Here is a 57,671-nt window from a genome sequence, read left to right on the forward strand (position 1 = left end):
TCAACTGCTTGTAATTTATCTTCTACAGTATATTTAGCCATAGAAAAACTGCACCTCCAATTGTTAGATGTGTCTAACAATTGGGGTGCAGTTCAGTTGAGGGGGTTTAGCATTTTATCCTGTATGAACTGCATCAATGAGGGATGAAAAACCTCCTCTATTTTAGAGCATCTTGTTCATTACGTCGTACTTTACCTCGTCTTATAATAGCAACTACAAATCCTATGAATATTACCCATACTAATCCTAGTGCTACCATATAAGATACATTTAAACCTTCATCATTTCTAACTTGATAAATCTCTACCATTTCACGATCTAAAATAACCGGATAAACGTCTTTTTCATTAATACGAACTTTTTCTTCATGTAAAATACCATTTAGCATTTTGCCTTCACCTAGCTGAGTAGGTGTTAAATCAACGCGTTGCGTTTTACTAGTATTGTTAACCATGATGACCCATTTCTCTTTATCGGATGTACGTGTAAATACAAGTAGGCCATTTTCATTTGTAATAACTTCAAAATCACCGTTGCGTAATGTCTCAGATTTATTACGTAACGATTGAACATTTTTAATATATTCGATTAATTCATCATCTGTTTTAAAGTTAAAAATTTGGTGCGTATCTGGCTTTATTTCCCCGTTCATCGCAATTTCAGTACCATATTGCACAACTGGAATTCCCGGCATCATAAATAAAGCACCCATCGCCATTTTCAAACGCGTAGGTGGGAACATATTTTCTGCTGCAGAATCAAATGTAAAACGACGCGTTTCTAGTGAATCAACCATAGTCTGAGTTGGTTTCTCACCTGTAAAAGGTTCCATCAATTTAGAAGAATCCATATCAACGTTTTTAAATATATTACGGTAAATATCAGCTGTCGCCGGTGAAATGCTTGCATCAAAGTTTGCATCACTTTCTTCATTAGAAATCACATAGAGCGATTTTTTCGAATCTTTTAATGCCTTAATTATTTCATTAATAAATCCTGTATCGACACCAGCAATATTTGTTAAACGCACCCCACCAACATCATATGTAGAAACAAAATCTGTTGCTGATTTAATAAGTGCTTCTTGTACATCTTTGTTTGTTAAGTCCCACTGTACTTGTCCATTATTTGTTGAGGCAATCCAATCCTTTTTCGCTGGATCTTTTGCCCACTCATGATTCGGACTTACGTTGTTTAGTGGGAAATCAACCATGATCGATACATTTTTAGCTTTATAGTCCTCAATGACACTTTGAAACTCCTCAGATGTCCCAAAATGACGCTCAATTGTAGAGTAGCTCGTCGGCATCGATCCATCATATTTTTCAGTGGCAAAAATCGGACCAATAGAAACGATTGTAAAGCCCATCTCTCCGATAAATTTTAGTTTATCCTGTAAACCTACAAAATCGCCTCCTGCAAACTTAGTAGGGTCTTGCGTATTTGTATCAAAATCGTTAGTGCCCGAACCATTAAAGAAACGGTCAACGAGTAAATCATAAATGCTTTCTTCTGCAATCGTTCTTGTCGACGCTTCATCAGCATGTGCAACTGGTGTAGCACTCACTAATGAAGTTGCTAGTAAGAGCGATGCAGCTGTCGCACTCATCCACTTCTTAAATTTCACTTTTATTCCCTCTCTTTCAAACCAATCCATCGTCATTTTACCAAATAAAATAGTCACGTCGCTATCATTTCAAAATATTTTCCGAAAATGCAAAATTAATTACGGCAAAAAGGTGTCAACTTCTCCTTTAAATTCATTCAACTGCTTGATCAGGGGAGCCGATCAGTTTTTTTGGGGACCTGAGCACTTCTTCGGCTTACCTGATCAGTTTTCTGGGATACCTGATCGCTTCTTCGGTATACCCGATCAGTTTTCTGACATACCCGCGCACTTCTCCAGCGTACCCGAGCTGTTCTTCCATCTACCCGATCAGTTTTTCAAGCTACCTAAGCGATTGCATCTTCCCCCAAATAAAAAGCCGTGAAGCGAAAACTTCACGACCTTTCCAAATAATTATGCTAAGAAATCTTGCCCCATTGGTAATTTGAAGCCTAGGAACAATGTAATCAATAAGAATACTGCAAATAAAATCCAAAACATGCCAGTTGGTTTATTTTTCTTTTTACGGACTAATACCATTTCCATCATGCCAATGACTAAAATACCGCCTAAGAATTTAAAGCCGTAGAGCATACCCATATTATAATCCATGCCTTTAATGAATAGTGCCCCACCAGTAATAATAATTAAAATGTAGAATAAACGTAATGTCATATGTAAGCCTTTTGACTGCTTGCCCATTAATGCCGCAATTAAAAAGATTACGATTGCAACTACCCAAGTAGTAACATGCAAATCCGTTCGGCTAGTTAAGAAATCCATTATTGTCCCACCTCATATTCTTTTTTCTATCAAACTCTATCCTACCATGTGATGGAAAGGGTTTCAAACATTACAATAGTGTTCATATAATATACATCAATTACGCCACAGTATAATTGCCGCTGACGTGCAGATAAATAATGCGTCCGGAATCGGCTTTGTGCTTAGACCTGCATGAGGGCCGACATGATGGGGTCATTTCGGTAATGCCACAGGACGTGGCGTTCTTAGACTTTGGACACCCGCTGAAAGAAGTTAAAAATCCGCGGAGATAAACTCCCGCGGATTTGAAAAAATTATTCGAAATGATTCACTAAAGTACCGATGCCTTGGATAGATACTTTCACCGTATCACCAGCTTTTAAGAATTGTGGCGGATTCAAGCCTTTGCCAACACCCGCTGGAGTACCCGTTAAAATAACATCACCTGGCTCTAATGTTACATGCTGAGATAAAATCGATACTAATGATTCTACAGTGAACATCATATCTTTTGTTGAGCCGTTTTGACGTACTTCATCATTCACTTTTGTTACCACTGTTAAATCTTGTGGATTCGGAATTTCATCTTTTGTTACAAGGTAAGGTCCAAGTGGACAAGTTCCTTCCAAGCTTTTTCCTAAGAAGAATTGCTTATGTTTTTCTTGTAAATCACGAGCTGTTAGATCATTGGCAATCGTGTAGCCAAATACATAATCGTATGCTAAGTTTTTCGGAATATTTTTACCGCGTTTACCAATGACAACAGCTAATTCGCCTTCATAATCCATTTTAGATGAAAGATCGGCATGGATAGATATTGTTTGGCCATCAGCAGCAATAGCAGTCGGAGATTTTGTAAATACCATTAAATCTGTTGGAGCTGCCTCTGCACCCATTTCTTTAGCATGTTCATCATAGTTTTTCCCAATACACATAATGTTTTTTGGTGTACGTGGAATCGGTGATAACCACTCGATCGCTGTAAATTCACGTTTGAAGCTATTAGCGCGATCTGATTTTTCAGCGGCTTCTACTAATTTACGAATCTGTTCAACAAAATCAAAGCCTAGAGCAATGCCATCTACAATTGAACTTGAAAAAGAAGGGAGAACTTGAAGTTCATTTTGAATAGCGAGTACATCCCATACCGCTTCTTCTTTTTTTACTTTTGGTCCAAAGCTTACATGTCCACCTAATTTAAACGATAAAATTTTCATGATTTTCAGAGCTCCTTCTTTTTTCTACATGATACAACAATATTATAGGAATTGCCTTACTTTTGCGACAACTATTTTTAAATCGCGGGCTCTTCACCAAAACGTGTGGTTGATTTCCGTTCCGACTAGGCGCTTTCCTGGAGTCACCCAGTCTCCACTACATAACATACGTTTTAACAAATGCTATTCCAAACTTTTGTTAATGAGCCAAATCGTAAATAAATTATTCTTATTATACAAGACGCATTCATTCACTTTATGTTGCCATCACATTAAAAATGAAGGCTGATTTCCATCGTAGATTGCTCGCTTTTTGCAAGAGAGTCAAGCACCTCCACACAATTAGCCTGCTTTTGTTTTCGCCTTATAAGTTAATTTGCGCCATAAAGCCTCTAACGGACCTTGTTGCCATTTTGCTAGCCAAATTTCTGCCACAATCATTTGTACGATAATAATACTGACTGCAATTAACACGCCCGTTGCGACGCTCACTTTTCCATACCAGCCAAATCCAAATTGATAAAATAAACATGTTCCAATAATCGATTGAAGTATGTACATCGTTAACGACATACGCCCTATTTTTGCAAAAGGACTAAGTAGCTTTGAGACAACTGGAAGTAAACAAAGTAATACGATGAGCCCAATGTAGCCTACTGCCAAAATTGGACCACCTATGTAACCTTTCAAGTAGTCTAATAAATACGTACGTGTAAACATGATCGGTAAACTCTTGATAAAAATACCAATTGCCAACCCGGCTATTGTTAATGCCAGCCAAAGCCATTTTAGCTCCTTCGCTCGTTCCACTAAACGCCATTTAGATGCCGCAGCACCAATTAACATGAATGGTAAAATTGTAAATAATGCCACAAACCACATATGGATCCCAGCCTGCTCAGATAAATCGGTTAAGCGTTGCATAAATGCATCCATCCAACTCCCTGTTCCGTAAGCAATGATCGCTTGCTCTACCGACGTTATGTCTAAATACTCATCAATCTTCATATTAAAATTAATATATCCTACAACAAATAACATAAAAGCTTGCAAAACACCGTTAATCATAATACCGATTGACAATAACCAAATAGGATGAAGACGTAGTAAAAGCAATAAAAATACGCCGCAAAATGCATACATCATCAAAATGTCGCCCCACCAAATGAGCACAGCATGTAGCAAACCAAATACAAATAATACAGAAAGTCTTCGCAGTCCTATCGCATAAAAATTTTGTTCACGACTTTGTGCTTTCTGCCATTGCATAGCGAGTCCATAGCCAAATAACATGGCAAACAGTGGATAAAAGCTACTTTGTACATAAATATCTAAATTTTGATGCCACACCATATCTGACGGTGTTGTAAACCATGATGCCAAATCAATATATGGCATTGGCAAATAAAAGGCAAACATATTAACGAGTAAAATGCCTAGTAAGCTAATACCACGTAAAATATCTAATGTTGCGATGCGTTCCTGCAACATTGTCGGTTTTAACTCCACAAAATAGCCTCCTCTATGTATATGGGAAAACAGGACTCTCTAACATTCATTCCCTTATCTGAAACTATATCAGATAGCCCTGTTTTCACCGCGTTCACTTATGCTTGTAAAACCCGTTCAATATCAAATAAATATAGAACCTTATCACTCACTTTAATTTGAAGGATAGATTCAATCGCCTCACTATAAACGCTAAGCTGGACACCATATCGATTTAAGAGTTCCTTCGTTAGCGCTGGCTCCTCAGCAAAATGTGATTGGATACGGTCTGTCTTATAGTCGAGCAAGACCCATTCACCATTTTCATCCTCAAATAAGCAATCAATTATACCTTGAATAATTTGAGCGTCACCATCTTCATCTACTCTACTAATCGTAAATGGCAGCTCTCTCCGAATTGTTTTTGCATTTTTAAAGCGTTGTCCAATGTCTGTCGTAAAGAAGTTATATATTTTATTCCATGGAACAACCTTGCCCTCAGACTCGGTCAGAAGCTGCCTTGCCACTAAATTAGCGACAAACTCCTTAACCTCCTGTACATTCGTAAAGCCGTTTTGAGGTACATGCTGCATAACTGTGTGGACAGCTGTTCCTATTTCTGCACCTGTCAGCTGTTTGTCCTGTAAAAAGGTTGGACGGGGCGCAATGGTTGTCGTTTTTTGCTTTGAAGGTACTGAAAAGTAATATTCAGGCTCCTCCTGCCGCTGTAGATTTTCTAAACGCTTAATTTCACTAACAGATGTTTTGGAGCGTTTTTGTGTTGATTTTTGAAATGCATACTGTGCTTGAAAGCGCATCGTAATTTCCGACAGTAAAGACTCATCCTCTGGCGTTTCTAGCAATTGCTGTACCTCATCCTCTAACGCCTGTATATCATACGCATAATGACTTGTTTCAATTGCACGTACCCACCAATGCGATACATCTTCAGGTGCCTTATAGGAGGAGTTAGCAATTAAAGCAAAATCTGCATGTCTAGCAACTGCAGGTCCAAGCCAATCAAAGTAGCTATTAGCTCTCGCTCGTAAATACTCCTGTAGTGGGGCATCCACCGGTAAACTTTGAGCATCCTGCCAGTTATCGAGCGTTTTACTCCAATTTTTCACGGAGCCTACTAAAATAAGTCGCTCCTTCGCACGTGTCATTGCTACGTATAATACACGCATTTCCTCAGCACGCATTTCAAGCTCCTTTTTCTCCTTTAGCGCTAAAAATGGTAGGGATGTATACGTAATACGGTTTTCTGGATCAATTGCCTTCACTGCAAGGCCAAAATCTTGATCGAATAAATACGGATTGTGAAAATCCATTTTATTAAACGGTCTCCCCATCCCTGCAGCAAAGACAACAGGGTACTCTAATCCTTTTGAAGAGTGAATGGTCACAAGACGGACGACGTCATCCTTTTCTCCAATCGATTTCGCTGTTCCTAAATCATCTCCACGCGTACGCATGCGATCAATAAAACGTAAAAAACGAAATAGTCCTCGAAAGGCTGTTTTCTCATATATTAAAGCACGGTCATGTAAAATACGTAAGTTGGCCTGACGCTGCTTACCATTTGGCATCGCCCCAACCATCTCATAATAATGCGTGTCTAAATAAATTTTCCAAATTAAATCTGACAGTGAACCACGTCGTGCTAAATCTCGCCAGTTTTCAAATGCTAGCATAAATCGTTGAAGCTTCACAAAAGTGTCAGATTGCACACCATGTCCATCACTTCGAATAAATTGCCTTAATGCATCATAGAATGGCGCTTTTGTATCTGCTAGCCGTATTTGTGCTAGCTCATTTTCTGTTAAGCCAACAAATGGAGCGCGTAACACCGAGGCTAAAGGAATATCCTGATATGGATTGTCGACAATTTTTAGTACATTCAGCATAATCATGACTTCAAGCGCATCAAAATACCCTTTGGAGGACTCCGCATAGAGAGGGATTCCCGCAAGCTTAAATTCCTCTACTAAATCTGTTGACCATGTCATTGAACGCATTAAAATTACAATATCACTATATTTTAATGGACGTTCTTTCTTCGTCTTTGTATCGAATACAGTTGTCCCATCCTCCATCATCTGCCGAATACGCTCAATGATAAAACGTGCCTCATACTGTGATTTTTTTAATTCCTCTAGTTCCGAGGCGTCGCTTGCACTATCTTCTGTCTCTTCATCCAGCGCCTCTTCTTGAGGAGGATGCATGATGACTAGCTCTACCGGAACTTCTTTGTCATCATATGGTGCTGCTGGCTTTAGTGAAGCATTTTCATCATAAAGAATTTCCCCTACACGCTCACCCATAATTTGTGCAAATACATAGTTTGTAGCGTTCAACACTTCTTTTCGACTACGGAAGTTAGCGTTTAAATCTATACGCATTCCTGTTAAATCTGGGGCCTCTAGAAACTCACTATACTTTCGCATAAAAAGCTTCGGTTCTGCTAAACGGAAACGGTAGATGCTTTGTTTCACATCCCCAACCATAAAAAGATTTCCCTCTTGCTCACTACCTGTTTTCACAAGCTGCAATATTGTTTCTTGAAGCATATTTGTATCTTGGTATTCATCAACAAGTACTTCTTTAAAACGTTTTTTCAAATCTAGTGCAACAGGTGAAGAATGTAATTCACCTTCAACTTCTACAGTTAAAATTTGCAATGCGAAATGCTCTAAATCCGAGAAATCAATAATTCCTCGTTCTAATTTTGCCATGCGGAACTGTTCGCTAAAAACATTTGTTAATTCAACTAATGTTCCAATCGTCGGACCCATTAATCGTATTTCTTCAAGCAAGCGTGCAGGAGTACGAACGAAATAAGTCTCTTTCAGCTTGTTCACAATTTTTTTAGCTGCCTCACGTTTTTTCTTGGCAAGTTCCTGTAGCTCCACATCCACTAAAGCATCCTTTGATACACGCTTTAACGTTGACCATTTCACCGTACCAAAATAATCAAAGAGTTCCTGCCACGTTCCTTCACGACTAATGCGAATGCCTTCCTGAATCATGGTAAAATCCATTTCTGCGGTTTCAGCATATGGTGCAGGTCCCTCGGGCTGTAGCGTAATGGCACGCATTTCAGAAATTAAGACGAATGCCTCCTCAAGACTATGCTTGACTGTTAACTTCACATATTTCGACAGCTCTAAATCATCAATGGTCACGTCCGCTGCTAAGTCATATGTCTCTGGTAGACTACGAAGCCATTTTTGAGGCTCGGCATGAACACGAGACGTATCATAAAGCTTGCTTATTAATGTTTCAATAGCTTGATCATCACGATCCGACGTAAAGCTATCAACAAGACGGTAGATTGCTTGAACCTGAGCCTCATCCTCAGAATCGTAAGCATCTTCTAATACTTCTGCTAATATATCGTCCCTTAGCAACGCAACCTCCGCCTCATTCGCTATACGAAAGCCTGGGTCAATATCTAACATATAGGCATACTGTTTAACAATGGCTAAACAGAAGGAATGCAGCGTTGAAATTTGTGCTTTATTGACAAGGCTTAGCTGGCGTCGTAAGTGGTTGGAAGTTGGATTTTCTGCAATAGCCTTTTCAAGTGCCTCCGCCATACGGTGACGCATCTCAGCTGCAGATGCGTTGGTAAATGTTACGACAAGTAACTCGTCCACATTGATGGGATTCTCTAACGCAACTACCTTTTCAATCATGCGATTAATAAGTACTGCCGTTTTACCAGAGCCTGCCGCAGCCGATACAAGTGTATCCTGACCGCTTGCATAGATGGCCTTCCACTGATCGTCAGTCCACGTCACTTGCGCTGGTTTTTCGGGTATTTTTTGTACCAACTTACTTCATCTCCTTCCGAATTTTCTCAACGATATCATTCGGTTTTACTTGCTGTAACTGACGATAGCTTTGCTTGCCATCAGATGGATCAAATTGACAAACAGCTGTAAATTGACAGTAGTCACATGCTGTTTTTGTTTTAAGTTTATAAGGACTAATGGAGGTATCTCCTGCTAAAATCCCATTACCAGCCTCTTGATGCTTGCGCCGTACAAAATGCTGTAGATTTTTCATATCATTAACAGGTACAATACGTGACTGAGATTCTGATGGTGTCCCATCTTTCTTCATATAGACAGGAATAATTTTTGAATGCCCACTCGATTCCTCTAATTGCTCGTCCATCGATAAAATGGCCTCCGCATTTTCGGACAAAAGACCTTTCATTTTGTATTGTTTTAAACGGTCTTCCTCAATTTCACTGTCGCTTAAATCCTTATCAAGTTTTAGCATTGGATTGTGGACATGTACATAAAGAACACCAGCTGGCTCCGCCTCACCTGGCAGCCAATAAGAAGCGTTTTCCATCGCCACATCTAGATACGTTAGTACCTGTAGAGACAAACCGTGGTAAACCTCATTCAAATCTAAATCACGAGCGGATGATTTATAATCGACGATCCGTAAATAAGAGCGGTCATCAATAGACGCACTATCCACCCTATCAATACGACCTCGCATAAACATTTTCTTACCACCTGTTAAATCTATTTCAAGTGGAGGAAGCTGTTCATTTTGTCCCGGTCCAAATGATGCCTCAATGGCAATTGGTTTAAAGTGAGATACATTCGCATGCTGCGTAAGTGCCGTCATTGTTCGCTCGACAATACGAATAAGCTTGCGTTGAATGTAGCGATAACGTGCGCTTGACAGTAAGATTTGATGTGAAAATACCGGCACAATTTGCTCAACGGCTTTTCGTGCTAATTGTTTAATTTGCTGCTTTGTTAAACGTATCCATGATAGCTGCAGACGGTGTGTCTCCTCAGTAATCCATTTCAATGCCTCATGGAATAAATCGCCCATTGCAAATGTTTCTAGTCTGTACTCTGCCCGCTCTTCAAGATGAAGTCCATAGGTTGTAAAATGAGAAAATGGGCAACGGAAATATTTCTCAATACGAGACACGCTAGATGTTAGCTTTTGACCATATAATTCCTGGGTGATGAAGTTTTCTAATGGCTCTGCTTCATTTTTATGAGTGATCGGATGTAAAACTCGATCATAAATAAGTGCCCAGTAAGGGTCCTGTTGATAAAATTTTTGTAAAGCAAGCCACTCTGGCGCCAGCTCTCGACTATGTTCAGCTTGGCGTTTTTGTACCATTAAATGTGCTAAAGCAGTACGTGGATGGCGTAAATACGGTAATGCACTTTCATCCAGTAGTTCAATTGGATCGATTACAACTCGCTCGACCTCGACACCGCTCAAAAGGCCAGCCGTTTTATCATTGCCGATAATTTTCTTTATATAGAGTGAAGACAGTAGCGCCTTGCCCTCTTCATCTGCCGTTGGATAGGACATATATAACTTATCAGATGGCGTCGTTAAAGCTCGATATAGCAAGAAATTTTCCTGCAGTAAACGATTTTTAGATGTCGGTGCTAGCTCATAGCCAATTTGACTAAACCATTCACGTTCGTTATCTGACAGCAATCCCTCATAATCCATACGAGTTGGATAGACTCCATCATTCATTCCTAAGACAAAAGCGACTTTTATATTCGATAAACGAGCTAAATCAACTGTCGCTACCATGACCTCATCTAATGTAGGCGGGATACGCGAAAATTCTAATGTATCAAAGCCCTCATCTAAAATTTTCGCCGCTTCCTCCACAGACATCTCTTGCTCACCAAACATATAAACAAATTGATCGAGCACTGCAATCCATTCTTTCCAAGCCTGGTCATGCTCACTTGCCGCTAATGCATCACCTCGATCAAGTTCGCGGTCTTTCATTGCTTGAAGCTTTTCATAAACATTTAAACGCTCAATCAACTCAAATAAAGCTGTCGCTACATCTCTACCTGTTGTCGCCACTTCCAGCTTGTCCTGTAATGATTTAAGCGGCTGACGAATTTCGTCACGAATGGCTACGATTTCTGCCTGCATGGCACGTTCTTCGTCTGTTTGCACGCGTGAATGGAATTCAAGTCCACGATACTTTTTGAAAAACCATCGAGCTTCCTCAAACCAGCGCTCACCAAAGACGCCTTGTGCTAAACAGTAGTTTTCTAAACGATCCGCACGCTCTCGCCAAACATTTAGCTCAGCATGTAACGGGAAAAATAGATCTGTTTTTACACTACGAAAAACCGGTTCATATTTCCAATTAGAAGTAATAACCTCTAAAGCAGATCGACTAAGTTCAATTAAAGGATGATGTAGCATTGTCTTTTTCGTATTTGTAAAAATAGGAATTTCATATTGCTGGAAAATTGTTGAAATAAGCGGGTCATAGACTTCTGCTTGTCTATAAAGAAGTACTATATCTTGATAACGATACCCCTTCTCTCTTGTCAGCTTTGTTATTTCCCGGGCAATGGCATGTATCTCTGCACGTCGATTTGATGCTTCAAGTACCTTTACATCACCTGATGTTTCTTCCGTTTGAGGCACCATATCAGCAAAGTGATTTTCCATATGCTGTAAATCACCAGATTGAAAACGATGCGTATTGTAGAAGTGCAATGGTGCTGCTACTTCAATGCCTTCTTCATATGCAATATCGTGTAAACGTTGGTTCGTTGAAGCGGCTTCATGGAATAAAGACTGCTCATCATAAACTTCTTCGATATGATCAAAGGGAAGAACTACCGTTACCTGTTTTGTCACCTTCAATAACTCTTTTACAAGCTCTAATTCTCTTACAGTAAATGCTGTAAAACCATCTATATAAATCGACGCCTGCTTCATCGTCTCAGAGTATTTTAGTTGCTCGGTTAAAATCGGATAATACCCCTCACTATCGACATACGTTGTGCCAAGGCGTTCCTCCAAAGCTTGTAAAACTACTTGTAAATCATTCGTCTTCGCTTGCAATGTATTAGGCGCATCAATGGCCTGCAAAGATGCCGACACCTCAGCTAACACTGAACTATTTACACTATAACGACTAAACTCTCGTAATAGCGTTTCAATTTCCTCCGTAAAGCCTCGTTTCCCAGCTGCTTGTCGAAATAATGAAAACTCACTTTTTTGTTCCGCTAAAAGTTTGCGGATAAGCATTCGATAGCCATAGCCATTTACTTCTTTTCGAGCAATACCACCCGTTTCCTGTAATACTAGCCATGCTAATCGTTTAAATGTCATGACCTGCGCACGGATTAAGCCTTGCAAGCCATGCTTATTCGTAAGCTCATACTCCGTTGAATAAGACATTTGGTCAGGCACAATCACAAAAATTGGATGACCTAACGGATCAGATTTTAGTTGCTCGACAATCTCTTGATGAATAAACGTTGATTTACCCGTTCCTGAACGTCCTGATACAATACGCAATGTCATGTACTTTTCTCCTCCTGTTAATAATCTATTTTAAAAAATGTTAGTCGTAAATACACGGGCATTGCTGATCTACCTGAGCGGTTTTCTCATTGACCCGAGCGTCTCGCTACTCTAACTGTGCATTTTAATGTTTTATCTAAGCGCTGCTCCACGTTACTCGAGCATTGCATTGCCTTTATGAATGAAGATAAAAAATCCCTTCTCTCATTTTACATGATAAAAGGGGTAAGATGTGCATATTCAACTTTCAACGTTGATGATTTTTCGTTAATTTCCGCGCATGTTTTAAGTCTCTTTCCACACGTGCGTTTAATCGTTTCTCTATAAACTTGCCGATCCACCAAAGCAAGACAATCGCAACAGCCGCAATAATCAGTCTTACAGGGCTTGTTAGAAGCGACTTCAAATCGTAACCAAGCACGCTCATTCCTAAAATCATAACGAACTTCCCAGCCAATAACACCACAAAATAATACTTTTTATGAATATGGGATAGCCCTGCTACAATGTTTACAATGATTGAGGGTGTAAAAGGAAAACAAAGTAACACGAATAGAGGACTAATACCATTCATATCTACCCATTTTATTAGCTGTTGTACTTTTTTACTGCCTGTGACAAATCGGAGCTTTGGATGCTTGCCAAAATGTCGGACAAGTAAAAATACTGCATATGAGCCAGCTGCAGAACCTATCCAGGATAATAAAAAACCTAACCATAAACCAAATGCGCTCGCATTGGCGACAACGAACACAACCAAAGGTAAAAATGGAAAAAACGCCTCTATAAATGTTAAAAATAATCCAATGATTGGGCCAAGCGTTCGATATTGTGCCGCAATATTCTCGATATTATCTACAGTAAACCATTCACTCAAAATCGACACCTCTACTTATATTGCAAAATTAAATGTAAAATCGTTAACTTTTCCGAAGTATTTTTATACTCATGGGGTTGATGTCCTGAGAATACTAGTGTATCCCCTTCTTCCAGTAATTCATGCATCTCTCCAGCAGAAATAATGGCTTGTCCTTGGATAACAGTTACAGTTTCTTCTACCCCTTCTGTGTGAGCCTCACTCCTGCTATAGGCTCCGGGCTCCATTTCAATCTTATACAGCTCCCAGCCACGTTCTGGATTATAAGGAATAATGGAATACACACGATAGCGACCTTCATCTTCATCTACACGTGGCGCATCCTTACTACTATATTTCATGAAGTGTGCGGTCGGTGCTTGTAATAACGAAGAAAATGAAATGCGCATTCCCGCTGCAATTTTCCAAATCGTTGATACTGTAGGATTAGCCTCCCCTTTTTCAATTTGTGCAAGTTGCGCTTTACTTACACCTGTAGCCTTGGCAACATCGTCTAAGCTTAAATGACGCTGTTGTCTAATCTTCTTTAATTGAAATGCCAAATTTCGACTCATTTGTTCCATTTTAATTCACCAATTTCTATTGTTTATTTTATTAGACATATGTATACTTTAATAAACATCACGAACTATCAAACTATTCCATCATTAGTATACATGGAAATTTTAAGAAAGGACGATCTATTTAATGACAAGTACAACTGATTTTCAAAACGAAACGGTAAACACGCCAGACGATAGCTTTTTACAAGGCGTGAAAGATTGCATCCCCACTTTACTCGGTTATATTAGCATAGGACTCGCTTTTGGTGTTGTAGGTTCCGCTTCTGGTTTATCTGTACTCGAAATTGCACTTTTAACTATACTCATTTATGCAGGCTCTGCACAATTTATCTTTTGTGCACTACTTTTAACAAATAGCCCAGCCTCTGCTATTATTGTAACCATTTTTGTTGTAAATCTACGCCATTTACTAATGAGTTTAACATTAGCTCCTCATTTTACGCGCTATTCTATGCTAAGAAATGTTGGTTTTGGCACATTATTAACGGACGAAACATTTGGTGTAGCCGTTACGAAGCAAATGCAAACTGGTAAGCTACATGGCAAATGGATGGATGGGCTGAATATAACTGCCTACTCCTTTTGGATTCTTTCTTGTATAACTGGCGCCTACTTAGGTCAGTGGGTAGCAGATCCTGAAAAATGGGGCTTAGATTTCGCTTTGATTGCTATGTTTGTGGCACTCCTTGTTCTTCAGCTTAGTAGTGTAGGCAAAAGTAAAATCATGCATTATCTTATGTTAATCGGCTATATGGTTGTCATTATGTATGGTCTTTCTTATATTGTGTCTTCGCATGTGGCTGTTCTTCTATCAACAATGATTGTAGCAACTATAGGGGTGGTGACAGATAAATGACGACAACTGCTACTATGGTATGGCTCATCATTGGCTGTGCACTTGTAACCTGGCTACCACGTGTTATTCCTTTTATATTCGTCCGAAATGTGCAGCTACCAGAGGTTGTATTAAAATGGTTAAGCTTTATCCCAGTTTGTATTTTGAGTGCTCTTGTCATCGAAAACTTATTGGATACCGAAAACGGAAAAATTGTTACACTTGATTGGCCTGTATTTATTACATTTGTGCCAACGCTTATGATTGCACTTGTAACCAAAAGCTTATCTATTACAGTTGTAGCAGGGGTTATCATTATGGCAGCCGTAAGATTTTTCATGTAAAAAGGTCAGTCTTAAAAGTGAGAAAGCTATCACTTTAGACTGACCTTTTCTATTACCTTAAACGGTACCTTTAACTTTTCATTTTACTTGCTAGCCAAAAACCTACTGTTAACGAAAATGCATCGATTACGAAAATAATAGGCGGCGAGGTATAACCTGCATAGACAGATGCCGCCATAAGCGCAATTGCCAATATTAAAGCGACATACCGATTATACGTAATTCTAGTAAACAATAATACGAGTAAAGCTGGTAAAAATAACGCTAACATCATTTTCCCGAAAACGTCCATCATAGATCCCTCGGCTCAGCTAGTAATAATCCAATACGATAATGATCATTGCTATATATAACATGCTGTGTTAAGCGTATTTCATTGTTACGATCTACTACTTCTAGACGACAATGTGCAGCATTTAATTGCAAAGCCTCATATAAATCATTTTCAGTAAAAATGGCTTGACCGTTTACTTTGCGAATACATTCCCCTGCCAGTAAGCCCATTTTTTCAGCTGGTGAATCAGGTAAGACTGCCGCAATAATAGCGCCCTTTGAACTTGGTGCAACCGCATAAATGTCCGTTTTATCTTGCAGTGCATAGTAGATTGAAATAATGATACGAATCACTACACCAATTGCCAACGTGATAAAGCCGATGAATGGCTCCAAGGCTGCTGCGAGTCCACCAATTAAAATGAACTGTCCTAGTATTAGCACGGATCGGCCGATTTTAGCCAATCTCAAAGCCGGTAATTCTTTTCTAGTAAGCTTTGAAAAGCCTATAACAAGTGGAAATAGTACGAGTGCAAAGGTACTCTCTCCTAATGTAAATTGTGGCCAATATGGAAAATCAACCGGAATAACATTACCAGGTATTACAAAGAAAATTGGCAATACCCATACATTTCTTGAACGATAGACAATTGCCTGCATACCCCGCTTCGTCTTTTCAACTCGCGGTGTCGTTACCTTCATTGCTGTTCGACGAATTAATATGCCCTCAGCAATTACACATAGACCTGCTAAAATCGTAATCGTTATAATGGAACCATCTAATAAATTTACACCTTCTAAAGAGATTTTCCACCAAGAAAATGTCCAATTGTAATGGTACATCAACCACATTGCTAGTGTTGCAATCCCCATCGTATAAATAGGTGAAAGTGCATTAATGAAGAACAATACTAGTGCCAACGCAGAAATAGCGATTAAAATCATTAAAAAAGCTTTAGGCACTGTTAAACCTAAACTAACACTTATTAGTGAAATGAGGAGGGCATTGAGCCAACCATATTTCCATTGACCAATTAGCTCTGTCCAACCCCAAATAATACGTCTATTAAAAAATTTACGCTCCTGCTTTACACGACTATAACCTAATAAAATCGCAAATAAAATTGCGATATACATTAATGGGTTGATTAAAAAGCGGCCAATCGCTGTTACAATTTCTATTAATATATCACTAACCATACGAACACCCGCCGTTTCTATCTTGAATACTATGATTTTATTGTATCAAACGTCTACACTCTTGCGTAGTACAATCTAGTAGAAAGCTTTCTATTCTTATTTTTTTCGTCATTTTGGTGGATGTCCCAGCTTTTAAATTATAACGTTGCAAGATAGTTTGCCAGTTACCCCTAATCCACCATGCAGTTTCATAACTTCGCTTGTTATACAAGATCTAAGTCCCAAACCAGCCTCAATCATGTTTCTGCAAGTAGGGGGCGAACGATTTAGTTGACGGGGGCAAGCCCTACGCGCAGATACGTTCTACCCTGGTTACTGCTATAATAAAAACCATATAAAAAATGATCAACCTGAAATATCTGGCTGACCTTATAATACGAACAGAGTAGGTTAGTTTAAGGCGATGTTAACCTTATCATTTAGAGATAGACATACGAGGTAAAATAAGTAAAACAACTTCACATTAGTTTCGGTCAACCGTATCCTAAGTAAGTAAGATTATGTATAATTGAACTTAGTCTAAAGGAGGTAAATTATGGCGTATTCTGAAAGTATTAAAATTTCTGCACACCCAAATCTTTATAATGGAAAAAGCGGAAGAGAACTTAGGATAGATTTTTCTTTACCTACAGAAGGTACAAATAATGAAACTGGTATTGTAGTTTTTGTTCCTGGATTTGGAGGGAATATTGATTCTAAAGTGTATAAAAAGATGCGAGAAACATTCGCTGATCAATATAATTTAATTACAATGCAATGTGATTATTTTGGAAGTAGGTATATGCAGGGGGCAGAAAATATATCTTTTAAAGAATCAGTAAATGATTTATTTAGCAGCAATGAGTTAACATTGCTAGCTGAAAATAAAACTTCAATACTAGAGTTAATTGCAAATAAAGAGCAAATCTTTCATGTTACTGAGAATATACAAGAAGATTTAGATGAATTTAATGATATGGGCTATATGCAAGCTATAGATATTATAACAGCGATTGAAGCCTTAAAAATTATCTTAGTTAATAATAATATAGAATTTAATATGAAAAGATTAATTGGATATGGACATTCACACGGAGCATACTTATTGCATTTATGTAATAAAATGTTTGAACCATTTTCTTTTATTATTGATAACTGTTCTTGGATTGAACCAGTATATTTACATTTCGATAGGTGTTTATTTAATAATGTCGGAAAATCACAACTAGTAATTAAATTTGATTACATTGCTAAAAAAGTTATTAAAAATAAGGGGAATTTAAATTTATTTGAAGTGTATAAAGGATTTGATAATAAAACTCAAATTTTAACATTCCAAGGTACAGATGATAACTTAGTAGATTATCAAAAAAAGAAAAGATTAATTAATAACATTAGTAATACTGAATATATATTAGTAACTGAATCAGATGTTGATAATATTAAGTATAAATCAAATAGACATGGATTAGATTCAGACTTTTTAGAGTTATTTTCATATGCTTTGGAATTCGAAAATAAAGTTAGTTGTGAAGTAATGAATAAAAGAAAAAATATTGAAATAGGGGATTTGGAATTTATTTTAGATACGAGCCAAGGACTACCAATTTTCAGTCTAGTTTAAGCTACATTTTGAATTATTACAATGAAGCGTAGCATAAATTAATACGGTTAAAAGCCTTAGTGGATGGCTTTAGTGCATAATGGATTGATCTTCCATATTAAATAAGAGCATGTTTTAATCAATCTTTTTTCAAAACATGCTCTTTAGATATGTTCCCATATCAAGGTTAATATCGTTAATTTAATCAAACTTAATTACAAAGCTACAACAGGCAGCTCTCTTTCCTGTGGAAAGCCCACCTACTATTATTTATTCTTCAATATTATGCAATAAAAAGCTTGTCGCCATTTGGAACTGTAAATCATTTTGACGATCCTCTTTATATTTTTTCAACGTTTCGTTTAAGCTGTTAAAGAAGGTAGTGTCTATACTAATATCCTCTTCTGTCTTTTTCAATTTCTTATCTTCTCGATAAAGCTTAACAGCCTCATCCGTCGATTCATCCAAGTAACCGTCTAAACGAGCAATTTTATAACCTAGCTTTTTTAAAGCGTTCTGCGTATAAGCAACTTCCTCACTCATATCGCCTACTTTAAACTTGCCTGATAGTGGATGCATTTGGAAAGCGAATAATTCATTTTGCTCAATCACTAAATTAGCTTCAATTCCTTGTCCATGAATCCACTCGCGCTTTGGTGTAAGCCATTTATTTGTCGACAATTTAAGCTCTCCACCATTTTTCAGAGACCAAGACTCCTGTACCGTTCCCTTTCCAAAGCTCTTGACACCAACAAGGGAAGCACGTCCCCAGCCTTTTAAAGCACCACTAAGTACTTCACTAGCAGATGCACTGCCCGCATTCTGTAACACAACAATCGGTATTTTGTACATTGTCTGTAAATACTTTTCATCAAAGCTTTTTGATTCCGTTTTTAATGGTTCCATAGCACCTTCAGCATTTTGCATATAGGCAAACACTTTGCCATTCTCCAATACTGTGCTCAGTAGCGCTGCGACGCTATGTAAATAACCACCTGGATTATCCCGCACATCAATTACTAACCCTTTTATATCTTTTCGAAGCAATTTACTCGTTTCGGCAACCCACTCATTAGCCGTTTTCTCACCAAAAAGTGAAATTTCCACATAACCTATCGGCGTATTTTCTACATTCACTACTTCGCTCGTTACTGTTTTATTGGAAATGGCTGCTCGTTCCATCGTCATTTTAATATGTTTATCCTCACTTGGACGATAAACGACTATCGTTACTTTCGTCCCCTTCTCTCCTTGAATTAATTGCATTAGCTCACTCATCTTTTTACCATCTACTCGAACGCCATCAACTTGTACAATTTCATCGAGAGAGCGCATTCCTGCTTTATCTGCTGGGGACGAACGGACTGGCGACACTACAATAAATTTCCCGTTATTTTCAGATAGCTCAATCCCAATACCCACTCTTTCCTCGGCTAACATTTGTCGGTGCTGTTCCGCCTCTTCCTTCGAATAATAGGTACTGTAAGGGTCCTTAATAGCATCTGCCATACCACGAAGTGCCCCCTCCACTAATGCATCTTTTTTCGTACTGTATACAGATTTTTCCTCAATTAAATTCAACGCTTCATTAATCGAATCAACCTCTGCTACGACCGGCTCCTTTTTATCCCCTAAATTAAACCAGTCAAAATAAAATCCACTACCTAGCAATAGACTACTAGCAAGTACGCCGACACCAGCCATTATTTTGCGCAAACCTTCCCTCCTCCGTCTCTTTTACTGTATGAATTTAATTTTTCAAACATACAAGATTAATCTTCAAAATAATTTGTTGAATTCTATGATTTTTATTTTACGAATATTCTATTGCGTATCTCTTGATATTTATCTTCTTAGCGCGAGTATTCTATCTTCAATCGCGGGTATTTGCCTTCCTAGCGCGGGTATTTCATTGTCAATCGCGGGTATTCTATCTTCAATCACAGGTATCCATTCACGAATCGTGGGCGTTTTATAAACGAGGGAATATTTACGTAAAAAATCTGCTTCGTTTCTTCGTGAAAACGAGCAGATTCTTTGATTTTATTTTTTTGTTTAGTCTAATGCATCTACATAGTTTTTTAACATTTCCGCATTCATTGGCCCTTTAATAGCACGTCGAATATATCCATTTGAATCAATAAAATAGGTTGTAGGAATCGTTAATATTTGATAGGCTAAGCCGGCTGAGTTTTTCGGGTCAAGTAAAATAGGGAAAGTTAAATTGAAGCTATCTCTAAATGTCATTACAGAATCTACTTTTGCGTCATCTGTAACATCTCGTTCAGCCTGTGTTAAATTGACAGCTATTATTTCTACATTATCTTTTTTAGCAGATTGTTCATAATAATTTTGCATATGTGGCATTTCTGCCTTACACGGTGGACACCATGTTGCCCAAAAGTTTAACACGACTTTTTTTCCACGAAGCTCACTCAATGTCACATCTTTACCATCCAAACCTGTTAAAGTAAAATCCGGTGGCGTATCTCCATTCTTTAAACCAATCTTTCGTTCATCCATTTCTTTCCCCAGAGAAGCTGTTTCAATTTCACGATCCTTATCAATCTGCTGTTTAACATATGTACCAATCATCGCGGCTACTAATAACACGACGATAAGCAGCCCAATATTTTTTTTCATTCCTTACCTCCCAATAATTCCGTCTCTTTTTGAATTGTATCATTTAGATGCGTCCGCAAAACGCTGAATCGCTATACCTAATATCAATATTATGACGCTCACGCCTACAGCCGGTTGCCATAAACCATGTGGCTGAAAAAGAGTAACAATCATAAAACCAATCGTATATAAAAATAATGCACGATTGATAGCTGTTATTTTCCATAATATGAGGACTGTTAGTGTACTTAGCACAAGTAAAGTAATCAATTCGCTATATGTTTCATTATCATTTAGTAACACTACAAGCCATTGATAGATCGATTGCGTTAAAATGAATGCCCAACTACAAGCAACGATTCCAGTTGCGTCAAACTGAATTTTTTGTCGCTTCCACCAAAGCTGTAGCGATGCTGCCATTACTCCTAAAAAGACGCCAATTGTTCCACCATTAAAATAAAGGAGCGCAAATGGTTGAGCGATAACAGCTTTAAAATCAGTGACAATTATGCTAAATTTCCAAACGACAATAAAGGTAAAGACTGCGTCTCCATACACCTCCGCCCATTTCTTTGGAAATTGTACCCGTAAAACTAGCCATACAATGATAAATGCCACAAGAAGAGCGACAGCTGTTGCTGGTAATGTTAGTGTCCGAATAGAGAACCATTCTGTATTATTCACCTAATAAAGCCTCCACAAGAAAAGATAGCTTCAGCATAGCATATAATCTTTATATGAACTGTCATTTCACACCGTGTTCAAAAAATCTTCCTGAAATATGCAAAGAATAGGTTCTTGATAAACAAAAAAGCTATACATTTAGAAGAATCCTAATGTATAGCTTTCAATATTTTTAAATCGGAATATATTTTAATGGATTGTCACTTCCGACTGCTTGTCCTCTCCATGGACCGATGTGCACTTCAAAGTGCAAGTGCGGTCCTGTTACACGTCCTGTATTACCCATGGCAGCAATTTGTTGACCTTGGGATACTTCTGTGCCAACACTAACGTTAAAGGAATTTAAGTGTGCATAGACTGTCGTGTAAATTTGACCGTTGATAGAGTGTGTAATGATGACACAATTACCATACGTGCTTAGTGGTGCAGCATAGGAAACAACACCGTCAGCTGCTGCCCAAACTGGAGTACCTATACTATTTGCAAGATCAATTCCATAATGGAACTCAGAACCGCCAAACTCACGCCAGCCATAAGTCGATGTTAAACGACCATTTGTTGGTTTAATCCAAGTACCATTCGATTGTGGGGCATTGACTGTTGAAGATCCAGATCCAGATCCAGACCCACCACCATTATTGCTTGAATTAGATGCCTTGGCTGCGGCAGCGGCTGCAGCTGCCTTACGTTTTGCTTCTTGTTGACGAGCAACTTCAGCTAATCGATTTTGCTCATCAATAATTTTTTGTTGTAATTCCGCACTAATGTCAAGAGCCTCAGAATATTCTTTCTCAAGCAATACTTTTTCTGACTTCAGCTTTTCTTGTTCTTTTTCTAATTGATCAATTAATTTGTTCTTCTCAGTTTTCTGTCCGTCCAATGATGCTTTTAAACGATCAAGCTCAGCTTTTTTATCTTCGAGTTTATGGCGTTTTTCTTCTAAGACTTGCTTTTGTTCTTCTAATTTTTCCTTGTCCTCTTTTTGGTCACGAATAATTTGGCGATCCGCTTCAAGTAATGTATTGACAGCAGAGAATCTATCAATAAAATCTACGAAGCTATTAGAACCTAGTAATACGTCTAAGTAGCTAACGGAACCACCAGCCTGAATGGCACGCGCACGCTCCTCTAACAATAAATCACGCTCTTCAATTTTATGCAGAAGTTCTGCAATAGAATCTTCTAAAGCTTTTATATCTTCATTTGCAGATTGAATGTCTGCCCATACATTTTTGATATTACTATTAGTTTTGTCGATTTCAGCATTTAATGTTTTAATTTGATCTAATAATTTTTGTTGCTTATTATCATTTTCAGAAATAGCATTTGATTTATTTTTGATGGATGAATTTAAGCCATCTTTCTTTGATTCAATTTGTTTTTTTTCATCTTTTAAATCCGATAAACTAGTTGCATACGCTGATGGAGTTTGGATAAAAAGAAATAGTGCAGATGCTGCAGCAAGTGTTTTCATTGAGTTTTTCGCCATACTTTTCACCTATTGAACTCCTTTTCTACTATTCATTTTTTTGAATTTCGTTCTGTTTGAAGCTTATCGAAAACTAAATTTTTAAAAACTTACGTACTGACATGAAACTTCCCCAAATACCAATTAGTACACCGATGAGTAATAGTAGACCGCTTACTTGGTACACAAGAGGTGAGAAATCAAGTACTTGAACAAGTTCGCCTTTTAATCGAGGCGCAATAATTTTATATACATTGTGGTAAAGAGTTGCGATAACCGCAATCGGAATAATAGAACCTAAAATTCCGAGCCACATTCCTTCTAATAAAAATGGGATACGCACGAATGAATTCGTTGCTCCGACAAGTTTCATAATTTCTATTTCATCACCGCGTGCAATAATGGTAATTCGAATCGTATTAGAAATTAAGAAAATTGCTGTAAATAATAATCCTAAAATAAGCACTATCCCTACGTTGCGGCTAATATTTAAGAAGTTAAATAGTTTTTCTACTTTGCCTTCACCATACATAACGTCATATGTATACTCAAATTTATCAATTTTTTTAGCAACAGTAGCTGTTTGCTGAGGATCGGAAGCCTTCACGTAAATAACATTACGTAATGGATTACTTTGCTCAAATAATTTAAAATCGTCCCCAAAATCTTTTACTAATTTGGTTAATTCATTTTCCTTTGTCGAATAGGTCATCTCTGCGATATCTGGCAATTTCTTTATTTTTTCCATGAGCGCTTTTTCAGCAGCTTTATCTGCTGTTTCATCGATTAACACTTTAATTTCAACATCGTTCTCTAAATCAGATGCTACTTTATTTAAATTCATCATAATAAGCGCGAATACGCCTACTAATATTAATGTAACTGTTACTGCACTCACTGAGGCAATAGTCATCCAGCTATTACGGCCAAGAGACTTAAAACTTTCTCGGAAGTGACGTTTTACCGTATTAAATTTCATAGCCGTAGTCACCTCCATGCTCATCACGGACAATCATTCCGCCTTCAATTGCAATTACTCGACGACGAATCGTATTTACGATTTCACGGTTATGGGTTGCCATTACAATAGTTGTACCTCTTGCATTAATTTCTTCGAATAAATTCATAATGTCCCAAGATGTCTCAGGGTCTAGATTCCCAGTAGGTTCATCTGCAATAACGACCTTCGGCACATTCACAATAGATCGTGCAATCGAAACACGCTGCTGTTCGCCACCTGAAAGTTCATTAGGGAACATTCTTGCCTTTTGCTTCAGTCCCACGAGCTCTAAAACCTCCATTACACGTCGGCGAATTTCTATAGGGTCTTCCTCGATTACCTCAAGTGCAAACGCTACATTTTCATAAACGCTCAAACGAGGTAGCAGTTTGAAGTCTTGGAAAACAACACCGATTTGACGACGTAAAAAAGGTACCTTTTTATTTTTCAATTCTGCTAGATTTATGCCATTAACAGTGATTTCTCCAGAAGTTGCTTTTTCCTCGCGGTACATTAATTTAATGAATGTAGATTTACCTGCACCACTTGGACCTACAACATAGACAAATTCACCTTGCTTTATGTTAACGGAAAGCCCATTTGTCGCAACAACGCCATTAGGGTACTTCTTTGTCACATTTTTCATTTCTATCATATTTAAACCACCTAAATCTCTTACTATGTAAGAGGTATTTCGTTACCTATTATAGCACTCTATTTCTCCCTTTTTTATTACAGTTTCATTTCATTACGTGGTAGTTCTTGTTATTTCGTTATTTGATTGCCATAAAAATAGCATAACCTCGACATAAAAGAAAACAGAAATCGAGCCCATTAGAGGAAAGTCGATTTCTGTTTTTCTTATGTTTTTAAGCAGTAAAAAAGCATTCAAGCTATGCTGTTTTGCATAGCCTGAATGCTTTTTATTAGTTAAATTTGCTGCTCGTCAGTTGTTGTATAGCGTACTAAAACTGCACCTGTTTTAGACTCACCTTCAATAAATAGACGATTAGCATTCTCTACTTCTTTATCAAAACGTACTACTTTTGATAAAAATTGATCCTGTGATTCAATTTTTGAAGCATCTTGAATACCAACATCTACTTTCCCAAAATTCGTAACAATTTTACCGCTTAACGATATTGTACGCGGCACATACAATTCAACGGCTCCTGCGACTGTTTGTGCTTTGATTTTCGATGAATTAGTAGAGCAAGTTGTGACAACAACATGTCCATTAACCGATTTTGCTTCAACTTCATCCAATGCGCCATCTAAATAGACACGGCCATTCAATGTTTCAGCCTCTAAATCTTTACCACGAACATTTGTAAATTCAATCGAACCATTAGAAGAATCCACTTCTGCCTTTCCAAAGTTAAACTTAGAGCCTTTAATCGCACCGTTTAATGTCTTTACTTTTAATTGCTCGAAATCCGTATCTTGTAATGTAACGCTACCGTTCATTAATCGTACTGATAATTTTTCTAATTTATCCTTTGGAACAAGTACTTTAACATTTACTTGAACAAGCTTTAGTTGACTTAAAATTCGTAGTGAATCTCCATCTTCTTTAACAACGAATTGCTCTAGGAAATTAGCACGTGTTTCTTCTTCACTATCATTAACAAGAGGTGCCTTTACTTTGCAAATGACTTGGAAGCTATCTCCTTCAGCAGTTTCTAATGAAAAATTGCCATTCGGTAATTCAGCAATTATTTTTTCTACATGTTCAGCTGCAACTTCTTCCGTATGTGTAAACTCGAATTTATCACCAAATGGAGAAGTGACATCAAATTCTTTTACCTTTTTTACTGCCGTATTCATCATGTCCATAAAGAGTGAACCGATTTGTGTTAAATCTTTACGGAAATCTCGCATTTCTTCTTGGAAATATTTAGAGAAATCTTCATCTTTTTGTGGTTGTTCATCTTTGTAACTTTCATTTTTAAATACTGACTCTTTTTCTGTTGAGGAATGTTGGTCCTCATTTGACACATCATTCATAACATTTTGAGTGGACTTGCTAGGTTGCTCTAATGCTTCTAATAATGTAATCGCCTCTTGCGCTGAAATTGTTCCTTTTTCCACAAGTTCTAAAATTCGTTGACGTTCATTTTGCATAATTAAAATAGCCTCCCTCAGTTCGTTATATTATTTATACGATTCATCTTGTGAAAAGTTTCACCTTAAAAATGAAAATATTGGGTATATATCTTTTTTTAGGATCATTACCATCCCGTGGAGGTTGATTTCCGTTCCGGTTGGGCGCTTTCCTGTGGGCGTCCGATGAGCCGCTTCACTTTGCTCCAGGGTATCGGGCCAACAGATGTTTTTTGCGCGAAAGCGAAGCGGCAGCAGCACCGATGTTGGTCACGAAGGCGTTATCACAGGACGTGATGCTTTTAGCCTTGGTTCCTCTATTTCCCCAAGGAGTCGCCCATGCCCCCACTACAATCAACTTATCCACATGACATACGTTTTAACATAATGTCATCCAACTTTTGATTTTTATCAGAACAGTTTTACGTTTTATCGCCCAACTTTTGATTTTTATCGACATCCGCTGCCGGGCGCACGTAAAAAAGTTCGCAACTCCCCTTAGGGAGTTTACGAACTTTTATTTTTTTATTGAGAAGCCTTGGCTAAAACAGCCTCCATACGCATACGATCTCTTGTTAATATTGGCTTTAAATATTTCCCTGTATAAGAGCCACTTACTTCAGCTACTTCTTCTGGTGTACCTGTCGCAACAATAGTACCACCTTTGTCTCCACCTTCAGGTCCTAAATCGATAATGTAGTCTGCTGTCTTAATGACATCTAAATTATGTTCAATTACTAGCACTGAATCGCCATTTTCTACAAGACGCTGTAAAACAACGAGTAAACGTGCAATATCATGCGCATGTAAGCCCGTTGTCGGCTCGTCTAAAATATAGAATGATTTTCCTGTTGAACGACGGTGTAATTCAGAGGCTAATTTTACACGCTGTGCCTCACCACCAGATAAAGTTGTTGCGGGTTGTCCTAATTTCATATAGCCTAATCCTACATCCACGATTGTTTGGAGCTTACGCTGGATTTTCGGGATATTTTCGAAGAATACTACTGCATTTTCAATCGTCATATCTAAAATATCCGCAATGCTCTTATCTTTATATTTCACTTCAAGCGTTTCACGGTTATAACGCTTCCCATGACAGACTTCACATGGCACATAAACATCTGGTAGGAAATGCATTTCAATTTTTATAATACCGTCACCACGACAAGCCTCACAGCGGCCTCCCTTAACGTTGAAGCTAAAGCGACCTTTTTTATAGCCACGTACCTTTGCCTCATTTGTTGTTGCAAAAACATCTCGAATATCATCAAAAACGCCTGTATACGTAGCAGGATTAGAGCGAGGTGTACGGCCGATTGGTGATTGATCAATATCAATAACCTTTTCTAGCTCATCAATCCCCGTTACTTCTTTATGTTCTCCCGGCTTCACCTTTGAACGATTAAGCTTTTGAGCTAATGACTTATATAAAATTTCATTAATAAGCGTTGATTTACCTGACCCTGAAACTCCTGTTACTGCAACGAATAAGCCAAGTGGTACATCAACCTTCACATTTCTAAGATTATTTTCCTTGGCACCTTTAATCGATAATTTGCGCCCATTCGGTTTGCGTCGCTCAATTGGCAGTGGAATAAACTTCTTGCCACTTAAGTATTGCCCCGTTAAAGAGTTTTCATTTTCCATTACTTCCTGCGGTGTTCCCGCCGCTACAATTTGGCCACCATGCACACCTGCACCAGGACCAACATCAATGAGGTAATCCGCCGCCAGCATCGTATCTTCATCGTGCTCGACAACAATAAGCGTATTGCCGATATCACGCATATTTTGCAGCGTACTAATAAGACGATCATTATCACGTTGATGCAAGCCGATTGATGGCTCGTCTAAAATATAGAGGACACCCGTTAATCGTGAGCCGATTTGCGTCGCGAGGCGAATTCGTTGAGCTTCTCCCCCAGAAAGTGTCCCTGCTGCTCGGCTTAACGTTAAGTAATCTAACCCTACATTGACAAGGAAGCCCAGTCGCTCTTCAATTTCTCGTAAAACAAGTCGAGCAATTTTCATATCCTTTTCTGATAAATCCAGCTCTTTAAAAAATGTATCAGCTTCCTGAATCGAATACTGTGTGACTTCACCAATATGCTTATCTGCTAGTTTTACAGCTAATGTTTCAGGCTTTAAGCGATAACCTTTACAAGAAGGACATGCTTGCTGCGCCATATATTTTTCCATTTGTTCACGCACGTAATCAGACGTTGTCTCTTTAAAACGGCGCTCCACATTACGTACAACACCTTCGAATTCAATCATTTGATCTCGCACATTGCCAAACTCATTTTCATAATGGAAGTGGATTTTATCTGTACCAGAACCATATAAAATTTTATCCATCTGTTCTTTCGGAAGATCCTTTACTGGGACGTCCATCGGAATATTATAATGATCGCATACAGCCTTTAATAACTGTGGATAATATTGAGAGCTTGTCGGTTCCCACGGTGCTATAGCATGCTCTAATAGACTACGATCCCAATCAGGCACTACTAAATCAAGATCTACCTCTTGTGTCGAGCCTAAGCCATCACAGCTTGGACAAGCTCCAAATGGACTATTAAATGAAAACATGCGAGGCTCTAGCTCACCGATTGAAAATCCACATAATGGACAAGCATGATGCTCACTAAATAATAATTCCTCATGCTCCATCACATCAACAAGTACACGCCCATCTGCCAAACGTAATGCTGTCTCTAAGGAATCACTAAGACGTGCCGCGACACCTTCCTTCATAACTACACGATCGATGACTACTTCTATTGAATGCTTTTTGTTTTTATCAAGTTCAATCGCATCATCTAAATCACGTAGCTCACCGTCGATACGTACTCGAACAAAACCTTGCTTTTTTAAATCTTCCAGTAGCTTTACGTGCGTTCCCTTACGCCCTGATACCATTGGAGCAAGTAACTGCATTTTCGTTCTTTCTGGATAAGTTAGTAAACGATCGACCATTTGCTCAATCGTTTGGGAGGTAATTTCAATGCCATGATTTGGACAAATAGGTTTACCGATGCGCGCATATAGCAAACGTAAATAATCATAGATTTCTGTTACTGTCCCAACTGTCGAACGTGGATTACGGCTCGTCGTTTTTTGATCGATTGAAATAGCAGGGGATAATCCCTCTATCGCATCGACGTCTGGTTTATCCATTTGACCAAGGAATTGACGGGCATAGGCTGAAAGGGATTCTACATAACGGCGTTGTCCCTCGGCATAAATCGTATCGAACGCTAATGATGATTTTCCTGAGCCTGATAAGCCTGTTAGCACGACTAGTTGATCGCGTGGAATTGTGACATTGATATTTTTTAAATTATGTGCTCGTGCGCCCTGCACGACTATTTCAGTATTTTTCACAAGCCGTTCACCCTTCTGATTTCAATTCAAATATTGTATCACGCAGCTCAGCAGCACGTTCGAAATCGAGTGCTTTCGCTGCTTCCTTCATTTCTACTTCTAGTGTAGCAAGTAACTGCTCTTTTTCCGCCTTCGTCAGCTTCTTACCTTTTGTTGCCTTCGTTACATAAGTCTCTTCTTCCTCTGCTACCTGTGTCGCACGAATAACATCAGGAATTTTCTTAACAATCGTTTTCGGTGTAATGCCATGCTCTTCGTTATACGCCATTTGCATTGTTCGACGACGCTTCGTTTCTTCAATCGCCTTTTTCATCGAATCCGTCATATTATCTGCGTACATAATGACATGGCCATTGGCATTACGTGCCGCACGTCCTATTGTTTGAATGAGTGAACGCTCTGAACGTAAAAATCCTTCCTTGTCAGCATCTAAAATCGCCACAAGGGAAACCTCAGGAATATCTAGCCCTTCTCGCAATAAGTTAATGCCGATTAGAACATCATAAGTACCTTTACGCAGCTCACGAATAATTTCAATTCGCTCTAGCGTCTTAATCTCTGAATGCAAGTACTCCACCTTTAAGCCCATTTCTTTCAAATAAGCTGATAAATCCTCTGACATTTTTTTCGTCAATGTTGTAACGAGCACTCGTTCATCACGAGCAATACGACCTTGAATCTCATCGATTAAATCATCAATTTGCCCTTCAATAGGACGTACGTCAATTTGTGGATCAAGCAGCCCTGTTGGACGAATAATTTGCTGCACCATTTCCGGGGTATGCTCAAGCTCATACGGGCCAGGTGTTGCTGATACATAAATAGCTTGATGTATATGTTTCTCATATTCTTCAAAACGTAAAGGGCGGTTATCTAGTGCTGATGGCAAACGGAAGCCATGCTCAACTAGCACACCTTTACGTGCTTGGTCACCGTTATACATCCCTCGAACTTGTGGCAAAGTAACGTGACTTTCATCGACAACAAGTAAAAAATCATCAGGGAAATAATCAAGTAGCGTATATGGCGTTGCTCCCGCTTCACGCAAGGTTAAATGACGCGAGTAGTTTTCGATACCTGAGCAAAAGCCCATTTCAGCCATCATTTCTAAATCATAGCGAGTACGTTGCTCTAAACGCTGTGCCTCCAATAATCTATCTTCTGCACGTAAAAGAGCTAGACGCTCCTCCAACTCTTTTTCAATATTTTCAATAGCTTTTCGCATTTTTTCTTCTCGTGTAACGAAGTGGGATGCTGGGAAAATCGCTACATGATCACGCTCTGCTAGTATTTCTCCAGTTAACGCATCCACTTCGCGAATTCGATCGATTTCGTCCCCAAAAAATTCCACGCGGATACATTGTTCGTCTCGGGATGCGGGGAATATTTCCACTACATCGCCACGTACCCGAAACGTCCCACGTGTAAAACTCACATCATTACGCTCATACTGTACATCGACCAATTTTCGAAGCAACTGGTTACGTTCAATTTCCATTCCAGTCCGCACAGATACGACCATTTCACGATATTCTTCTGGAGAACCTAGACCATATATACAGGACACGGATGCAATAATAATGACATCATCACGCTCGAATAATGAAGATGTTGCAGAGTGACGCAACTTATCAATTTCATCATTAATGCTTGAATCTTTCTCGATATAAGTATCCGTCTGCGGTACATAGGCCTCTGGCTGAAAGTAATCATAGTAGCTAACAAAGTATTCAACTGCATTATTAGGGAAGAACTCTTTAAATTCACTATATAATTGACCCGCTAATGTTTTATTGTGCGCCATAATAAGTGTCGGTTTTTTTACCTGTTTAATGACATTAGAAATCGTAAACGTTTTTCCTGTTCCGGTTGCACCGAGCAATGTTTGATGGCGTTTACCTGCACGTACACCCTCCACTAATTCCGCAATTGCCTGTGGCTGATCTCCATTAGGCGTATATGGCGCTTGTAAATCAAATGTTTGCACACATGTCCCCGTCCTTTCTTACCAATTTGATACATATATTTTAGCATAGCATTATTAAAATTTCGAACATTTAACGAACGAATGTTTGTAAATATTTTTTCATTTGTTATATTTAAGATATTCTAGATAGAACGTATGTACCGAAATGTTTAATGACAGCCTATCTATAAATAGATTACCCTTTCCAAATGTTAGCTAATCGAGATTGGAAGATGTAAATGCATCACATTAGAGGAGAAACGCTCAAGTGGGATGAAGAATTTGATCCGGTTAGCCATAGAACTGATCCAGTGGCCGATAGAAATGCTCAGGCAGGCTCAAAACTGCTCAATTCCCACGAAATTTTGATTCCCGCCACACTCCATATCCGCTCAGAACCTAAACAAATTCAAGATATTCAATACCAATCTTGCACATAAAATAGCAAAAAAATCCCGCCCACCAATAACGGTGAGCGGGCTCATCATATTATTCACTTGCTACTTGGTGTAAAGCTACTAGTTCGGTTGCGTATAGATGAAATGCCTTTTCATCTTTTTCATCGAGTGCTCTATCTATCAGAACCATGAGCTGCTCTTCACGATGCTTACGCTGGATATGATTTAAAAATAAATCTAAATAAATCTCGTTTAATAATTTCTCTGCCTCATCAACTTTCTTTGACTGACCCACGGCTTTTAGAAAATCTGTATACGAATAATATTTATCCAACGAATCTCACCTCGATCCTTTTCTAAATTATATGAAAATTGAAATTAAAATGCAATGCTTACGAACTGAAAATCACTTCGATTTACTATTAATCTCTTGCTGTTTCAAGCAATTCCTCTAAGCAATTGCTTGAAACAGCAATGGTTTTCTTCTTTTATCTATATTTTCTGAATTCAAATTTGTGTTTTACACTTCAATAATAAATAGAAAAAGGAGGCTTACATATATGTCAGCAAACTACGTCAATGCATATTTAATGTCTTTCAACACCTATTTACTTCAGCCAATTCAGTACGACTCTAAAATCTTCACACGGGTAATTGATAAGCATAATGAACTGATCGTCACACGAAAGCCAATGCATATATTACGAAAATCTTGTATTTCACTTGGAACAACCTATGAAGCAGCAAAACATTCCGCCAAACGCTTTTTCGGCAATCAGCATAAGCTTCCAATCGTTGTTGCTTATGATTACGGTTATCCATGTATTTTTTTTCCAACATATTCGCCAAACTCTGTCCACAATATTTGGATTGGGCTTCACGCCATTGCGAATATTGTACCGAGTAAAATGGGCTGTATCGTCACACTGAAAAATAATAAACAGATTGAACTGTCTATTCAATATGCTTCGATTAGTAAGCAATTTGTCAATGCATCGATGCTCTATAAGCATTACATGAATGAGCGTAAGCAAATTAGCCAAGACACTCCGTATCATCCACCTTTTTAAAAAAAGGTATCACCAGAACTAAAAAAACCCCCTCAAAAGCACAATTTCACTGTGCCTCTGAGGGGCTTTTATTACCCGATTTTTGAACGTAAGTATGCATTAATGAATGGATCTACATCGCCATCCATCACCGCTCCTACATTACCTGTTTCTTCATTTGTACGATGATCCTTCACCATTGAATATGGATGGAATACATATGAACGAATTTGTGAGCCCCAGCCGATTTCCTTCTGTTCACCACGGATTTCATCTAGCTGTGCCTGCTGCTTTTCGATCTCTAATTGATAGAGTTTCCCTTTTAACATCGTCATGGCTTTTTCACGGTTTTTAATTTGTGAACGTTCTGCCTGACATTGTACGACAGTACCAGTTGGAATGTGCGTAATACGAACAGCTGAATCTGTCGTATTAATATGCTGACCACCTGCACCTGTTGCACGATACGTATCAATTTTTAAATCCTCTGTACGAATATCAATTTCAATATTGTCATCGAATTCAGGCATAACATCACAAGAAACGAATGATGTATGACGACGACCTGAAGAGTCAAACGGTGAAATACGCACTAAACGATGGACACCTTTTTCTGCTTGCAAATAGCCGTAAGCATTATGACCCTTAATGGACAATGTTACAGATTTAATACCTGCTTCATCGCCTGGAAGATAATCAACGGTTTCGACTTTAAAGCCACGTTTTTCCGCCCAGCGTGTGTACATACGAAGCAGCATTGAGCCCCAATCCTGAGATTCCGTACCACCTGCTCCTGGGTGCAGCTCTAAAATCGCATTATTTTGATCGTATGGACCACTTAATAGTAATTGCAGCTCAAAATCGCCCATTTTTTGCTGGAATTCTACTAATTCATTGCCTAGCTCTTCATGCAATTCTTCATCAGGCTCTTCTCGCAATAGCTCTAGCGTCATATCTAGGTTCTCATGTGTTTCCAATAGATCTTTATATTCATTAACAATTGCCTTTAAACCATTGCTTTCATTAATGATTACCTGTGCGCCTTGCTGATCATCCCAGAAGCCTGGCTCAAGCATCATTTCATCTAATTCCTGAATGCGTGCCTCTTTGTTTTCTAAGTCAAAGAGACCCCCTAAAATCCGCCAATTTTCCGGCTGAAGTGTCTAACGCGTTACGTACATCTGCTAATTCAATCATTGTTAAATCCTCCGAACATTATTAATGGGGCCATCATACTTCATTTTTCAACCCCGTATCTCTTCATTATAACGTTTTTACGGCGGAAAACATACTTTTTTACAATACAGTATGATTTACAATAGTGTATCAATCCTTTTCAGCTTCATCGTCAAAGATAACGTTGTTCGCAATTCGTTGGAATACTCTACCTTGATCATATTGAACTAGTAAATGCTTCATTCGTTTCTCCAGTTTATATTTTAGTAAAAACGCTCTTTGAATTCTGGATTCGAATGCTCTGACACTTAGATCCACATTAAATTCATAGCCGTTCATAAAAATTACTTTTGTACACTTATTATCCACAGCTTGATAGTCCTCGATATGATGGACAGCAAACCATGTACATTCAGGTCGTAAATAAGACTTACTTGGAAACCATACAATATTACTTCGTTCATGAACAACTATGGGATTTTTATTCAGCTTTCCAAGTATCATTTTCGAGCCATCGAAAGCCCCTCGTAAGCTTGAACCAAAATAACGTAGATTATAATCCATTAATTTTGTCGGTGCTAATTTTGAAATATATTCGTTATCCCTTTCTATTACGCGTGTGCACAAGTTTCCATAAGCATCATACTCCGGTATATACAGCATCGTTTCACTACTCATGATGTCATCACAATGCATGTAAATCCTCCTTAAAATAATATTTATTTTTTCTAGTAAAGAGGAGTATACTAATAAATATATTGGTATACTCCAATGTATTTCCTCGAGAAGGTCTTCTAGGACTCCTATTCTCGAGGATTTTTATGTCCACACATGAATCACCCCCTTATCAAAAGAAAATAAGTTCAAATTCACAAAACTTTCATCCTATTCATGTATACTCATAATAAATCAGAAAAAAGTTATAAACATTACCCTTTTTATTGAACTATTTACCTATTGTTGTAGTATTATGTACCTTTTTCTGAATTTTCTAATATTTTTGTAGATTTAAGCTCTCTATCAAAACAAGCTCTCCTCTTCCTCTCTCGAGAATGTTATAAAATTGAAAAGTGCAATGTGTCGCACGCAAATGTTTCAGTAAATGGCCCATACCTTCTACCAACTGACGATTGTTAGCTAACCAATTCCAGCAAGAGTTATCAGTCCTTTTAAAATGTGAAGATTCCCTAAAACATAGAAAAAAAGACCATTTTAACATTCCGTTAAAATGGTCTTTTTCATAATCGTTAACTTATTGAGCTGCACCATGGCAGTTTTTAAATTTCTTACCGCTTCCGCACGGACATAAATCATTACGTCCGACATTTTCTGCCTTACGGACCGGTTGCTTTTTCGGAGCTGAACCGCTATCCTCTTTCGGATTAACAGCTTGACCTTTTGCAACTTCCTCACGCTCTAAATTATTATGGATTTCTGCCTTCATCGCATATTTTGCTACATCTTCGCGGATGGAAGCGACCATATCCTCAAACATAGCAAAGCCCTCTTGTTGATACTCACGAAGCGGGTCATTTTGACCATATGCACGAAGATGGATACCTTGACGTAGCTGATCCATAGCATCAATATGGTCAATCCATTTCGTATCAATTGAACGTAATAAGATAACCTTTTCAAACTCACGCATACGCTCGGGTGTAAGCTGTTCTTCTTTTTCATCATAACGTGCTTGGACAGCGTTTGAAATTAGCTGGTTAATCTCTTCTGCAGATTTACCTTGGAAATCTTCCACCTTCAGAACGCCTTCATCTAATAGGTTTGCTGCGACATAGTCATCAATTGCTTTTAAATGCCAATCCTTTTGCTCACCTTGCGTATACAATGCGACAACGTTGTCGATCGTTTCTTGAATCATAGACTCAACAAGCACACGCATATTTTCTGTTTCTAATACGTCATAACGCTCTTTATAAATAATCTCACGTTGCTGACGTAGCACATCATCATATTGTAAAAGACGTTTACGAGCATCGAAGTTATTACCTTCAACACGTTTTTGAGCTGACTCAACAGCTCTTGAAACAACTTTAGATTGTAGTGGCTGTGAATCATCCATCCCTAATTTCATCATCATGGATTTCATATTATCAGAGCCAAAACGACGCATTAATTCATCTTCTAGTGACAGATAGAATTGAGTAATCCCTGGGTTCCCTTGACGACCAGAACGACCACGCAGCTGGTTATCGATACGACGAGATTCATGACGCTCCGTACCAATTACCGCTAAACCGCCAAGCTCCATTACACCTTCTCCAGGTTTAATGTCTGTACCACGACCAGCCATGTTCGTAGCGATTGTTACTGCACCCTGCGTACCAGCATTCGCAATAATTTCGGCTTCACGCTCATGGTTTTTCGCGTTTAATACGTTATGTGGGATTTTATGTTTATCCAATAAATTCGAAATAATTTCAGATGTTTCAATGGCAACAGTACCAACAAGAACAGGTTGTCCTGCTTTATGGCGCTCTGCAATATCTGCTGCCACCGCTTTATATTTTCCTTCCATCGAAGCAAAAATTAAGTCTGGACGGTCATCACGAGCTATCGGCTTATTCGTAGGGATCGCCACAACACTCATATTATAAATATTACGGAATTCCTCTTCCTCTGTTTTCGCTGTACCTGTCATACCTGAAAGTTTTTGATACATACGGAAGTAGTTTTGGAATGTAATTGTCGCCATCGTCATCGATTCATTTTGAATCTCTACGCCCTCTTTGGCCTCAATCGCTTGATGTAGTCCATCCGAGTAACGACGACCTTTCATTAAACGACCTGTAAAGCCGTCAACAATAATGATTTCGCCTTCTTGTACAACATAATCAACATCATTATGCATACTTACATGCGCTTTTAACGATTGATTAATCGCATGGTTTAAACGTACATGCGTTAAATCAAATAAGTTATCAACGCCAAATGCTTTCTCTGCTTTTTCAACACCAGCATCTGTTAACGTAACACCTTTTGTCGACTCTTCATATGTGTAATCCGTTTCCGCACTTAACATACGAACAAACGCATTAGACTGTTTATAAAGCTGCGCTGATTTCCCAGCCTGACCCGAAATAATTAATGGCGTACGCGCTTCATCAATTAAAATCGAGTCAACCTCATCGATTACTGCATAATGTAGCGGACGTTGTACACGTTCCTCTTTATAAAGCACCATATTATCACGTAAATAATCAAAGCCTAGCTCATTGTTTGTACTATACGTAATATCAGCTTCATAAGCTGCACGTTTTTCTTCTTTCGACAGGCTATTCAAGTTTAAACCAACTGATAAGCCTAAGAAATTATACAGATGCCCCATTTCTTCAGCATCACGACTCGCTAAATACTCGTTGACTGTTACAACATGCACACCTTTACCAGTAATGGCATTCAGGTAAACAGCCATCGTAGCCGTTAACGTTTTACCTTCCCCGGTTTTCATCTCCGAAATATTACCTTCATCAAGTGCAGCAGCACCCATAATTTGTACACGGAATGGGTACATCTCTAACACACGCTTGGACCCTTCTCGACAAACAGCAAAAGCTTCCGCACGAATCGAATCTAAATGCTCTCCGTCGGCATAACGTTTTTTAAATTCTTCTGTTTTCGCTTGTAATTGATCATCTGAAAGCTGTTCCATTTGAGAAGCGAATCCCTCAACCTGGTCAGCGATTTTTTCTAATTTTTTTAGTTCACGTTTATTGAAATCAAATAATTTATTTAATAGGTTTACCATGAATTTTTTCACTTCCTATATAGTCTCAACTTTCATTTTACCATTGTATAACAGATTCATGCAAACAGAGTCCCTAGCATGAAAAGAAATCATATCAATTTGGTGAAAAGATATACCTGCATTCATCCCACCACCTATAGAGGTAATAATTTCCACTGAATGAAGATAAAAAAGGCTCCCGCTTTGGCGAGAGCCCTTGTACATATTAAAGTTTAAGTTGTTTCAATTAAGCCGTATTTACCGTCTTTGCGTTTGTAGACAATGTTTGTGCCATTTGATTCTGCATCTGTAAAGATATAGAAATCATGCCCTAGCATATTCATTTGTAAAACAGCTTCTTCTTGATCCATCGGTTTTAAATCAAATTGCTTTGTACGAACAATTGAATATTCTTCTTCCTCTGTTGTTGCATTAGCTGCTGCTTGAGAAGTAGCAAAATAAAGGCCTGTACCTTCGCGCTCACGGAATTTACGGTTTACCTTTGTTTTATGCTTACGGATTTGACGTTCTAATTTATCAACGATTAAGTCAACCGCAGCATACATATCATTATGACGCTCTTCTGCACGAAGAGTTAAGTTCTTCATTGGAATTGTAACTTCCACTTTTGTTTGCTTGTCATTATAAACCTTTAAATTTACGTTAGCGTTGGCGTTAACATCTTCGTTAAAATAACGTTCAACTTTGTCGATTTTGTTCTCAACATATTCTCGAATAGCTGGAGTTACCTCAATATTTTCACCGCGAATGTTAAAGTTTAACATGTAAACTCCTCCTTTATAACTGCTATACTATATATTTCTACACAAGTGTGCGAAATTCCTCTAAAATAATTCTTTTTTTCACAAAAAAATTTTTTCCTGCAATAATGGGCAGTATCGGCGAAAGCAAAAGAAGTTAGGTGAGGGATGAACAAAATCCGTCCCCCACTGATGAATGTTTCACTTTATAAATGAATGTTATTTAATTTTGCCTCATCCGCTTCTTTTCTTCGGCGCAGCTTCAACTCTTCGACAATCAAATCTTCAACCGATTCTTGATTATTAAAATTCACACCATACTGCTTACCATTACCAAAAGGCCGGCTCCAAATAACTTCACCATAAGCTCGTACCTCTCTCGTATCCAGAATAAAGCGTAAATCCAAAGGACGAGGATTAACACCTAAATCCACCTCAGTAAACATTTTTAACCCTCGTGGACTTATATCAAGCAAATCAGCCATTGCCGTTTGCGCTTGATTGACTCTACCATTCTCGTATATTGCAAAAGTCATTTTAACAGGCTCCTCGAATTTAAATCGAAAGCCTTCTTGGCGCTTAAATATCATCTTCCCACCTCAATACTATTCTAAACATCTATTTAGCTTGATTATGACACGGTGCATGTTTTACATCTAGAGGGAATAAGTAACATATTTTGCCGGATAAAGACCTATTTTATGACTAAATCAATTACGCCTCGGCATAATTGCGTCCGGAATCGGCTTTATGCTTAGGCCTGCATGATGCAGGTCAGTTAGCCGTTGCCACGTGGCGTTCTTAGACTGAGTTCCTCTATTTCAGCGGATGTTTGTACACCCGCTGAAAGAAGTTAAACGGTTCCCTTTTGTATGATGTAAAGGTCGCATCTCGTATTTTTCGCAAAGAAAAGAGACCATCTTGAACGATGGCCTCAATGTTGTCTAAATTTGTCCAGTGTTTCCCTGACCGTATTGCTGCTGTCGATTGATGCGAATAACTTCCTTCCATGTATCACGGAATTCCGTCACTAATCCCTCAACTTCTTCAATAATAGCGACATCACTTTGAATGTTTGCCTCGACTAAACGATGGTTGATATATTCATAAAGGGCAAACATATTTTTTGACACTTCGATGTCCATATTTAATGTCGCCATCAGCTCGCTAATGATCGCCTGTGCTTTAATAAGATTTGTATTTTTTTCCTCGACATTTTTTTCGTGAATCGCGTGTTTTGCTTTGTGCAAGAACTTTAAACATCCATTATAAAGCATTAACGTCAGCTCACCAGGGGAAGCAGTGGTAACACTGTTTTGTTTATACGCGTTTTGTGCTGTTAAATTTGCTGCCAATAAAGGACAACTCCTTTTAAAAGGTTACTTATTTACTATTTTAAACCATCTTACGAAGAAAAGCTAATAGATCAATTACGCCTCGGCAGAATTGTTGCTGTCGCTTCGCTTTCGCACAGATAAACAATGCGTCAGGATTTTGAATTGTGTAATTACAATTCACTCCTTTTAAAATCCATGACATCCGCCGGGGCTTTATTTTCCATATAGCTGGCGCCGTTCGCCAGGCTAAATAGAGATAAAATGTTAATTCTTTTTGTCATAATACATACCATCCATTACACGAACATTCGAGTAAGGATTGAAGTATTGCTCTTCACTTTTTTTCGTTTTCTGTAGGTTTGCCATATCCTGTTTTACGGCCCTCATGACAGTAGCCAATCGTTCTTTTATCCCATTATCTAATTCAAGTAACGTTCGATGAATGCGATTCTGTTCGTCGAATTGAAAGCCTTCTTGAACTAAATCTTCAATAATTTCACCACGTTTGTCCAATATACTGTTGATATTATCAATATACTCATCGCGCTCTTCACCTTTTGGAATGTCACCCAAAAGTTTGAATAAATTAGCTGATACTTGTAATAGTTGATCTATTAGTTGCATAATATTCTCCTACCTTGCTAATTAGAAATCTCAACCTGCACCTTGCATGAACATACTAGATTGCTGGTTTCCTTTGTTTATCGCTTGCTCCATAGCCGTAAATTGTTTCCAGTAGCGAGCTTCAATATTCTTCAATTTAGCTTGTAATTTAGTAATGCGATCATCAGATTCAACAATTTTCTTACCCAAACTATATGATTGATCTGTTGCACCCTCTCTACCAGCCTTTTTTTCAATATTTTTAGTAAGTGCATCAATCTCATTACGTAAACGTTGAGTAATACCTCGTGAATCTTGTGTAACTTTTCTACCTTTTTCATCAGTTGTCGTAGTTACACTACCTGTATTAGCAAACATTTGAACAACTTGATCAGGGTCTTTCGCTAGTGCTGCATCCAGTTTGCCTTCATTAATTTCTAATTTTCCACTATCTGATAACTTCTTAGATGTTGTAATGCCAATTTCAGCTAATGAATCTATTGTGTCGTCACCAAGTCCGTTTACCGATGACATAAACTGCGTACGGATTTTAGATAAGCCATCTCGAATTAAGGAATCGCTACGTAATAAACCACTTTTTGCTTTTTCATCCCATAGCTTTTGTTCGTTTTCAGACATATCTTTACGTTCTTCACTTGTTAGTGGTGGATAGTCACGATATTTCTTCTCTTTTAATAAACTATTTAGCGAATCTACCATCTCATTATAAGTTTTAACAAACTCTTTAATAGTATCTTTTATACTATTGGTATCAGTTGTTGATGTAAGATTTACAGCCGCTACAGCTGGAGAAGTATCGTTTTCCACGCTATCCGATGCTGCTTTTGCATTATCATAAGATTTTTGCGCTTCATCTAGACGTTTTTGACCCGCCACTGCATCGTTTTCTGCTGTTTTATACGCTGCTTCATTATCGGTATTTATTTTCTCAATGGCACTGAACTGTTGAAAATCTTCTAAGTCACCACTTAAATCAGCTAATTTATTTAAATCTATTCGATCCATCTTGCCGAATTTATCTTTAATAGCGTCATCTTTCCCTGCCAAAATTTGATCGATTTCACTATCTGTTTTTCCTTTAATATCGGATAAGAAAGCTATATCATCAGTAGTTAAATCATTTAAAAATTTCTTATCTAGTGCTTTATATGAATTTTCAAAATCAACTTGATGTGCACGTTCAAGCAAAGCTGGACCATCCGGGCTTTGTAATGCCTGTAAATCGTCAGATGACAGTCTTAATAATTTTGCTTTTTGTTCATCTGTTAAGCTGGAATTATTGATAGATGATTTAATACTATCAGCATCTGTGTAATCAATGTTCAAAGATTGCAGGTCAGTCAAATCATTAGAGTTGAGGAGAGCAACCATCCCTATATTTGTGAACTTATTAAATTTTTCTTGTTGTTCTGCTGTTAAATTATTTTCACCGAAAGTATTCTTATATGCATTTTTATACGTACTATCTCGATAGCTTTCATATGCAATAAGCTTACTCTCTCTCTCTGCTTCTAAACCAGGTAGTGCAGCCTTTGCATTATTTAATTCTACTTGTGCTGCTGCCAAGCGATCAGCTGCACCCGATTTAGCATTGAATGTTGACTTTAGTGATACCTCAAAGCCTGAGATTGTAAAAGTATTTGATGAACGCTCCATTGAAATGCCATTTACTTTAAAGATTGCATTTTTACCTGAACTTGTTGTCGCACTATCCATACCTAATGCATCAAACAGTTCCTCTCCATTTCCAAACACAATTTCACCGGTACCACTTTTTGCACTACCTGAGTTATTTGCAGTTAGTGACAGTTGTCCATTTTCAAATAATGCTGTAACACCTGCATTGCTTTGATTGATTCTTTTTACTAAATCGTCAACTGTGTCTTTTGTTGGATCGAAGGTAATTGTCGTTGCCTTTTCTGCCAAATTACCATTTTTATCAATAGCTTGAATCTCTACTGACGTAACAGAATCCCCTACCAAAGCAGACAACTTTGTTGTTCCTGTATACCCTGTTTGTCTACCAATCATTTGGGTTGATGTAGCTAATTGTGTAACACTTTCAATATTGAGCGTGCCAGAAGCTGTGTTTGTTGCCTTTACAGTGGCTAAGTTTTCATTAGAAGATGTGGCTGTTTTTTTCATCATTTGACTTTGTAAAAATGTATTTTTGAATAAAAAGTCATCTAGTTTTTTCAGTGTTGTGTTTACATTGCGATACGCATCACGTTGCCATTCGTATGTTTGCTTTTTTTGAAAAACTTTATTCAAAGGCACCCTCTCTGCCTGCATCAGCTTCTCTACAATACTATCAATATCCATCCCTGACGCTAATCCGCCCATTCTCATTACCATGTTTATTTCCTCCCAATTCCCGTTTAAATTTTCTCGTCTACAATCATTCCAACCATTTTTTGCATTTCATAGAAAGCATCTAATAATTTTTTAGGTGGAATTTCCTTAACAACTTCCTCAGTATCACAATTCACTATTGTCACATAATAGCGTTCCAAGCCTTCATGATAAACAAATTTCGAAGAACTGTTATTTATCCCCAAAAATTCATTTACAACGTCGACAGCTTGTTTTAGTTTTTCTTTTGAAATTTCCTGCTCTTCTCCAACCGTAGATGTATCTTCTACTACCGGTTGAGAGCTTGTTACTGTTGAAACATTAGGCGTCATATTTTCCTGCACATTGATTGCTTTTGTATCAGTTGGTACAGTAATCTTATCAATTGACTGCCCTTGCGATGCAATACGCATTTAACTCAACCTCCTAAACTTTTCAATTGCTTACCATTATTATCGGAAGCATTTTGTATACTTTCACGTTTTTTGGTAAACAAATGCTTAGTATCTTGATTAAGTCTTCAATTCATTTTTTAGACAAGCTGTAGTTAAAAAAACTCGAAATCAGACAATAAGCCGAATTCGAGGATTTTTTAAATTTTTAATTAATAATTTTTCTCATATACTCTTCTATATTAATTATGGCTTCAAATGCTTCTGTTTCGCTATCCTTTCGTACTCCAATGTAAATCTTACATTTTGGTTCTGTTCCAGAAGGTCGAATACAAATCCATGAACCATCTTTTAATCTATATTTGAGAACATCCGTTTTTGGTAAAGATAATGCTTGTTTCTCTCCGTTTGCAAGATACTTAAAACCAACTTTGTAATCTTCTTTTGCTATAACTTTGATTCCAGCTATTTCGATAAGTTGCTTGTTTCTAAAGTGCTCCATAATATTGGTTATACGTTTCTGCCCCTCTATCCCCTCATATGTAAATGACAACAAATTTTCTTGATAATATCCATGTTTTTGGTAAAGGGAGTTCAGTACATCTAAAAGTGTTAAATTTTGTTCTTTGTAATAAGAAGCCATTTCTGCAGTTAAGAGCGCAATTTGTACTGCATCTTTATCTCTTGTAAAATTTCCTGCTAAATACCCGTAGCTTTCTTCATAGCCAAATAAAAATGAATGCTCACCAGTAGTTTCAAACTCTGCGATTTTCTCAGCAATATACTTAAAACCTGTAAGTGTATTTATTGTTTGTATGTTGAAACTATCTGCAATTGCTGTCCCTAACTCTGAGGTTACAATAGTTTTTAACATTGCCCCATTCGAAGGTAAAGTTCCTACTCGTTGCTTTGCAGAAAGTATATAGTTTAACAACAGAGCTCCAAGCTGGTTTCCAGAGAGAAGCTGATAATGTTCCCCATTAAATATCGCTACACCAAGACGATCAGCATCTGGATCTGTAGCTAGTATTAATTCAGCTTCAACTTTCTTCCCTAAAGCAATCCCCATTTGAAAGGCAAGAGCTTCTTCAGGATTGGGATACAACACTGTTGGAAAATCGCCATCTTGATTAGCTTGTTCGTTAACAATATGTACATTTGTAAAGCCTGCCTCTTTTAAAGCACGCTTTGTCGGCACAAGACCCGCACCATGCAAAGGAGTATAGACTATGTTTACATCCTTTTTACCATTAACTTGAACAAGTGTTTTTAGAGCAGCATTATACGCATCATCCAATTTTTCTAGCATCTCAATGCAATAACCCGATGTAAACAATTCACCTTTTGTTAGGGAATGAATTTTAAAAATATCGTTTACACTTTTCATATGTTCAGAGACTTCATCGGCAAATTGAGGTGTTAACTGTGCTCCATCTTGACCATATACTTTAAAACCATTATATTCTTTAGGATTATGACTTGCTGTAATAACTACTCCGGCATAAGCCGCTAAATATCGAATAGCAAAACTTAATTCAGGAGTTGGTCTACTTTCACTAAATACATAGCTTTGTATACCATGCGCAGCCAAAACTCCTGCTGTTTCATAAGCAAATTCCTGTGAAAAATGTCGTGTATCATACGCAATAACGACACCACTTATTTTCGCCGCTTCTCCCTGACATTCAATTTGACGAGCTAATCCTTCAGCTACTAAACGAATGGTATGAATATTGATACGATTTGTGCCAGCTCCTAGCTTTCCCCTCATCCCACCTGTACCGAAAGGAACTAATTGATAGAAATGATCTTCTATCGCTTGTTTATTATTAGTAATTTCCAGCAGTTCATCTTGATACATACTATTCGCTTTTTGTCGCCATAACTCATACAACTCTCTATGCACGAACCTTCACCACATCTTCCTTTAACAACTCTAACATTTTCTTTTTATATGCTTCTACACCAGGCTGATCAAATGGATTTACCTCAAGTAAGTTAGCACTGATAACACACGCTTTCATAAAGAACATCATCAAATATCCAACATGATATGCATCTAATTTTGGCAATTCTATACGAATAACAGGTACGCCACCTTCTTCATGTGCAAGTGCTACCCCATCTTTTGATGTTGCATTTACCTCATTCATTGATCGACCAGCTAAATAATTCAGACCATCTATATTTTCAATAGAAAAAGGGATTTCAATATCTTCTTCGATATTATCAAAGTGAATAAGTGTTTCAAACATTATACGACTACCATCTTGAATAAATTGTCCAATAGCGTGTAAATCTGTCGAATAGTTCACGGTTGAAGGATATAGCCCTTTATGCTCTTTCCCTTCACTTTCTCCAAATAGCTGTTTCCACCATTCATGCAATTTATTAAGTCTTGGCTCAAACGAGGCAAGCAGTTCAACTGAATAACCTTTTTTATATAATGCATAACGATTACAAGCATAATCGACTGCACTATTCGCTTCACTAGAAAAATCTAATTCCGCTTGTCTTCCCCCACGAACAAAAGCTTCTATATCAATACCTGCAACTGCAATTGGTAATAATCCTACTGGCGTAAATACAGAATAACGTCCTCCAACATCAGACGGAACAGTAAATTGGCGATATCCTTCTTTTTTGGCAATTTGCTTTAAGATTCCTTTTTCAGCATCAGTAGTAACAATTATTCTTTTACATGTCTCCTTACCATATCTTTGCTCCATATATTTTTTCACAACTCGAAAGGCAAGCGCAGGCTCCATCGTTGAACCAGACTTTGAAATAACATTGACATAAACGTCCTTCGTATCTAAATAAGACAATAGCTGCTTTAAATAGGCACCACTCATATTATTTCCAGCATATAAAATTTCGACACCATTATTAGTATGGAAATAAGGAGTTAGAGCATCAATCACCGCACGTGCACCAAGAAAAGAACCACCGACACCAATAACTAGAAAAATTTGTGCTCTTGAATTTATCTGATTTGCAACATTTTGAATCGTAAAAAGCTCTTGCATAGTAACAGGATTATAATGCTGCATGCACGGATTTTCTGAAATTTTCATTTTAGGAAGATTAGCTAGTGGATGAAAATTAATCATATCGTCAACTCCTGTTAAAAACAGCTTACTCTTTTAAGAGCAAGCTGTGTGTTGTACTACTTATTTCGGCTGTTTTAGTAATTCTTTAATATTCGACACAATTATTGATAAATCTTCTACTGTCATATTTGGATGAATTGGTAACGTTAAAGCTTTTTCATACCACTTTTCAGCAATTGGACATATTCCGCGTTCATACCCCAACTGCTGATAATATGGGTGCCAATAGACAGGAATATAATGTACATGAACTCCTATATTCAAAGATCTCATTTGTTCAAACACAAACTTACGCGATATTCCCTCAAGCTGAAGCACATACAAATGCCAGCCGGAATTAGTTCCCTCTAGCTGCTGCGGAACGATAATTCCTTCTATATCTTGAAATGCCTCCGTATAAAATGCTGCAATTTCACGACGTTGTTGGATAAACTTATCAATTTTTGTCATTTGTGATAAACCAAGTGCTGCTTGTAAATCAGTCATTCGATAATTATAGCCGAGGTCAGTCATTTCATAATACCAACCACCTTGATCAGCTGAATAGTCCGTTCGTTCAATACCATGACTACGGAATAGTTGTAATTTACGATAATATTCCTCATTATTCGTTACAATAATACCGCCTTCAGCTGTCGTTATTGGCTTAACGGGATGGAAGCTAAACATTGTCATATCTGCCTGTGTACCAACTTTTTTTCCTTTATATTCAGCACCAAGAGAGTGAGCACCGTCTTCAATCACAACTAGATTGTGTTCACGTGCGATATCCATAATTGCATCCATGTCTGCTGGTTGACCTGTAAAATCAACTGGGATAATTGCCTTTGTATTTGATGTAATCTTATTTCTTATCTCTTCAGGATTAATATTGTAAGTTTTTGCATCAATATCTGCAAAGACAACCGTTCCTCCCAAATAACGCGCACAGTTAGCGCTAGCCGCAAATGTAATCGGTGAAGTAATTACCTCATCTCCTTCACCTATCCCAGCTGCGTAACAGGCTGCATGAAGTGCTGCTGTTCCATTGCAAAAAGCAACTGCATATTTGGCACCCACATAATCAGCAATTGCCTGTTCAAACTGTTGAATTTTTGGACCTTGTGTTAAAAAGGGCGAACGCAATGTTTCTAGAACGATTTGTATATCGTCTTCATCAATCGATTGGCAACCGTAAGAAAGAAATTGATCGAGTTTTTTCACAGTAAAAGCTCCCAACATAAAGGTGTTCCCTTTTTCACATCTAGCTTAACAGTTTTTCCAAGTACTAAATCATAGTATTTTGTCGGTAGGCCTAATCCTGGTCGAACATTTCGTAGATTCTCCTCCGTTAAAACATCGCCTGCCTTTAAATCTTCTCCTATATATAAAGAACGTCGGAATTTTGTTGAATCCTTTTCAGCTTCAGTTGGACCATATTGAATTTGACCTAAGCTTTGCCATGCTCGCTCTGTTTCCTCTACTAGCATTTTTAACTCATGTGGCTCCATTGAAAAGGCAGAATCAACTCCTCCATCAGCACGTGAGGTAGTGAAATGCTTTTCTATAACAGTTGCTCCAAGAGTTACGGCAGCAACCGATACACCAACACCCATCGTATGGTCTGATAAGCCGATCTCCGTATCAAAAAGCTCGCGCATATGGGGTATAGTGGCTAAATTAGAGTTTGCAGGCGTTGCTGGATATGTACTTGTACATTTTAATAATACAATTTGATGGTTCCCTTCAATTCTCGCAGCTCGAACTGCTTCGTCAAGCTCTGCTGCTGTTGCCATACCAGTCGAAATAATAATTGGTTTACCAGTTCGAGCAACTTTTCGAATTAACGGTAAATCCACATTTTCAAAGGATGCAATTTTATAAGCAGGTACATTCAAAGTTTCTAAAAAATCGACAGCTGTTTCATCAAAAGGTGAACTAAAAGCTAATAAGCCATGTTCTTTTGCACGATTAAAAATTGCCTCGTGCCATTCCCAAGGAGTATAGGCCTCTTTATACAAATTATATAGAGAATTTCCTTTCCAAAGGTTGGCATCGTCTTGAATAAAAAACTCATCTGTGTGTACATCTAATGTAATTGTATCAGGTGTATACGTTTGTAGCTTTAACGCATCCACACCAGCTTCAGCTGCTAAATCTACTAAATGCAAAGCTCTTTCTAATGATTGATTATGATTACCAGACATCTCTGCAATAATAAAAGGCTTTGCATGCTTGCCAATCTCTTTATGTCCAATTTTAATCATGCTAACAACTCCAGTATTTGTGATAACCAAGCATTTGGTTGTGATGTGGCTGTTAATTCTAAACTTGTTCTTTCTAACTTTTTAGCATCTATATTACTTAAATTATTGAGTAAAGTTATATATGAATTCACTGTGATATCTGCATGCCACCCCAAATTGATTACTGCTCCAAGCTGATCTGCATAGTTAGTTGTAATAAGCTGATTGTCAGCAACAATAGTACTCGAAGATGGGAGTCCAACATAGCAACGTTCCCACATTGAACCACCACCAGCTCCAATAGAAAAATCAGCTTGTTCCATTAGCTCTGCCATATATGAAATTTGACAATGATAATGGTAATTTCGTTCACGACAAATTTGCTCTATTGTTTCTTTATGAACATTTCCATTGCCTACAACAATATCTACATGAGAAAATTTCGATTTTTCTAATGCAGTTAATATTTTCATCGTTTCATTGGTTGGATCAGTTCCTCCCATAAACACAAGAAGACGTTGAATATTTCGATTACGACACCTATATTGCTTACGAACCTCAATAAATTCCTCACGCATAATTAAATACTTTGGTCCAAGTAATTTCACACAATAATCCGGTACTAGTCCCTCATAACGTCTCTCAAAATTCGGCACAACATTTTGATCAAGCAATAAATCACAATCATGTGCTCTTGCCAAATCATCAATCACCATTAGTTTTTTTGTATAAGGACGAATAGTTTGTTCCCATTCCATACCAATCCCGTAATGATCAATAATATAAAGGTCTGCATGTTCAGCTTTTGCAATAGTTTCATGGCCTTGTTGTGCAACAAAATCTATTAAATTGCCAGCATGTGGCTCCATCCAAAATAGAACATTACAACCTTCCCGCTTTAAATTATGAGCGATTGTTAAACATCGCATAACATGACCGCTTCCGATTTCAACTGATGCAGCGGTACGAATAATTATTTTTTTCATTAAATCACCGGCTTTTGTTCAATATGTGCATTTAATTTAGCAACCTCAGGCGTTTCTCTTAAATAACGAATAACCTCTGAACTAGACACTAGTGGGTCATTAAAATGCTTGGCTACTGCCGAAATTAGTTCATAATCTTCCGAAGTATCTAATGTGATACGTAGTTCAGGTGCTATTCGATTTGTCGGTATCTTATATGTAACCGCATTAAATTCTTCAGGAAATTCATAAGCGTAATAAGTGACATGCTCACGATGACGTGGTTCAGTCCCGATTTCGTGTATTCGTAAAAGGGACTCATAGGAAATAAGTTCAACTGCTAAACCACGAGGAAGCTCTCCATTCATTAATACAATGTCCTTCTGCTCTGTTTCCATTAACGAAACAATCTCACTTGCCATTTCATAATCAACAAATGGACAATCTGATGTAACACGCATAACATAATCAGGGTTATACATTTTAGCACATTGTACATAACGATCTAGCACATCATCTTCTGAGCCTCGGAAATATGCTACTTGGTTTACCTCACACCACCTAGCTATTGCATCATCTTGTGACAACACGCTCGTCGCAACAACTACGTTACTAATCCCTTGAATAGCTTGGCAGCGTTTAATACTGTATGAAAGTACATCTAATTCACCAAGCGATTTCAAAATTTTCCCCGGTAAGCGTGATGAGCCCATTCTCGCTTGAACAATGACAATTGTGTTCATATCTGCACCTGTGGGATATATTTATTAAATTTACTTCCAACCTCTTGCCAGCGTTCCTTTGTCATTTCAAAGATGTATACATCATGCCACACGCCATTTTTACAAATATGATGCTCGTAAATCCCAACTGCAAGTGCTCCTTGCTTACTATGTAGTTTTTGTACGCCCTCATTAATATCCATTACTTCCCCAATTAACTTTTCTATTCCAAGCTCTTTAAAGGCATAATTATATATATAAGCACCTATAAATCCTGCGAGCATTGCATATTTCAAATCTCCTATATAGAAATTCCAAAATCCCCGTTTATGTCTCCAGTTAATATCTGTTATAGAAATAAACCCGATTAATTCTCCTCGGTATTCCATCAGCCAGTACCGGCCATTTTCATTTTTTCGTATAGAGGAAAGCCATTTCCTCTGATTTTCTAGGCTGTATTCAATGTCTGTATACATATAGCGTGTTATATGCTCACTTGTGCGCCAATCTAAAATTTGCTGAAGATGCTGTTCTTCAATAGGAATCCATCTCATATAATCACTACTTCCCTCGTAAACGATGTTAAAAAGTTCTGCCCGTCCCATACCCCGCTAAAATCTAGAGCTTTGCCAATTGGTACAATTCGATCGATGCCACGTGTTGAAATAGTATCAACTAGCTCTTGAAGTTCCTCCCGGTCAAAACCATAATAAGTAAGCGTTTGATCCTTATCAGTCAGCACATCTGCTAAATTAGAGAGTTTTTTTACATGAAACTCATAGAACAAACCACCACCACAATGGCGTTCTCGTACATCAGCAGATAAATCTGCGAACACCACACGCGAAAAGTATTTACTCAATTCTAATTTCTCAACTTCTCTTTCTGTTGCAAGCATTAAACTTGTCGTATATTTTAAAACCTGTGTTGCAGCCATTACCTTGAACTGTTTTTGGTGAATTTTTTGCTGGAATGCCATCCAAAAACGATGAATCGCTGTCTTATTATCTCCACACCACGTCACTAACCTCGGTGATGAGCATGCCATTTGGTCAAACCAAAATACATCATTGTAAAATTTCTCAAGTAGGTTATCTAGCTGTACATCGTCTATTTCTGATACTGTATCACTATTTAATACCACTAGTGAAAAACGATCTGGGAAGGCTAGCTCATTGGCAAATGGTGCAAGCGGTACTTTTCTTATGGTACGAATCGTTTCATCTCCGCCCCAAATGACACGTGTATGACAAGCTTCACTTATTACTGCTGTAGCATTTTCATCATGCCCATATGTACATATTATCGTCTGTTTTGCGATTTTTTCAAATTCAGCGTTTGCTAATTCCTCTACAATAATTTGCATAAGCGCAGTTAATCCATTTTGTTCCTTACTAGAAATTCGAATAACATTTCGATTGCCTGCTAATAACGACAACATCCATGAATATACGAAAATTGTATCGACATTTGAAGGGGCAATATGAAAAACTGTACCACGTGCCCGTACGATTTTTTCAGCTCCACCTTGTAAAAAATCAGTTTGCAAACTCTTTATATTCGCCTTACGTAACCAGAAGCCTAAAGCCACAACCTCTGGCTTCTCACGTAAACGAAGGAAGCGTTTAGATAAAACCTGTGTAAAATCCACTACTACTTCATCAAATGGTTGATATGGAATTTGCGTAGATAGTTGCTCTAATGCTACTTCAAACTCAGTATTTTTCGGCCAAAATAGCTTCATTATCTCGCACCTCCTTGAAACGTATCACTACAGCCCCGTAGCTCTGCTTTGGGAATACGACCAGCAACCGAAAAGTATTTTCCCCTCCAGCCACACTTACAATCATCTTCGCCATGAATCGTTCCTAAATCCTCTGTCAATAATGAATGTCCTGGGTAGCTTTTAGGCAGTTCACTCATCACTTGAATAAGCCCCTGCTCTCCGTATGGTACTGGCTCAAATGTAACTGGATTACGAATAATGATATCGGCATAGCTCGGCGTATGTAAATGCCCTTTACTACATTCTACAAAAATCGAACCAACTTGCTCCACCATGCCATAATAATTATGTACCTCACGAATACCTAATTGCTCATATAACAAACGATTAAACGTCAGAGAGTCAACGGCCTCATCCTTCAGCTTCTTCCAACCGCCCCCATGGATTAAAATACTATCCCCAAAATTAATATCCAATCCTAGCACTTTTGCTTCCTTATATACATACTGCCAAATCATAAATGTAAAGCCGAACAATAAAATCTTTTGATCCCTAAATTCCTGTAAATACGCATACAAGCCTTCGACGTCTAAGCTCATATCATCATTCAATGCATAAAAATGCTTACGACCAAAATTTGAAAAGCCTACTATACCAGCTCCCCGAGCACTAAATGATTTACGGTCCTTTAACACGGCCTTCGTATCAAAAATAATCATTGGCAAACGTTTCCCACCAAGTAGCGGCTTCATTACCTCCACCAATGTTTTGGTTTGGACAACAGCTGTCTCCTTATCTAAGTAAATTTTCGACACCTGCTGTCCTGTTGTTCCACTCGACATTAATACTTTAACAACTTCATCCTGTGGAATTGACTTTAAATTTAACAGTTTAAATAATTGCACAGGTAAATACGGGACGTCCTCTAATGTCCTTGCAGTTAGCTGGGCGCCACTTTTAACAAGCATCGCCTTATAATCTTTGCAATTCTCCACATGCCATTTTGTTAATGCATTTAATTTTTCCAAAAGCAACGCCGATTTTTCTCTTTTTGCTAAATGATAAGGAGGAATCATATACACATCTCCTTTAATTTCATATAATCAATTTTACCGTTCGTTAAGCGTGGGATTTCTTCTAGAATTTTTATCTTATAAGCTGTATGGTGTAGTTTATAATAACGTTCTATACTGCTTTTCACTTTCTTAGCATGCTCGTCTGACTCTAGTGCCACGACTAATTTATCATCATTTCCTGTGCATGCAATTGATGTGTGTATTTCTATCTCCAGCTTTTTCTCTACTTCATCCAAATTAATGCGAAGCCCAAAAAGTTTGATAAATCGTTTTATGCGACCTGTAATGGTGAAATAGCCGTCTGCATCAACAGTTACTGTATCACCTGTATGTAATACACCACTCATTTCATTATCTTTTGCTAAATCCTCTAAACATTGGGCATAACCCATCATGACATTCGCACCCTTATATATTAGCTCGCTCGTTTCCTTATCAATAGACAACTCTCCACCCGGAATCGCAATACCAATAGAACCATTTTTCTCGAGGACGCGGTCATGAGGAATATACGACATACGTGGAGACGCCTCTGTTTGCCCATACATCACAAAAAAGCGTTTCCCGTTCTCCCGCGCGTACTCTCCAAATACCTTCACAAGTTTTTCATTTAGTCGTCCTCCCGCTTGTGTCAGCGTCTTTAAATGTGGCAAATCCATGTTCATGAAGCCTATACGTTGCAACATTTGATAGGTAAAAGGTACACCTGCTAGTGACGTTGCCCTCCGCTCACGTACTAACGTCCAAAACGATTTCTCCATGATACTTTCCTCTGTTAACATAAGCGCAGATCCTGCCAACAAATGACTGTTGACAATTGACAACCCATAAGAATAAGACATCGGTAAATTCATCACTGCAAGCTCTTTATCATTAATGCTTAAATACTTAATAATTGATTTTGCATTCGTTCTAATATTATTGTAAGACAGTCGTACAAACTTTTGACTGCCCGTTGTACCAGATGTGCTTAGTAGAACTGCTAAATCAGGGTGAACTGTATAATCACAAAACTCTACTCTCCTTAATACTGCTCCTTCTCGCTCGTAGCCTTCAAATTCAGCTTCTCCAACAATCCACTTCGGCTTATATTGTTCGACAATGCTTTGTAGCAACTCGCTATTCAAATCATTAGCAACTAACATGACCGCATGTTTATTATTAAGTGCAGCAACATATGCTGCCAACCTCTCAAACGTATTTTTACATAGAAGTAATATTAATTCTTTTTGTTCACTGTTCAATAAAAACTCGCCAGCAGCATGTATTAATTGCTTATATGTATAAGATTGTTCATTTGTAATGACTGCTAAATGTTCTGATGGTGTTAATGTAAAAAATTTCATTATTTAACCTCCCTCAAAGAAAAAGGCACGGTTAAATGACCATGCCTCCATCTACTCCAATAGTCTGTCCAGTAACATACGAAGACAAATCTGATAATAAAAATAATATCACATTTGCCACTTCATCCGCCTGACCGAATCGGTGCATTTTTATCTTGTTAAGTACGGTTTCTTTTCGTTTACTCTCGTAATGAGCCGTTAAATCAGTTTCTATAAATCCTGGTGCAACCGCATTGACACGAATTCCTTTAGCAGCCCATTCCTTTGCCACAGATTTTGTTAGGCCAACTACTGCAGCCTTACTTGCAGAGTAAGCAGCACTTCCTTCTGCCCCCTGTACACCTATAATTGAACTCACATTAACAATTGAGCTCGTATCATTTTTGGTCATCAGCTTAGCGGCTAACTGCATTTGTTGTAATACAGCTGTCACATTTACATGCATCATTTCATGCATTGTTTCAATTTTCACCATACCAAGCAAGCCTTCATGCATAATCCCTGCATTATTAACAAGCCCATCCAATCGACCAAATTGTTTTTTTATAGCCATTGTTCCCTGTTTCATAGCTGCTTCATCGGTCATATCGTAAATTACTACAAATGGTGCGAGCCCAACTGCAGATACAACCTCAATGGTTTCAGCCAAACTTTCCATTGATCGTCCATGTAACACAACTTGTGCACCAGCTTTCGCTAAAGTTACAGCAGTTACCTGTCCAATGCCACGGCTTGCGCCTGTTACAAGTATAATTTTTTTATTTAGCATCATCTTGAATAACTTCCTGATATTTATTGATATATATTCTTAGTATAGAAAGAAAAAAGCTGTTTAACGTCATTTCTTCTCTGTACATTTTATTCAACCTCTATATCATACTTCGCTAAAATTTCTTTCGCTTTTGCAAACGAACTCATATCGAGCACATCATCTGTATCGAGCATAATGTCAAATCCATCCTCGATCTCTGCAACAAGGGCCATATGTGCAACGGAATCCCATTCTGGAATAGAGTTATAAGTTAGCTCATCAACAACTTGAACTATGTCAATTTCTAAACTTTGTGCGAATATTTGTTGTAATTTTTTTAGATTCATTATTCCTTATCCCCATTCTAATATAGTGTCGATTAAACTAAACAAAGCATAAAGAAAATACGACTTCTCAATTGAATATGAGAAAATCGTATTTCACTTTTAAGAATACCTCAATAAATTATTCCGCAATTCTCGCATCGTAAATTTATATGACGGCTCTGAAAAACCTAGTTGTGACAAATTATGTGTCGCATCAATGTAACCTGGATAGAGAGTCAATGCTTTACGTATACATTGTTCCGCTTTTACTTTATCTTCATTTAAAGCATAAAGTACTCCCAAATTATTTAAAGCAGCGCCATGTTGTGAGACATTTCTCAAAATCTCCTCATAAATCCTCATTGCATATTGGAAATTTTTAAAATATATAGCTACTATCGTCCGTATAAATAAAAAACTAATGTACCGATTATTTGACTTATCTATTTGTATAGACTGTAACAACAAGTACGCTTCCTGCCATTTGTCATAACGAATTAATAAGTTTGCAAAATCAAGATGGCTTTCCTCTACTGAACAATCTCTCGAATAAATTTTCTCTTTAATATAAGTGGTTGAATATTTATCTAGTAATATTTTTTCACCAGTTTTTGTAATCGCTATATTTGCAGTAGTATTTGTGGCATGCCTTCTAATTCGAATTAGAGGCTTAGGTACATGCCCTACATTAAAATTAAGATTTAAGAGTCGCAGCCAAAAATCCACATCTTCACCGTATTTAATATTAGTATCAAAACCACCTACTTTTTCAAAGGCTGCTTTTTTTATAATACTTCCTGAAGGCGATATAATTGGATTTCGAATGAGCATTTGACAAAATCCCTTATTTCCCCTTAGTTCCTGTCCTAAAAAGCTACCTGAAATAGCATTTGAGCCTTCATCAATTTGAGTAAAATCTGCATAAACAGCTGCATAATCATCATTTTGAATCTTATTTTTGTAATGCTCGATTAAATCTTCTGTACATTCGTCATCTGCATCTAATAGTAAAATCCATTTACTATTTGCTGTGGATATCCCATTATTTCTCGCAGATGACGCTCCAGCATTCTCTTGTTTATAAAAAAAAACCGTAGGCTGTGTAAGTTGAAGATTTTCTACAATCTCACACGTTCGATCAGTACTGCCATCATCAACAACTATGATTTCTTGTACATGTACAGCCTGATTTAAAATACTCTGTATTGCTTTTTCTATATATTGTTCAGCGTTGAAGACTGGAATAACAGCAGAAATACAAATATCCTCCATTAAATTTCCCTCTCATACGGATTAATAAAATGCTGATTCTCAGAAAAATTATTTGACTTTAATTTATCTGCAATCACATCATAAGCATGATACGGCGAAACTAGTACACAAATACTTTCTTTATCATACAAACTCTCTGGCTTCATTACTTCTTTTTCCATTACCAAACATCCTTGTTTTCTTTCATCACTGTCAATGAAACCTGCAAATCTAATATCACAATCTTTTAAAGCATGATAAACACTTTGCCCAGCTTCCCCCGCACCCCAAATCCAATATTCTTTTGTGGGGTGTTGTCTAATAAATTGAAAGCATTTCTCTTTATCGACCTTGCTATAGAAATATGTATTTTCTAAATATTTTTCATAAGAATACTGGATAGCTGGTAATCCATATTCAGCTGCAATTTGGTTAAAATAACGATATAATTGCTCAGTGTATTCTTGATGCTTTACAAAACCTCCTAACTTCCCCGAATGATTATTACTGTCATGTATCCGGTAATAAGTAAATGGTTCATTAATAGAAAATATATTCGTTTGGAGTGCAGCTAATTGCATAATACGTGTATCTAACCATATATAGGACAAATTATCCTCTTTCAAAGGCAACACACAATTTAAAAATTTTCTTCTAAAAGCTAACCCACTTGTTGAAGCAAATAAATGAAAAAGTGATGTTGTGCTAAATATGTAGTCCTTATAGTCATGAATTTTTTTCAGGACTGGAACAACATTTCCAGACGTTTTCCCATACTGATTTACCTCTTCAAGCGGATGCTGAATCACATCAATATGCGGATTATCATTAAATAACTTCACGATTTTTTCAACTTTATCTTGTTTAAAAAAATCATCACTATCCAATAGAAATACAATATCACCTCTTGATGCTTTGAAAGCTTGATAAACAGCATTCATTTGATTAAGGTTAGGTGTTCTACCATAGTTTTCATTGGCAATTACTCGAACATTGGGATACTGTGATA

Annotated in this window: 48 protein-coding genes (1 of these 48 running past the window's edge); 5 read left to right on the forward strand and 43 right to left on the reverse strand. The window is 37.8% G+C overall.

All coding sequences use genetic code 11. From position 1 onward, the window contains the following. Positions 1–157 precede the first annotated feature (157 nt). The 8 genes from ACQKOF_RS10620 to ACQKOF_RS10655 form a co-directional block, all read right to left on the reverse strand. Positions 158–1,627, reverse strand: coding sequence for an alpha-amylase family glycosyl hydrolase (locus ACQKOF_RS10620; protein WP_427556438.1), 1,470 nt, complete (start codon positions 1,625–1,627; stop codon positions 158–160). Positions 1,628–2,020: 393 nt separating this feature from the next. Next, positions 2,021–2,389: a YisL family protein gene (locus tag ACQKOF_RS10625; protein ID WP_427556440.1), complete on the reverse strand. Its 369-nt coding sequence runs from the start codon at positions 2,387–2,389 to the stop codon at positions 2,021–2,023. 296 nt (positions 2,390–2,685) lie between these two features. Continuing rightward, on the reverse strand, positions 2,686–3,588 hold the full coding sequence (locus ACQKOF_RS10630) for a fumarylacetoacetate hydrolase family protein (RefSeq protein ID WP_370045188.1): 903 nt from the start codon (positions 3,586–3,588) through the stop codon (positions 2,686–2,688). A gap of 342 nt (positions 3,589–3,930) precedes the next feature. Beyond that, positions 3,931–5,097 (reverse strand): DUF418 domain-containing protein, encoded by a 1,167-nt coding sequence (locus ACQKOF_RS10635; protein WP_427556443.1) that lies wholly within the window; start codon positions 5,095–5,097, stop codon positions 3,931–3,933. A 98-nt stretch (positions 5,098–5,195) separates the two neighbouring features. Then, positions 5,196–8,912 carry a helicase-exonuclease AddAB subunit AddA gene (gene addA / locus ACQKOF_RS10640; protein WP_427556446.1) on the reverse strand — a complete coding sequence of 1,239 codons (3,717 nt, stop codon included), beginning with the start codon at positions 8,910–8,912 and terminating at the stop codon, positions 5,196–5,198. Between the two features lies 1 nt (position 8,913). Further along, the gene (gene addB / locus ACQKOF_RS10645; protein WP_427556448.1) at positions 8,914–12,423 is read right to left on the reverse strand and encodes a helicase-exonuclease AddAB subunit AddB; all 3,510 of its coding nucleotides are present in this window, start codon (positions 12,421–12,423) and stop codon (positions 8,914–8,916) included. A 247-nt stretch (positions 12,424–12,670) separates the two neighbouring features. Further along, on the reverse strand, positions 12,671–13,300 hold the full coding sequence (locus ACQKOF_RS10650) for a TVP38/TMEM64 family protein (protein WP_427556451.1): 630 nt from the start codon (positions 13,298–13,300) through the stop codon (positions 12,671–12,673). Positions 13,301–13,311: 11 nt separating this feature from the next. Further along, positions 13,312–13,863: a helix-turn-helix domain-containing protein gene (locus ACQKOF_RS10655; RefSeq protein ID WP_427556454.1), complete on the reverse strand. Its 552-nt coding sequence runs from the start codon at positions 13,861–13,863 to the stop codon at positions 13,312–13,314. A 124-nt stretch (positions 13,864–13,987) separates the two neighbouring features. Between ACQKOF_RS10655 and ACQKOF_RS10660 the strand changes: the two genes are divergently transcribed. Beyond that, entirely contained in the window at positions 13,988–14,719 is a 732-nt protein-coding gene (locus ACQKOF_RS10660; protein WP_427556457.1) for an AzlC family ABC transporter permease, read from the forward strand. Beyond that, positions 14,716–15,042 carry an AzlD domain-containing protein gene (locus ACQKOF_RS10665; RefSeq protein ID WP_427556460.1) on the forward strand — a complete coding sequence of 109 codons (327 nt, stop codon included), beginning with the start codon at positions 14,716–14,718 and terminating at the stop codon, positions 15,040–15,042. The genes ACQKOF_RS10660 and ACQKOF_RS10665 overlap by 4 nt, the downstream gene beginning before the upstream one ends. A gap of 70 nt (positions 15,043–15,112) precedes the next feature. On the opposite strand, the gene ACQKOF_RS10670 is transcribed toward ACQKOF_RS10665, so the two are convergent. After that, complete coding sequence (locus tag ACQKOF_RS10670; RefSeq protein ID WP_427556463.1) at positions 15,113–15,334, reverse strand: DUF2198 family protein; 222 nt, start codon at positions 15,332–15,334, stop codon at positions 15,113–15,115. Then, complete coding sequence (locus ACQKOF_RS10675; RefSeq protein ID WP_427556466.1) at positions 15,334–16,515, reverse strand: PDZ domain-containing protein; 1,182 nt, start codon at positions 16,513–16,515, stop codon at positions 15,334–15,336. The genes ACQKOF_RS10670 and ACQKOF_RS10675 overlap by 1 nt, the downstream gene beginning before the upstream one ends. Before the next feature lie 535 nt (positions 16,516–17,050). Here ACQKOF_RS10675 and ACQKOF_RS10680 point away from each other — a divergent pair. Next, the gene (locus tag ACQKOF_RS10680; protein WP_427556468.1) at positions 17,051–18,118 is read left to right on the forward strand and encodes a DUF2920 family protein; all 1,068 of its coding nucleotides are present in this window, start codon (positions 17,051–17,053) and stop codon (positions 18,116–18,118) included. 249 nt (positions 18,119–18,367) lie between these two features. Here ACQKOF_RS10680 and ACQKOF_RS10685 read toward each other — a convergent pair whose 3' ends face one another. The 9 genes from ACQKOF_RS10685 to uvrB form a co-directional block, all read right to left on the reverse strand. Beyond that, positions 18,368–19,813 (reverse strand): S41 family peptidase, encoded by a 1,446-nt coding sequence (locus tag ACQKOF_RS10685; RefSeq protein ID WP_427556470.1) that lies wholly within the window; start codon positions 19,811–19,813, stop codon positions 18,368–18,370. 339 nt (positions 19,814–20,152) lie between these two features. After that, a complete protein-coding gene (locus tag ACQKOF_RS10690) occupies positions 20,153–20,740 on the reverse strand; it encodes a peroxiredoxin family protein (RefSeq protein ID WP_427556473.1) in 588 nt (195 codons plus the stop codon). A 39-nt stretch (positions 20,741–20,779) separates the two neighbouring features. Beyond that, positions 20,780–21,403: a hypothetical protein gene (locus tag ACQKOF_RS10695; RefSeq protein ID WP_427556476.1), complete on the reverse strand. Its 624-nt coding sequence runs from the start codon at positions 21,401–21,403 to the stop codon at positions 20,780–20,782. Positions 21,404–21,575: 172 nt separating this feature from the next. Then, positions 21,576–22,901, reverse strand: a complete 1,326-nt coding sequence (locus ACQKOF_RS10700; protein ID WP_427556479.1) for a murein hydrolase activator EnvC family protein — start codon at positions 22,899–22,901, stop codon at positions 21,576–21,578. A 64-nt stretch (positions 22,902–22,965) separates the two neighbouring features. Further along, complete coding sequence (ftsX, locus tag ACQKOF_RS10705) at positions 22,966–23,850, reverse strand: permease-like cell division protein FtsX (protein WP_427556482.1); 885 nt, start codon at positions 23,848–23,850, stop codon at positions 22,966–22,968. Continuing rightward, a complete protein-coding gene (gene ftsE / locus ACQKOF_RS10710) occupies positions 23,840–24,526 on the reverse strand; it encodes a cell division ATP-binding protein FtsE (protein WP_400729623.1) in 687 nt (228 codons plus the stop codon). The genes ftsX and ftsE overlap by 11 nt, the downstream gene beginning before the upstream one ends. 275 nt (positions 24,527–24,801) lie before the next feature. Then, positions 24,802–25,995 carry a DUF4097 family beta strand repeat-containing protein gene (locus tag ACQKOF_RS10715; RefSeq protein ID WP_427556485.1) on the reverse strand — a complete coding sequence of 398 codons (1,194 nt, stop codon included), beginning with the start codon at positions 25,993–25,995 and terminating at the stop codon, positions 24,802–24,804. Between the two features lie 504 nt (positions 25,996–26,499). After that, positions 26,500–29,364, reverse strand: coding sequence for an excinuclease ABC subunit UvrA (gene uvrA / locus ACQKOF_RS10720; RefSeq protein WP_427556488.1), 2,865 nt, complete (start codon positions 29,362–29,364; stop codon positions 26,500–26,502). A 7-nt stretch (positions 29,365–29,371) separates the two neighbouring features. After that, positions 29,372–31,351: an excinuclease ABC subunit UvrB gene (uvrB, locus tag ACQKOF_RS10725; RefSeq protein WP_427556491.1), complete on the reverse strand. Its 1,980-nt coding sequence runs from the start codon at positions 31,349–31,351 to the stop codon at positions 29,372–29,374. Positions 31,352–31,569: 218 nt separating this feature from the next. Here uvrB and ACQKOF_RS10730 point away from each other — a divergent pair, with 218 nt between their 5' ends. Then, the gene (locus ACQKOF_RS10730) at positions 31,570–31,770 is read left to right on the forward strand and encodes a hypothetical protein (RefSeq protein ID WP_427556494.1); all 201 of its coding nucleotides are present in this window, start codon (positions 31,570–31,572) and stop codon (positions 31,768–31,770) included. Between the two features lie 49 nt (positions 31,771–31,819). Here ACQKOF_RS10730 and ACQKOF_RS10735 read toward each other — a convergent pair whose 3' ends face one another. Further along, a complete protein-coding gene (locus ACQKOF_RS10735; protein WP_427556496.1) occupies positions 31,820–32,062 on the reverse strand; it encodes an IDEAL domain-containing protein in 243 nt (80 codons plus the stop codon). Positions 32,063–32,288: 226 nt separating this feature from the next. On the opposite strand from ACQKOF_RS10735, the gene ACQKOF_RS10740 reads away from it, so the two are divergent. After that, positions 32,289–32,798: a competence protein ComK gene (locus ACQKOF_RS10740; RefSeq protein ID WP_427556499.1), complete on the forward strand. Its 510-nt coding sequence runs from the start codon at positions 32,289–32,291 to the stop codon at positions 32,796–32,798. Between the two features lie 71 nt (positions 32,799–32,869). Here the strand turns inward: ACQKOF_RS10740 and prfB are convergent. From prfB to ACQKOF_RS10855, 23 genes are all read right to left on the reverse strand, one after another. After that, positions 32,870–33,974, reverse strand: a protein-coding gene (gene prfB / locus ACQKOF_RS10745; protein ID WP_427556501.1) for a peptide chain release factor 2 whose coding sequence is annotated in 2 segments (ribosomal slippage) — positions 32,870–33,898 and positions 33,900–33,974 — 1,104 coding nt in all. Because the reading frame shifts where the segments join, the coding sequence is not laid out codon by codon here. Positions 33,975–34,103: 129 nt separating this feature from the next. Continuing rightward, positions 34,104–34,649, reverse strand: coding sequence for a competence protein ComK (locus tag ACQKOF_RS10750; protein ID WP_427556504.1), 546 nt, complete (start codon positions 34,647–34,649; stop codon positions 34,104–34,106). 556 nt (positions 34,650–35,205) lie between these two features. After that, positions 35,206–37,716 (reverse strand): preprotein translocase subunit SecA, encoded by a 2,511-nt coding sequence (gene secA / locus ACQKOF_RS10755; protein WP_427556507.1) that lies wholly within the window; start codon positions 37,714–37,716, stop codon positions 35,206–35,208. Between the two features lie 212 nt (positions 37,717–37,928). After that, a complete protein-coding gene (gene hpf / locus ACQKOF_RS10760) occupies positions 37,929–38,480 on the reverse strand; it encodes a ribosome hibernation-promoting factor, HPF/YfiA family (protein ID WP_427556510.1) in 552 nt (183 codons plus the stop codon). Positions 38,481–38,662: 182 nt separating this feature from the next. Continuing rightward, positions 38,663–38,992, reverse strand: coding sequence for a PilZ domain-containing protein (locus ACQKOF_RS10765; protein WP_427556513.1), 330 nt, complete (start codon positions 38,990–38,992; stop codon positions 38,663–38,665). A gap of 408 nt (positions 38,993–39,400) precedes the next feature. Continuing rightward, entirely contained in the window at positions 39,401–39,811 is a 411-nt protein-coding gene (gene fliS, locus ACQKOF_RS10770) for a flagellar export chaperone FliS (protein ID WP_427556516.1), read from the reverse strand. 246 nt (positions 39,812–40,057) lie between these two features. Continuing rightward, a complete protein-coding gene (locus tag ACQKOF_RS10775) occupies positions 40,058–40,417 on the reverse strand; it encodes a flagellar protein FliT (protein ID WP_427556519.1) in 360 nt (119 codons plus the stop codon). Between the two features lie 30 nt (positions 40,418–40,447). Next, positions 40,448–42,772 (reverse strand): flagellar filament capping protein FliD, encoded by a 2,325-nt coding sequence (gene fliD, locus ACQKOF_RS10780; protein WP_427556522.1) that lies wholly within the window; start codon positions 42,770–42,772, stop codon positions 40,448–40,450. Positions 42,773–42,795: 23 nt separating this feature from the next. Further along, positions 42,796–43,182, reverse strand: a complete 387-nt coding sequence (locus ACQKOF_RS10785; protein WP_427556525.1) for a flagellar protein FlaG — start codon at positions 43,180–43,182, stop codon at positions 42,796–42,798. Positions 43,183–43,369: 187 nt separating this feature from the next. Continuing rightward, positions 43,370–45,067 carry a phospho-sugar mutase gene (locus ACQKOF_RS10790; protein ID WP_427556528.1) on the reverse strand — a complete coding sequence of 566 codons (1,698 nt, stop codon included), beginning with the start codon at positions 45,065–45,067 and terminating at the stop codon, positions 43,370–43,372. After that, complete coding sequence (locus ACQKOF_RS10795; RefSeq protein ID WP_427556531.1) at positions 45,060–46,274, reverse strand: glucose-6-phosphate isomerase; 1,215 nt, start codon at positions 46,272–46,274, stop codon at positions 45,060–45,062. The genes ACQKOF_RS10790 and ACQKOF_RS10795 overlap by 8 nt, the downstream gene beginning before the upstream one ends. A 60-nt stretch (positions 46,275–46,334) precedes the next feature. After that, positions 46,335–47,477, reverse strand: coding sequence for a UDP-4-amino-4,6-dideoxy-N-acetyl-beta-L-altrosamine transaminase (pseC, locus tag ACQKOF_RS10800; protein ID WP_427556534.1), 1,143 nt, complete (start codon positions 47,475–47,477; stop codon positions 46,335–46,337). Then, positions 47,474–48,520, reverse strand: a complete 1,047-nt coding sequence (gene pseI / locus ACQKOF_RS10805; protein ID WP_427556537.1) for a pseudaminic acid synthase — start codon at positions 48,518–48,520, stop codon at positions 47,474–47,476. The genes pseC and pseI overlap by 4 nt, the downstream gene beginning before the upstream one ends. After that, complete coding sequence (gene pseG / locus ACQKOF_RS10810) at positions 48,517–49,485, reverse strand: UDP-2,4-diacetamido-2,4,6-trideoxy-beta-L-altropyranose hydrolase (protein WP_427556539.1); 969 nt, start codon at positions 49,483–49,485, stop codon at positions 48,517–48,519. The genes pseI and pseG overlap by 4 nt, the downstream gene beginning before the upstream one ends. Next, positions 49,485–50,207, reverse strand: a complete 723-nt coding sequence (locus ACQKOF_RS10815) for a cytidylyltransferase domain-containing protein (protein WP_427556542.1) — start codon at positions 50,205–50,207, stop codon at positions 49,485–49,487. The genes pseG and ACQKOF_RS10815 overlap by 1 nt, the downstream gene beginning before the upstream one ends. Beyond that, positions 50,204–50,740, reverse strand: coding sequence for a UDP-4-amino-4,6-dideoxy-N-acetyl-beta-L-altrosamine N-acetyltransferase (pseH, locus tag ACQKOF_RS10820; protein ID WP_427556545.1), 537 nt, complete (start codon positions 50,738–50,740; stop codon positions 50,204–50,206). The genes ACQKOF_RS10815 and pseH overlap by 4 nt, the downstream gene beginning before the upstream one ends. Next, entirely contained in the window at positions 50,737–51,930 is a 1,194-nt protein-coding gene (locus tag ACQKOF_RS10825) for an acyl-CoA reductase (protein ID WP_427556548.1), read from the reverse strand. The genes pseH and ACQKOF_RS10825 overlap by 4 nt, the downstream gene beginning before the upstream one ends. Then, positions 51,930–52,988, reverse strand: a complete 1,059-nt coding sequence (locus ACQKOF_RS10830; RefSeq protein ID WP_427556550.1) for an acyl-protein synthetase — start codon at positions 52,986–52,988, stop codon at positions 51,930–51,932. The genes ACQKOF_RS10825 and ACQKOF_RS10830 overlap by 1 nt, the downstream gene beginning before the upstream one ends. After that, positions 52,985–54,334, reverse strand: coding sequence for an AMP-binding protein (locus ACQKOF_RS10835; RefSeq protein ID WP_427556552.1), 1,350 nt, complete (start codon positions 54,332–54,334; stop codon positions 52,985–52,987). Before ACQKOF_RS10835 ends, ACQKOF_RS10830 begins: the two co-directional genes overlap by 4 nt. 31 nt (positions 54,335–54,365) lie before the next feature. Beyond that, positions 54,366–55,106, reverse strand: a complete 741-nt coding sequence (locus tag ACQKOF_RS10840) for an SDR family NAD(P)-dependent oxidoreductase (protein WP_427556553.1) — start codon at positions 55,104–55,106, stop codon at positions 54,366–54,368. 86 nt (positions 55,107–55,192) lie between these two features. Then, positions 55,193–55,432 (reverse strand): acyl carrier protein, encoded by a 240-nt coding sequence (locus tag ACQKOF_RS10845; protein ID WP_427556556.1) that lies wholly within the window; start codon positions 55,430–55,432, stop codon positions 55,193–55,195. Positions 55,433–55,531: 99 nt separating this feature from the next. Continuing rightward, the gene (locus tag ACQKOF_RS10850) at positions 55,532–56,683 is read right to left on the reverse strand and encodes a glycosyltransferase (protein ID WP_427556559.1); all 1,152 of its coding nucleotides are present in this window, start codon (positions 56,681–56,683) and stop codon (positions 55,532–55,534) included. Further along, a protein-coding gene (locus ACQKOF_RS10855; protein WP_427556561.1) for a glycosyltransferase crosses the window boundary here: on the reverse strand, positions 56,683–57,671 show its 3' portion. It continues 142 nt past the right edge of the window; the window shows 989 of its 1,131 coding nt (coding positions 143–1,131); its start codon lies beyond the right edge, outside the window; it ends in the stop codon at positions 56,683–56,685. Before ACQKOF_RS10855 ends, ACQKOF_RS10850 begins: the two co-directional genes overlap by 1 nt.

Origin of the sequence: Lysinibacillus sp. NPDC093190, from assembly GCF_050280425.1 — a bacterium.
Taxonomy (GTDB): Bacteria; Bacillota; Bacilli; order Bacillales_A; family Planococcaceae; genus Lysinibacillus.

Excerpts from the sequence above, each read along its gene's own strand:
- ACQKOF_RS10625 (WP_427556440.1), bottom strand. The coding sequence starts at position 2,389 with ATGGATTTCTTAACTAGCCGAACGGATTTGCATGTTACTACTTGGGTA.
- ACQKOF_RS10630 (WP_370045188.1), bottom strand. The coding sequence starts at position 3,588 with ATGAAAATTTTATCGTTTAAATTAGGTGGACATGTAAGCTTTGGACCA.
- addB (WP_427556448.1), bottom strand. The coding sequence starts at position 12,423 with ATGACATTGCGTATTGTATCAGGACGTTCAGGAACGGGTAAATCAACG.
- ACQKOF_RS10655 (WP_427556454.1), bottom strand. The coding sequence starts at position 13,863 with ATGGAACAAATGAGTCGAAATTTGGCATTTCAATTAAAGAAGATTAGA.
- ACQKOF_RS10660 (WP_427556457.1), top strand. The coding sequence starts at position 13,988 with ATGACAAGTACAACTGATTTTCAAAACGAAACGGTAAACACGCCAGAC.
- ACQKOF_RS10665 (WP_427556460.1), top strand. The coding sequence starts at position 14,716 with ATGACGACAACTGCTACTATGGTATGGCTCATCATTGGCTGTGCACTT.
- ACQKOF_RS10670 (WP_427556463.1), bottom strand. The coding sequence starts at position 15,334 with ATGGACGTTTTCGGGAAAATGATGTTAGCGTTATTTTTACCAGCTTTA.
- ACQKOF_RS10675 (WP_427556466.1), bottom strand. The coding sequence starts at position 16,515 with ATGGTTAGTGATATATTAATAGAAATTGTAACAGCGATTGGCCGCTTT.
- ACQKOF_RS10680 (WP_427556468.1), top strand. The coding sequence starts at position 17,051 with ATGGCGTATTCTGAAAGTATTAAAATTTCTGCACACCCAAATCTTTAT.
- ACQKOF_RS10690 (WP_427556473.1), bottom strand. The coding sequence starts at position 20,740 with ATGAAAAAAAATATTGGGCTGCTTATCGTCGTGTTATTAGTAGCCGCG.
- ftsX (WP_427556482.1), bottom strand. The coding sequence starts at position 23,850 with ATGAAATTTAATACGGTAAAACGTCACTTCCGAGAAAGTTTTAAGTCT.
- ftsE (WP_400729623.1), bottom strand. The coding sequence starts at position 24,526 with ATGATAGAAATGAAAAATGTGACAAAGAAGTACCCTAATGGCGTTGTT.
- ACQKOF_RS10715 (WP_427556485.1), bottom strand. The coding sequence starts at position 25,995 with ATGCAAAATGAACGTCAACGAATTTTAGAACTTGTGGAAAAAGGAACA.
- ACQKOF_RS10730 (WP_427556494.1), top strand. The coding sequence starts at position 31,570 with ATGCATCACATTAGAGGAGAAACGCTCAAGTGGGATGAAGAATTTGAT.
- ACQKOF_RS10740 (WP_427556499.1), top strand. The coding sequence starts at position 32,289 with ATGTCAGCAAACTACGTCAATGCATATTTAATGTCTTTCAACACCTAT.
- ACQKOF_RS10750 (WP_427556504.1), bottom strand. The coding sequence starts at position 34,649 with ATGCATTGTGATGACATCATGAGTAGTGAAACGATGCTGTATATACCG.
- secA (WP_427556507.1), bottom strand. The coding sequence starts at position 37,716 with ATGGTAAACCTATTAAATAAATTATTTGATTTCAATAAACGTGAACTA.
- hpf (WP_427556510.1), bottom strand. The coding sequence starts at position 38,480 with ATGTTAAACTTTAACATTCGCGGTGAAAATATTGAGGTAACTCCAGCT.
- ACQKOF_RS10765 (WP_427556513.1), bottom strand. The coding sequence starts at position 38,992 with ATGACTTTTGCAATATACGAGAATGGTAGAGTCAATCAAGCGCAAACG.
- ACQKOF_RS10775 (WP_427556519.1), bottom strand. The coding sequence starts at position 40,417 with ATGCAACTAATAGATCAACTATTACAAGTATCAGCTAATTTATTCAAA.
- fliD (WP_427556522.1), bottom strand. The coding sequence starts at position 42,772 with ATGGTAATGAGAATGGGCGGATTAGCGTCAGGGATGGATATTGATAGT.
- ACQKOF_RS10785 (WP_427556525.1), bottom strand. The coding sequence starts at position 43,182 with ATGCGTATTGCATCGCAAGGGCAGTCAATTGATAAGATTACTGTACCA.
- ACQKOF_RS10795 (WP_427556531.1), bottom strand. The coding sequence starts at position 46,274 with ATGATTAATTTTCATCCACTAGCTAATCTTCCTAAAATGAAAATTTCA.
- pseI (WP_427556537.1), bottom strand. The coding sequence starts at position 48,520 with ATGATTAAAATTGGACATAAAGAGATTGGCAAGCATGCAAAGCCTTTT.
- pseG (WP_427556539.1), bottom strand. The coding sequence starts at position 49,485 with ATGAAAAAAATAATTATTCGTACCGCTGCATCAGTTGAAATCGGAAGC.
- ACQKOF_RS10815 (WP_427556542.1), bottom strand. The coding sequence starts at position 50,207 with ATGAACACAATTGTCATTGTTCAAGCGAGAATGGGCTCATCACGCTTA.
- pseH (WP_427556545.1), bottom strand. The coding sequence starts at position 50,740 with ATGAGATGGATTCCTATTGAAGAACAGCATCTTCAGCAAATTTTAGAT.
- ACQKOF_RS10825 (WP_427556548.1), bottom strand. The coding sequence starts at position 51,930 with ATGAAGCTATTTTGGCCGAAAAATACTGAGTTTGAAGTAGCATTAGAG.
- ACQKOF_RS10830 (WP_427556550.1), bottom strand. The coding sequence starts at position 52,988 with ATGATTCCTCCTTATCATTTAGCAAAAAGAGAAAAATCGGCGTTGCTT.
- ACQKOF_RS10835 (WP_427556552.1), bottom strand. The coding sequence starts at position 54,334 with ATGAAATTTTTTACATTAACACCATCAGAACATTTAGCAGTCATTACA.
- ACQKOF_RS10840 (WP_427556553.1), bottom strand. The coding sequence starts at position 55,106 with ATGATGCTAAATAAAAAAATTATACTTGTAACAGGCGCAAGCCGTGGC.
- ACQKOF_RS10845 (WP_427556556.1), bottom strand. The coding sequence starts at position 55,432 with ATGAATCTAAAAAAATTACAACAAATATTCGCACAAAGTTTAGAAATT.
- ACQKOF_RS10850 (WP_427556559.1), bottom strand. The coding sequence starts at position 56,683 with ATGGAGGATATTTGTATTTCTGCTGTTATTCCAGTCTTCAACGCTGAA.